This window comes from Pseudoalteromonas sp. XMcav2-N, assembly GCF_024124545.1.
GTDB lineage: Bacteria > Pseudomonadota > Gammaproteobacteria > Enterobacterales > Alteromonadaceae > Pseudoalteromonas.
Genome location: NZ_JAMXSF010000001.1, coordinates 230,687 through 288,357 on the forward strand (window position 1 = coordinate 230,687; position 57,671 = coordinate 288,357).

The 57,671-nt window shown below is 47.5% G+C and carries 47 protein-coding genes (1 of these 47 cut by a window edge); 23 read left to right on the plus strand and 24 right to left on the minus strand.

Going from position 1 to position 57,671, the window contains the following annotated elements; all coding sequences use genetic code 11:
• On the minus strand, positions 1-1,305 hold the 5' portion of the coding sequence (locus NH568_RS00760; RefSeq protein ID WP_253043850.1) for an FAD-dependent L-amino acid oxidase. 657 nt of this gene lie to the left of the window's left edge; 1,305 of the gene's 1,962 nt are visible here — the first part of the coding sequence; its start codon is at positions 1,303-1,305; its stop codon lies off the left edge, out of view.
• Between the two features lie 408 nt (positions 1,306-1,713).
• Here NH568_RS00760 and NH568_RS00765 point away from each other — a divergent pair, with 408 nt between their 5' ends.
• Positions 1,714-3,345 carry a winged helix-turn-helix domain-containing protein gene (locus NH568_RS00765; RefSeq protein WP_253043854.1) on the plus strand — a complete coding sequence of 544 codons (1,632 nt, stop codon included), beginning with the start codon at positions 1,714-1,716 and terminating at the stop codon, positions 3,343-3,345.
• 24 nt (positions 3,346-3,369) lie between these two features.
• Here the strand turns inward: NH568_RS00765 and NH568_RS00770 are convergent, their stop codons facing one another.
• The 3 genes from NH568_RS00770 to NH568_RS00780 all read right to left on the minus strand — a co-directional run bounded on the left by NH568_RS00770 (position 3,370) and on the right by NH568_RS00780 (position 8,690).
• The gene (locus tag NH568_RS00770) at positions 3,370-4,287 is read right to left on the minus strand and encodes a glycoside hydrolase family 16 protein (RefSeq protein ID WP_253043859.1); all 918 of its coding nucleotides are present in this window, start codon (positions 4,285-4,287) and stop codon (positions 3,370-3,372) included.
• A gap of 185 nt (positions 4,288-4,472) precedes the next feature.
• Positions 4,473-5,561, minus strand: coding sequence for an efflux RND transporter periplasmic adaptor subunit (locus NH568_RS00775; RefSeq protein WP_253043862.1), 1,089 nt, complete (start codon positions 5,559-5,561; stop codon positions 4,473-4,475).
• A gap of 9 nt (positions 5,562-5,570) precedes the next feature.
• Positions 5,571-8,690 (minus strand): efflux RND transporter permease subunit, encoded by a 3,120-nt coding sequence (locus tag NH568_RS00780; protein ID WP_253043884.1) that lies wholly within the window; start codon positions 8,688-8,690, stop codon positions 5,571-5,573.
• A gap of 444 nt (positions 8,691-9,134) precedes the next feature.
• Between NH568_RS00780 and NH568_RS00785 the strand changes: the two genes are divergently transcribed.
• Positions 9,135-9,593, plus strand: coding sequence for a hypothetical protein (locus tag NH568_RS00785; RefSeq protein ID WP_253043886.1), 459 nt, complete (start codon positions 9,135-9,137; stop codon positions 9,591-9,593).
• A gap of 45 nt (positions 9,594-9,638) precedes the next feature.
• Here the strand turns inward: NH568_RS00785 and NH568_RS00790 are convergent, their stop codons facing one another.
• From NH568_RS00790 to dinG, 7 genes are all read right to left on the minus strand, one after another.
• Positions 9,639-10,436, minus strand: a complete 798-nt coding sequence (locus NH568_RS00790) for an NPP1 family protein (RefSeq protein ID WP_253043888.1) — start codon at positions 10,434-10,436, stop codon at positions 9,639-9,641.
• A 90-nt stretch (positions 10,437-10,526) separates the two neighbouring features.
• A complete protein-coding gene (locus NH568_RS00795) occupies positions 10,527-10,688 on the minus strand; it encodes a YbaM family protein (RefSeq protein ID WP_253043890.1) in 162 nt (53 codons plus the stop codon).
• Positions 10,685-10,957: a late competence development ComFB family protein gene (locus NH568_RS00800; protein WP_054014142.1), complete on the minus strand. Its 273-nt coding sequence runs from the start codon at positions 10,955-10,957 to the stop codon at positions 10,685-10,687. The genes NH568_RS00795 and NH568_RS00800 overlap by 4 nt, the downstream gene beginning before the upstream one ends.
• A gap of 89 nt (positions 10,958-11,046) precedes the next feature.
• Positions 11,047-11,988 (minus strand): histone deacetylase, encoded by a 942-nt coding sequence (locus tag NH568_RS00805; RefSeq protein WP_253043892.1) that lies wholly within the window; start codon positions 11,986-11,988, stop codon positions 11,047-11,049.
• A 20-nt stretch (positions 11,989-12,008) separates the two neighbouring features.
• Positions 12,009-12,608 carry a primosomal replication protein gene (locus tag NH568_RS00810; protein WP_253043894.1) on the minus strand — a complete coding sequence of 200 codons (600 nt, stop codon included), beginning with the start codon at positions 12,606-12,608 and terminating at the stop codon, positions 12,009-12,011.
• Positions 12,605-13,384, minus strand: a complete 780-nt coding sequence (locus NH568_RS00815; RefSeq protein ID WP_253043896.1) for a TSUP family transporter — start codon at positions 13,382-13,384, stop codon at positions 12,605-12,607. Before NH568_RS00815 ends, NH568_RS00810 begins: the two co-directional genes overlap by 4 nt.
• 3 nt (positions 13,385-13,387) lie before the next feature.
• Positions 13,388-15,457 (minus strand): ATP-dependent DNA helicase DinG, encoded by a 2,070-nt coding sequence (gene dinG, locus NH568_RS00820; RefSeq protein WP_253043898.1) that lies wholly within the window; start codon positions 15,455-15,457, stop codon positions 13,388-13,390.
• Between the two features lie 67 nt (positions 15,458-15,524).
• Between dinG and NH568_RS00825 the strand changes: the two genes are divergently transcribed.
• The 4 genes from NH568_RS00825 to NH568_RS00840 all read left to right on the plus strand — a co-directional run bounded on the left by NH568_RS00825 (position 15,525) and on the right by NH568_RS00840 (position 25,824).
• Positions 15,525-17,867, plus strand: a complete 2,343-nt coding sequence (locus NH568_RS00825) for a DNA polymerase II (protein WP_253043900.1) — start codon at positions 15,525-15,527, stop codon at positions 17,865-17,867.
• Between the two features lie 518 nt (positions 17,868-18,385).
• Positions 18,386-21,025: a TonB-dependent receptor gene (locus NH568_RS00830; RefSeq protein WP_253043902.1), complete on the plus strand. Its 2,640-nt coding sequence runs from the start codon at positions 18,386-18,388 to the stop codon at positions 21,023-21,025.
• Between the two features lie 1,127 nt (positions 21,026-22,152).
• A complete protein-coding gene (locus NH568_RS00835; protein WP_253043904.1) occupies positions 22,153-24,975 on the plus strand; it encodes a TonB-dependent receptor in 2,823 nt (940 codons plus the stop codon).
• A gap of 606 nt (positions 24,976-25,581) precedes the next feature.
• Entirely contained in the window at positions 25,582-25,824 is a 243-nt protein-coding gene (locus tag NH568_RS00840; protein WP_253043906.1) for a hypothetical protein, read from the plus strand.
• A gap of 570 nt (positions 25,825-26,394) precedes the next feature.
• On the opposite strand, the gene NH568_RS00845 is transcribed toward NH568_RS00840, so the two are convergent.
• Positions 26,395-28,725, minus strand: a complete 2,331-nt coding sequence (locus NH568_RS00845) for a helicase-related protein (protein ID WP_253043908.1) — start codon at positions 28,723-28,725, stop codon at positions 26,395-26,397.
• Between the two features lie 115 nt (positions 28,726-28,840).
• Here NH568_RS00845 and NH568_RS00850 point away from each other — a divergent pair, with 115 nt between their 5' ends.
• Complete coding sequence (locus tag NH568_RS00850) at positions 28,841-29,671, plus strand: M90 family metallopeptidase (RefSeq protein WP_253043910.1); 831 nt, start codon at positions 28,841-28,843, stop codon at positions 29,669-29,671.
• Between the two features lie 114 nt (positions 29,672-29,785).
• Here NH568_RS00850 and NH568_RS00855 read toward each other — a convergent pair whose 3' ends face one another.
• The 6 genes from NH568_RS00855 to NH568_RS00880 all read right to left on the minus strand — a co-directional run bounded on the left by NH568_RS00855 (position 29,786) and on the right by NH568_RS00880 (position 37,070).
• Entirely contained in the window at positions 29,786-31,630 is a 1,845-nt protein-coding gene (locus tag NH568_RS00855) for a DEAD/DEAH box helicase (protein WP_253043913.1), read from the minus strand.
• Positions 31,631-31,854: 224 nt separating this feature from the next.
• Positions 31,855-32,118 (minus strand): GrxA family glutaredoxin, encoded by a 264-nt coding sequence (locus NH568_RS00860; protein WP_054014130.1) that lies wholly within the window; start codon positions 32,116-32,118, stop codon positions 31,855-31,857.
• Between the two features lie 102 nt (positions 32,119-32,220).
• Positions 32,221-32,499: a peptidylprolyl isomerase gene (locus NH568_RS00865; protein WP_010382504.1), complete on the minus strand. Its 279-nt coding sequence runs from the start codon at positions 32,497-32,499 to the stop codon at positions 32,221-32,223.
• Positions 32,500-32,597: 98 nt separating this feature from the next.
• Positions 32,598-34,622 carry a TonB-dependent receptor gene (locus NH568_RS00870; protein WP_253044500.1) on the minus strand — a complete coding sequence of 675 codons (2,025 nt, stop codon included), beginning with the start codon at positions 34,620-34,622 and terminating at the stop codon, positions 32,598-32,600.
• 178 nt (positions 34,623-34,800) lie between these two features.
• The gene (locus tag NH568_RS00875) at positions 34,801-35,286 is read right to left on the minus strand and encodes a TlpA disulfide reductase family protein (protein ID WP_253043915.1); all 486 of its coding nucleotides are present in this window, start codon (positions 35,284-35,286) and stop codon (positions 34,801-34,803) included.
• Between the two features lie 62 nt (positions 35,287-35,348).
• A complete protein-coding gene (locus NH568_RS00880) occupies positions 35,349-37,070 on the minus strand; it encodes a lysophospholipid acyltransferase family protein (protein ID WP_253043917.1) in 1,722 nt (573 codons plus the stop codon).
• Between the two features lie 164 nt (positions 37,071-37,234).
• On the opposite strand from NH568_RS00880, the gene NH568_RS00885 reads away from it, so the two are divergent.
• Both NH568_RS00885 and NH568_RS00890 read left to right on the plus strand, forming a co-directional pair.
• Complete coding sequence (locus NH568_RS00885) at positions 37,235-38,155, plus strand: glyoxylate/hydroxypyruvate reductase A (RefSeq protein WP_253043920.1); 921 nt, start codon at positions 37,235-37,237, stop codon at positions 38,153-38,155.
• Positions 38,156-38,367: 212 nt separating this feature from the next.
• Positions 38,368-38,523, plus strand: coding sequence for a hypothetical protein (locus NH568_RS00890; RefSeq protein ID WP_253043923.1), 156 nt, complete (start codon positions 38,368-38,370; stop codon positions 38,521-38,523).
• A gap of 22 nt (positions 38,524-38,545) precedes the next feature.
• Here NH568_RS00890 and smrA read toward each other — a convergent pair whose 3' ends face one another.
• The 3 genes from smrA to NH568_RS00905 form a co-directional block, all read right to left on the minus strand.
• Complete coding sequence (smrA, locus tag NH568_RS00895; RefSeq protein ID WP_253043927.1) at positions 38,546-39,127, minus strand: DNA endonuclease SmrA; 582 nt, start codon at positions 39,125-39,127, stop codon at positions 38,546-38,548.
• A 131-nt stretch (positions 39,128-39,258) separates the two neighbouring features.
• Positions 39,259-39,498 carry a hypothetical protein gene (locus tag NH568_RS00900; protein ID WP_054014125.1) on the minus strand — a complete coding sequence of 80 codons (240 nt, stop codon included), beginning with the start codon at positions 39,496-39,498 and terminating at the stop codon, positions 39,259-39,261.
• A 102-nt stretch (positions 39,499-39,600) separates the two neighbouring features.
• The gene (locus tag NH568_RS00905) at positions 39,601-40,059 is read right to left on the minus strand and encodes a hypothetical protein (protein ID WP_253043928.1); all 459 of its coding nucleotides are present in this window, start codon (positions 40,057-40,059) and stop codon (positions 39,601-39,603) included.
• An 89-nt stretch (positions 40,060-40,148) separates the two neighbouring features.
• On the opposite strand from NH568_RS00905, the gene NH568_RS00910 reads away from it, so the two are divergent.
• Positions 40,149-40,532: a response regulator gene (locus NH568_RS00910; RefSeq protein ID WP_046006685.1), complete on the plus strand. Its 384-nt coding sequence runs from the start codon at positions 40,149-40,151 to the stop codon at positions 40,530-40,532.
• Between the two features lie 166 nt (positions 40,533-40,698).
• Here the strand turns inward: NH568_RS00910 and rpsT are convergent, their stop codons facing one another.
• Positions 40,699-40,959 carry a 30S ribosomal protein S20 gene (gene rpsT, locus NH568_RS00915; RefSeq protein ID WP_054014123.1) on the minus strand — a complete coding sequence of 87 codons (261 nt, stop codon included), beginning with the start codon at positions 40,957-40,959 and terminating at the stop codon, positions 40,699-40,701.
• 454 nt (positions 40,960-41,413) lie between these two features.
• Here rpsT and murJ point away from each other — a divergent pair, with 454 nt between their 5' ends.
• The 13 genes from murJ to NH568_RS00980 all read left to right on the plus strand — a co-directional run bounded on the left by murJ (position 41,414) and on the right by NH568_RS00980 (position 56,108).
• Positions 41,414-43,000 carry a murein biosynthesis integral membrane protein MurJ gene (gene murJ / locus NH568_RS00920; protein ID WP_290444052.1) on the plus strand — a complete coding sequence of 529 codons (1,587 nt, stop codon included), beginning with the start codon at positions 41,414-41,416 and terminating at the stop codon, positions 42,998-43,000.
• Between the two features lie 76 nt (positions 43,001-43,076).
• Positions 43,077-43,997, plus strand: coding sequence for a bifunctional riboflavin kinase/FAD synthetase (gene ribF, locus NH568_RS00925; protein ID WP_253043931.1), 921 nt, complete (start codon positions 43,077-43,079; stop codon positions 43,995-43,997).
• A 31-nt stretch (positions 43,998-44,028) separates the two neighbouring features.
• A complete protein-coding gene (gene ileS / locus NH568_RS00930) occupies positions 44,029-46,857 on the plus strand; it encodes an isoleucine--tRNA ligase (protein ID WP_253043933.1) in 2,829 nt (942 codons plus the stop codon).
• Positions 46,858-46,870: 13 nt separating this feature from the next.
• Complete coding sequence (gene lspA / locus NH568_RS00935) at positions 46,871-47,377, plus strand: signal peptidase II (protein WP_138549709.1); 507 nt, start codon at positions 46,871-46,873, stop codon at positions 47,375-47,377.
• A complete protein-coding gene (gene fkpB, locus NH568_RS00940) occupies positions 47,374-47,814 on the plus strand; it encodes an FKBP-type peptidyl-prolyl cis-trans isomerase (RefSeq protein WP_253043935.1) in 441 nt (146 codons plus the stop codon). The genes lspA and fkpB overlap by 4 nt, the downstream gene beginning before the upstream one ends.
• Complete coding sequence (gene ispH / locus NH568_RS00945) at positions 47,814-48,743, plus strand: 4-hydroxy-3-methylbut-2-enyl diphosphate reductase (RefSeq protein WP_138544458.1); 930 nt, start codon at positions 47,814-47,816, stop codon at positions 48,741-48,743. The genes fkpB and ispH overlap by 1 nt, the downstream gene beginning before the upstream one ends.
• 12 nt (positions 48,744-48,755) lie before the next feature.
• Positions 48,756-49,799 carry a histidine kinase gene (locus NH568_RS00950; RefSeq protein ID WP_253043937.1) on the plus strand — a complete coding sequence of 348 codons (1,044 nt, stop codon included), beginning with the start codon at positions 48,756-48,758 and terminating at the stop codon, positions 49,797-49,799.
• Positions 49,777-50,451 (plus strand): LytTR family DNA-binding domain-containing protein, encoded by a 675-nt coding sequence (locus tag NH568_RS00955; RefSeq protein ID WP_253043940.1) that lies wholly within the window; start codon positions 49,777-49,779, stop codon positions 50,449-50,451. The genes NH568_RS00950 and NH568_RS00955 overlap by 23 nt, the downstream gene beginning before the upstream one ends.
• A 95-nt stretch (positions 50,452-50,546) precedes the next feature.
• A complete protein-coding gene (gene pilV, locus NH568_RS00960; protein ID WP_253043943.1) occupies positions 50,547-51,113 on the plus strand; it encodes a type IV pilus modification protein PilV in 567 nt (188 codons plus the stop codon).
• 1 nt (position 51,114) lies between these two features.
• Entirely contained in the window at positions 51,115-52,092 is a 978-nt protein-coding gene (locus NH568_RS00965; protein ID WP_253043945.1) for a PilW family protein, read from the plus strand.
• Complete coding sequence (locus NH568_RS00970; RefSeq protein ID WP_253043947.1) at positions 52,086-52,580, plus strand: pilus assembly protein PilX; 495 nt, start codon at positions 52,086-52,088, stop codon at positions 52,578-52,580. Before NH568_RS00965 ends, NH568_RS00970 begins: the two co-directional genes overlap by 7 nt.
• Complete coding sequence (locus NH568_RS00975) at positions 52,577-55,699, plus strand: PilC/PilY family type IV pilus protein (protein WP_349287998.1); 3,123 nt, start codon at positions 52,577-52,579, stop codon at positions 55,697-55,699. Before NH568_RS00970 ends, NH568_RS00975 begins: the two co-directional genes overlap by 4 nt.
• A complete protein-coding gene (locus NH568_RS00980) occupies positions 55,686-56,108 on the plus strand; it encodes a type IV pilin protein (protein WP_253044503.1) in 423 nt (140 codons plus the stop codon). Before NH568_RS00975 ends, NH568_RS00980 begins: the two co-directional genes overlap by 14 nt.
• Positions 56,109-56,343: 235 nt before the next feature.
• On the opposite strand, the gene NH568_RS00985 is transcribed toward NH568_RS00980, so the two are convergent.
• A complete protein-coding gene (locus NH568_RS00985; protein WP_253043950.1) occupies positions 56,344-56,859 on the minus strand; it encodes a GspH/FimT family pseudopilin in 516 nt (171 codons plus the stop codon).
• Between the two features lie 174 nt (positions 56,860-57,033).
• The gene (locus NH568_RS00990; RefSeq protein WP_253043953.1) at positions 57,034-57,573 is read right to left on the minus strand and encodes a GspH/FimT family pseudopilin; all 540 of its coding nucleotides are present in this window, start codon (positions 57,571-57,573) and stop codon (positions 57,034-57,036) included.
• Between the last annotated feature and the right edge of the window lie 98 nt (positions 57,574-57,671).

The window sequence follows — 57,671 nt, forward strand, 5'->3', positions numbered from 1 at the left end:
CTTTTCGTTGCTAATATGATCCAGTTTCGCCTGAGTACTCTCACTCGGGTCGGTTTTACGCTCCTGGTACATCAGGGCCGCGACTAATTCCTCATTGACCGCATAAAAGGGGTAAACAGAGCCGGTGGGCAGATCCGCAAAGTTCGGGCCAAATTCAACTGCCGGGCGCCCTGTGGTGCCGCGTCCCCACCAGGCATTGTCGTAATAAAGGTTGATCTTGAGCAGGGGTTGGTTCGAGGTGGTTTGCAGGGTGTTCCACAGGTGTTCAGACCGTTCCTTATCCAGGGTATTAAACGCATTTGAGCGAACAAACAGTTTTTCCAGTGCCAGGCGAGGGAGCGCCAAAATGACTTTGTCGGCTGTTACTTTGCCCTTATGGCTGCGTCCACTGTCATCGGTGTGCAGATAATGCAATTCATAGCGGTTGTCCGCCTCGAGATAAGAAATTTCCTCAATACTGGTTTGCAGGTGAATGTTGTCAGTGCCGATTTGATCTACAAGCGCATTCGGCAGGGTGCTGAACCCGTCTTTGAATGTTTTGAACTGGACACCCGCCGGGAAATCTTCCAACAATTGATAGGCTACCCCCGCATTCATTTGGGACAAAAAGGTACCATTAAAGCCGAGTACCCGGTACAGCATGTTAATACATTCCTGAGAATAGCCCATCGCAGTGTACAGATCCCACAAGGTCCAGTCATTGAGGGGTTTTCCTTGCCACTGACATTCCAGGCGAAATGCTTGCCAGAACCCTGGGCCTCTGACGTCGGGGCGTGCCTTAAATTGTGGATTGGCTTGCAAAATTCGATTGAACACAACATTGACAATGTCTTTTGGATTAACCCCTTGCTCAGACGGAGCAAGGTTGTATAGTTCTGACCAAATCTTGTAATTGTCTTGTGCAGCGGTATTCACACTGAAGCTCTTGCCGCGGAAAAACAGGCGATTGTCACCGCCACTGTTCATCGGGAAAGGAACTATCTGATCCTGCAAGTCCAGGTTCAGAAATAGCGCCATTAAATCGTCCATGCCATCAAATAAAAAGCGCATACCCCCTTGTTCTTCTTTTACCGTAATGGTGGGTGGGGTATTACTGTGTTGATTTTTGAATTGAATTAAATCTGAGTCAAGCCGACCGCCGGTACGATTGGAACGCTCAAAGATAGCAAGTTTCTTACAGTCAGACTCATTTTGCAGGCGCCACGCACTGTATAGCCCAGCCATACCAGCACCGACAATGGCGACCTCAAGGTGTTTTGGGAGGCTTTTATCATCGATTTCATTGCCAAAAGAATAATGCGTCATAGTAGTTCCTTAGTTTGTTATTTACCGTTTTTGTCACAAACGACGGCAACAATCTGTACGACGACTTCTGTTCAATTGTGCGGACTTGTTTTATTTGCCTTTCATCGGGTAGGGGGGCAAGCATGAGACGGGCGCAAATACTTAAGCCTTATTACAATGCTGACACCAAAAAGACATAACCCATATCAAATGTAGCACAAGGGTTAATTTTTATGCGTTTTGTATTCAATTAATCACATCAAATACACTATGCTATTGAATATTTTGAGGTTAAATTTTTCCATCATTCTAACCCTCTGTAGTAAGTCTGCTTTTCAGGGACTTGAGCCAGACGAGGAAATATTGCACACTCATGACGGGAACATCGGCCTGTACGGTGTGTGTACTGTGAATCTGAGAGATGGATCTATGCGTTATCTGCTCAACAATGTCGAGATAGACCTGATTAAAGGCACGGCAACGACCCAAGACGGGTCACAAGATATCAGAGCCAAGACGCTGGCGGTCCTGCAGGTACTGATCCTACATTCAGATGAGATTGTAACCAAGACACAGCTGCTTGATACGGTATGGCGAGGCGTTGTTGTTCAGGAACAGGTACTGGTGCAGTCTGTCCGCGAACTCCGGGAAATCTTCGGGGCAGACGCCATCAAAACACATCCGCGTATTGGCTACCAGCTAACCCTGGAACCTGTTCCGGTAAGTATTTCAAAACAAGCTCAAAAATACCCTCTCGCGGTGCTATTAAGTGTTTTGGTATTGGCGATGGCCTGGGTACTGCTGAGTCAATGGCGGGAAACGGACCTGTCATCTGAACGCTACCCTACCGTGGCATTTTTGCCAGTCGACAACGCTATACTTGACGATGTGCATGTTGCGGTCCCCCTCACAGGGCTGACATACCTCAGTGAGCATACCCAGCAAGAGTCTGCGCTGCCTGTTGTTACAGCGGAGCATGTATTGACCACTATATCTCATAGTCCCTGGTATTCTGACGATACGGCACAGATCAGACTCTCGCGGCGACAAGACGTTCTGCAACTACTGGAGCGATTGGGTGCTGATTTACTGATCGAAACGCGCCTGAGTGGCTTTCCGCAAGACATGCAATTGCAATATACCTTGCATTTCAAACACAGTGAAGAGCAAGGAGTGGTGTTTGCTGCCAGCCCAAAGCGTGCTTATCAGGCCCTGATAACGCGATTGACGGCCCGCTATGGTGAACCATCTCAGACACTGCAAACGCAGCGAAATTTGGATTTTAGCAATGAGGCATTTGCCAGAGGAGTGCAGTTATATCTGTCACGTAATTACCTGGATGCGATAGCTTTATTACGCTCTGCGCTCAGTCATTCTGACGATCCTTTAACTGTCAGACGTTACCTTGCCGCAAGCCTGGCAAATCAGGGAGACGTTTCGGCTGCTCTGGCGTTGTTACAGCAAAATATCGCTGAAAAAGGCACCGCCCCAGTCATCCGCCGTGAGCGTATGCGGGCTAATCTGATGACCGGTTATTTGTTGGTGAACTGGCCGCAGGCAGATGATCGTGCCCATGAGCTTGAACGTGCACAGCAATATATTGCAACCGCTCATGAGCAGGCCACAGATAATGCAGACCAGTTGTTTATCGCGTATGCACTTGAAGAGCTGGGCAAGATTAAACGTATTCAGGGCAGATATAGCGAGGCGTCTCGCTTGCTGCACTCGGCATTAGGCTATCATCAGCGGTTCGATGCAATCTATGGTCAGACCAATGCACTTATCGAGCTGGCTCGAATTGCAACCGAACTGGGAGAACTGAAAGAGGCTGCACGCCTGTTTGAACAGGCGCATCAGGTGGCAAAGGCGAGTAACGCCATCCCCAATCAAATCTGGATTTGGCTGGCCCAGGCTGATCTGCTACGTCAGTCACAGCAGGTTGAGCAGGCGCATCGGCTGGCGTCACGTGCCAGAGCATTGGCGCGTGATGCCGATGACCCTGTGTTGATTGAGCGGGTTGAAGCCTGGTTTGCCCGGGCGCCTATATACACAGTCAATTGACACCTTACGGTTCAGATGGGCTGCTCACAGGCTGCAATAGTCCGCATACTCAGACGGGGCTACGGTATCTTTTTGTTTAATGTTTCGGCTTCGTAATTGTTGAACCTGTTTGCTGACTTCATTGACCGCAACAATGCTGTCTTTAACAAAATAAACCCAGTCAACATCCTGATAATACTGACGCATTTCACTGGAGTTTACGATTTTATTTGGGTCAAACCACTGATTGAAGTTTATCGACATTGCGACTTCCGGATAAACATCGCTGCCATGCTCTGCGTACAACTTACCGTTGATGTAGTATTTTAAGGTCTCATTGCCCACGTGCAAAACCAGCGTATTCCATCCCTCCAGTGGGTTTATGTCGTAATCGTATGCATTCACTTTGGTCCAGGGCGTAAGCTGAAAGGTTTCCCAGGAGGTAGCAAACAGAGCGTGTCTGTCGGTACCCCAGCCACCATTGGGCAAGTATTCAAAGTCCATTTCACTATAGTTTTTATCCATAGGTGCAGCCAAAGGGCTGATAGCATAGAAAGTCTGGATCACACCATCTCCATCGGGTCCGTACTGTGGCTTGTCAGTGAAATACACCCGGGCAGCATAGGTGCCTTCCAGATATTTCCGCTTGTGACAGACCTGTACATGACGGGTATTTGCTGCGCTACCATCCGTTTTAGATGTTAAGCGCATGACCCGATTGTCAGGGTTGTGTGGGTCGACATGAAAGCTCACACCTTCGTGCCACCAGATGGCGTTTTTGATCCCCGGGTGGCCGATGTCAGAGCGAAGTTGCCAGCCATGCTTTTGTGCCTCAGCAAAGCGTGTATAACTGAAGTCATCAAACATGATCTGGGTGGGTTGCGCGCCCAGAGGTTGACTGGCACAGGCTACCAACATACTGGCACCTAAGGTGGTCATAGAAAAAAAGACGGGGTTTTTCATCGCGTATTCCTTATTGTTATTGGACAGGAACAGCGTTGACTGCAGGCACGAGATAAGCCAGTTAAAAATGTTTAAATTGGCTTGCCGAGCATATTAAAAAATATTAAATTGTTGATTTTATTGAATTGATTATAAAAAATGAGCCTTAGCTCTTCCTTAAGCAGGCTCATTGGGCTAGTAAGCTTTTAATTTTGCACGTCGACTTCCTGGCCATTGGTCAGTCGTTCCGCTCCGCGTACCGCAACTCTGTCTCCTGCCAGCAGCTGGTGGTCCGGTTTAGGGGCAATGGCGACCAGTTTGCCCTGACCTTTACCAACCGTTACTGGCACCTGAGTGGCGGTGTTATTGTCTTCAATTTTGACTACATGGACTCCCTGCTTACGCAGGATTAGGGCATCGCGATTTACCAATAATGCTTGCTCACTGGCGGCGAGTGGTACTTTGACATCGACAAGTTGCCCGACGGCCCAGTGGTGTTTGTCAGCTGGGACATTTTGTTGCTCTAGCATGGCACGCACTTCAAAGGTCTGTGAACGAGGATCGGTGGCAGGGATCACGGCACTGATGCGCGCGGATGTGGTCTGCGGGGCATCCAGATTGCCTGCGCTGACAGGAAGTGTCTGCCCCACACTCAGATAACGGAGGTACTTGACCGGCACATAAAGACGGGCTTCTAGCTGATGTATATCTACCAGGTTGAGTAATTCATCAGCCCGACTCACGTCGCGACCTGCACGGTGATAGCGTTTGCTAACGGTCCCCGCAAACGGGGCTTTCACGGTGGCGCGGTTGAGCTTGTCTTCTATGACTTTGAGCTCAACCTGTGCAAGGGCAATATCAGAGCGCACCAGATCATGTGCATTTTGAACCTTGTCCACCTGACTGGCCGCAGCACTGCTGGTTTTGGCCAGCTCTTTGAGGCGTGTCAGTTCCTGTTGCTGAAAACGCAAATTGACTTGAGCACGCTGAAGCATTTCTTGCTGACGCGCTTTTTCAAGTTCCAGAGGCAGCGTATCCATGCGCACGAGTACATCGCCCTCAGCAACTTCAAGGCCAGGCTCGGCAACATATTGCAATCTGCCGGTGACACCTGCGGTGATCACCATATCGCGCTTACCGTGTAAGGTACCATTTACGGCCAGTTCACTGGTGAGTTGACCCTGAGACACAGGCTCTACAGCGACGGGTTGTGCGGCATCAGCCTGCTGACTGAAGGTTACTGCACCGGCGACAATAAGGGTGACCAGTGCGCACTTAAATTGATTTGCAAACATAAGGGTCTCCTATTGATTCGCGACCAGATTTAACTGAGGTTTAGTATTGTTATTAGCTTTAGGGGTTGGTTTTTTATCACTGCCAAGCTGCAGCAGACTGGGCATGAGTACCAGGGTAAACAACGCACTGATCGCCATGCCGCCGACGATAACGGTCGCCAGGCCTCGATAAATTTCTGACCCCACGCCAGGCATTAACATCAGAGGCAGCATGCCAAATAGGCTGGTCAGCGTACTTAAATAAACTGGACGCGCGCGCATCAATACTGCCTGTTCAACGGCATCGCGACGGTCCATTCCCTGAGCCTGAGCATGACGTGTTTGATCGACAAGCAAAATGGCATTATTAACGACCAGACCCAGCAAGATGATAAAGCCTATCATGGTAAGTAGATCTAACGACTGAAAGGTAAACAGATTCAAGACATAGAGCGCCAGCACACCACCAGCAATGGCCAATGGCATCACCAGTAATACCAAAGCACTGTCGCGGACCGATTTAAATAATGCCGTCATCAGTAAGAACAAGATAAATAGCGCCAGGAAGAAGTTGAGTGTCATTTCCTCGATTGCACTATTCATTTTTTGGGCGTTGCCGCCCAGAATGACGCCGGCGGTTTCGGGCAGCTGGGCTTTGATCTTGGGCATCACCTGCTCAGCCAGAATCGCCTGCGCCTGTTGCAGGCTCATTTCGGCGGGCGGCGTCACTATGATGCTGACAGTACGACGGCCGTTGATCCTTTGTAGCTGACTGGGCCCGACAGTACGTGTCACTTCTGCAAGTTCCCCTAAAGTCTGGATCCCGGCATCTGGTGTGAATAAAGGCAATGCTTTGAGCTCTTCTGGTGTCTGCCAGGCTTGGGCACGTAAAATCACGTTCATGCGCTCGTTACCGTTAAAATACTCGTTAATAAACAGGCCACCCGTAAAGGCCTGAACAGCCTGAGAGACATCCTGACGGGTCAGCCCCGCTTGAGTAATTCGCCGGTCATTGGGCTGCAGCCTGAGTTCGGGCTCCGCCATATCAAGGCGAGGTTGTGGTCGGGCTGTGGCCTCAGGCATGGCGGTTTGCACTGCCTGCAGTGCCACTTCAGCACCAGCGATAAGGTCGTCCATATCTGGTCCGGTAAGCTCAATATTGATGTCGCGGCCATCACCGCCATTGGCAATGTTAATCATCGAACCGCGGAAAAAGAACACCTGAGTATCGGGCAGGTCGACAAAGATCTCCTCTCTGGCGACCTGCATGAGCTCTTCAACACGCTGTGGGTCGGCTGAATAGATAAACCCCCCTGCGTTCGCACCAAAAATATAGAAATTGAAGTCCTTAATACTCGGTTGCTTTTCGCCGTGATAATAAGGCATCAGGCGCGCACGGACTCGTTTGAGTAACTCCTCCTCCATATAAGCCATGTTTCCGCCTGGCGGCGTAATCAGATTGAAGAAGAAGCCGTCGGTAGGTGCGCGAGGCATGAAATCGGTTTTTGGCAACATCGTAAGGGTCACTATCGCGGAGCCACCCAGTAGCGCACAGACCCAGCTCAGTTGTTTGACCTTGCTGTTAGTCAGACGCATGATCAGGGTTGTCAGCTTCTGCCAGTAATGCTTATATGGGTCGGTTTGTGTTTTGCTATCCGGCAGGTATCGATTGGCAACCGGGATAATGGTTAAGGCACAGACCATAGAGGCAACTACGGCTATAGAGAGTGTCAGGGCCAGATCTGAAAACAGTTGCCCTTCAATGCCCGCCATAAAAAGAATGGGGAGGAAGATAGCGACACTGGTCGCGGTAGAGGCAAATAAGGCTCCGGCTACTTGCCCCGCACCACGTAACGCCGCTTTGTAATTGTCGAACCCATTAGATTTCAATCGGGTAATGTTTTCCTGCACGATAATTGCGGCATCTAATACCAGACCAACGGCAAACGCCAGGCCTGCCAGCGAAATAACGTTCAGACTACGTTCGAAGGCGCTCAGTGCAAGAAACGCGACCATCAGAGAAACGGGGATAGTCGCAGCAATAATCAGCGTGGTTTTTATGCCCCTGAAGAATAACCACAAAATGGCCAGCGACAGTAATACGCCGAGTCCGAGGTTACTCTTGACCAACAGTAATGCATTGCGGATATGGACGGACGCATCGTAGCTCAGCTCAATCGAAATGCCGGCCTCAGGTAGTGGTCCTGCATTTAAATCATTGATGGCTTGATTGATGCCGTCGAGCAGAGCAACTGTATTCGCACCGTTTGCTCTGGACACAGTAATGTAATAGGCCGGTTTACCATTTCGACCGCTCATTGCTCGTCGATCTGAGTAGGTTTCGGCAACAGTGGCGACATCACCCAGGTAGATGGGTCGCTCCTGAGAATAGCCAATACGCATTTGTAGCATATCTTGCAGGTCATATTGGCCGGTAAAGCGCACGGTATACTGGCGTCGGCCAACGTCCGCAAGACCTCCTGAGGTGTCTCTGGAGCTGGCAAGCGTTTGTCTGATCTGTCCCAGTGAGATGCCTAATGCGGCGGCTTTATGAGGGTCAAAGGTTATCCGTAATTCTTTCGGTCTTTCACTGGCCAAATTGACTCGGGCCACGCCGGGAATGCTGGCCAGGCGAGGTTCAATCAGCTCTTCTATGGTTTTTTGATACTGAGCCATGTCCAGGTCTAAGCCATCTCCCCCAACGTTGAGCGGGGTTACGAGCAAGGAGGCGGCATTAGGTCCGGCTGGACCACCATTGCCACCGGCACTGACAACAGGGTCAATGGCATCCAGCGGTAGTGGCGGCGCCTGATTCAGGTTGGTCAGGACATCCAGCATGGCTTGCTGCATATCGGTTCCGACGGCAAAAGTTAACGAGATAAAGCCGTTACCTCGATTTATGGTGGTGTTAACTTCCAGCGCGCCTGGGGTATTTTTAACTGCGTTTTCGAGTGGTTCAATGATCACCGACTCTATCTCTTCGGGGGCCGCTTCCCGCCAGCCAGAAAATATGGTTATTTGTGGTTGTTCTATATCTGGTGTCAGCTGGATTGGTAACTTAAAAATACTGAGAATGCCAAACAGTATTAGCAGCACCAGGATCACCACGACAGCAGCGGGGTTTTTCAATGAATTGCGTGTCAGGTTCATAACAACGTCCAAGTGTTGAGCTTCACTGTGCAGTTTAATGAAATGACAAAAAACTGCTAGCGGCAGGTAAGTCTGTACTTTTGAAAATCACGACAAATAGCAACATATTAGCGGTGATTTACCATGTTGTAATACCTTGTAACGATTTTACAGAGTCAGACACAGTTTCAATCCCCAACTGAAGTCACAGCCTGGCTGTTTTTTAGGCATCAATCAGAGCAATGACCGTAATTTGATTACCGAGCTAGCTGTACACCGGACCCCAGGTGCTTGGGTTATTCTTTTCTCAATTCACAGCAAAAAATTTCATGAAAAAATTCATTAATTGACTACTTTTTGACAACAATTTCCGGTAAGCTGCGCGCGCATTCTGGAGGATGCCCGCATTTGCCATGCAGGGTTTCGATCTAACCGAGATAAATTGAGCTTAGAAGGAGAGTTGAGATGTTTGTTGCGTTGAAGTGGGATCATCAGATTGGTGCCCATTTTGTTTCCTGGATTGTGGTTGAATGCTCGGCCGTAAGAGAAAAGTTTGGTCTGCCACAGGCCTTACCACCACGACGTGATGTCGCCTATTTTGTTGATCCAGCCACTGCTGAGGAAGACGCAAAAGCCTTTGCTGATTATAAAAACGGTATTACCAGCATTGAGAGTTGTGCAGATTATGCCCCTTATTTGTCTGATCACCATGGATTCTGCCACTATAGCTGGGACCATACTTATCTGGAAGAGCTGGTGAAGCACGCTGTGCTGTACTGGGAAGATGGTCAACATAAGCGGCCTGAGCCGGTGCGCGACGATGTTGCTTATTTCGCTTGCCCGAAAGACTCTGAATCAGATAGTCGGTTTTTTGCGCAGTATAAGCTGCATACATCCACTGAGGCATTCGCGAAGTCTGCTTAAATTGAGCAGAGCAGGCCCGCCACTAAGGCGGGCTGACAGAAGGGGTTACTGTGCCGCTAACACGTCTGCAGTCGTGAAAGTAGGATATTCCGCGGGCTTGAAGCGGTTAAGATTAGTTAAAAAGCGACTGTCTTTTACTGGTAAGGTCGCTGAGCCATAATCGTATTGATTTAGCTTGTCGCGCAATCCTTGATTATCTATGCCATCTCCGGACATTTCGTACCAGCTGATGATTGCTGGTGTAACAAAGCGATTATATTCATTCTCTGCCGCTTCATTTGATTTAGCAAAACGAAATGCGTGGGTGAGAATGCCGTCTTTGTGGTAGACAATTTTCAGATGACCATTTTCAAAGGGTAATTCGTTAGCCGGTTTGGTATACAAATCACCATGGGCACTGTAACTGCCGTGAGTGACCTGACCGTCTTTGGTCCATACTGCGGCATATTCCCAGTCATGGCGGTGGCCACCTCCAAAATAAGGGAACACCTGATCCTTTTTGAAGTACATTGCATAAAAGTGGCCACAGTAACGACCTTGTCCCGTTTCTGCGCAGGCATAACGGTGCACGGTATTTGAGGTTGCTAAAAACTGGCTGTCTCTGCAACTGCCACCCAAACTACCCGATGTTTTGAGTCCTGCATTTTGCTGTCCGGTCCGGCTTATCCCTGCGCTCGGCAGACAGCCATCTCCGTCAAAATCGAACACGGGTTCTGTACCGTTGATCACATATCCGTCAGGCAGCGCCTGATCAAGTGCGGCGAAATCATTGGCCAGCGCGCCACCGCTTAATAAAGTAGTGGCGACAAATAAGGTAATAGCACGTGGATGCTTTGTTGTCATAATCGTTCCTTACATCATTGGGGTTGTCATTGTGAGGCGATAATATGACATAAGGGTAAATGGTGTGTGAAGTTTTTTGTTCTTTTAAAGTTAACTTACTTCCGTATCCAGCTTTTTTGTAAAATCGGCCTGAACTATCTCGAGTGCCGCCAGCACCTGCTTCGCGGGTACTTCGTTTTGCTCGAGCAGCATGATCAGGTCTACGGCGAGCTTGATGTGCTCAGGTGCGCTTTCTAGTGTTTTTTGGGTCATGGTTGAAACTGTTTCTTTTTCGCAATTTGTGCCAGTGCGTAATCCACGGCTTCTTTGACTTTGGCTTCCATCTCCGTTCTTTCGTCGGTGGGCAGGTAAAACTCCATGTCTACGTCATAACGAATGTAACGAGCTGGCAAACGGTTTAATGCGGTACAACACAGGTCTGCCATGACATCTTCATCGTATTTATGGTCAAGACCCCGTTCTTCAATGTTTTCGAGCACAATTTTCTCGTAATAATTGTGCAAATCATCATGAAGTTTCATCGTAGTGCTCCATTTTGAAGTTATTGTAATTGTACAACATAAACCACCTCAGTGGTTAATGCTACCAGCAATTTTAAACCTGCAAAATGTCACTCTGTGTGGGTGGAACACTGTGGGGAAAGAGTGTTAAAGCGCTCGGGCCAGACGTGCTGCAGCGCGATAAAGAGTTGCTGGTGAACGTCAACCAGCCGGCTGATATTACGCTGATAACCCCCTCCAAGTGCGGCCATCAGGGGAATTTGATGCTGCTTTGCATGGTTTAATACTTGAGTATCCCTTGCCAATACGCCTTCCAGACTAATGTCTAAATGCCCGAGCTCGTCACGATGGTAAATGTCTGCGCCTGCGTTATACAGTATGATGTCTGGCTGATGAAGACGAGTACACAGATTCAGGGCTTCACCTAGTGTCGTGAGGTAAGTGTCATCTGAACAGCCGGTGGGTAAGGCAAAGTCGTAGTCGGACGCTTGCTTCAGCTTGGGAAAGTTCTGCTCACAATGGAGTGAGCAGGTGATTATCTGAGTGTCTGATTTTAGGATCTCAGCACTACCATCACCCTGGTGTACGTCACAGTCCAGCAGTAATACTGTGTCGGCCTGTCCGTTTTTGATAAGAGTTCTGGCGGCAATGGCGAGATCGTTGAAAATGCAAAAACCAGCAGCTCTGTCGCTGAAGGCATGATGATAGCCACCACTGAGGTTGGCTGCAAATCCGCTGCTCAGCGCAAGCTCCGTGGCTTCCAGTGTCGTACCGATGGAGCGCAGTGTTCGTTCAACCAATTGCGGCGACCAGGGAAAACCCATGCGTTTAATAGCACCAGCCGATAAAGTGCCATCGAGGAACTGTGCAACGTAATGTGCATCATGACACACCATGAGTTGCTCAGGTGTGGCTATACGCTTTGATTGCGTAAGCCATTGTGCACACGATGTATGTGTTAGCTGCTGATAAAGCAGACGATATTTATCAATCGGAAACCTGTGCCTTGGCGGTAAAGAGAGGTCACTATAACTAGGGTGATAAAACAACATATAGGAGGCAATTTTCCATATCAGAAGCGGGTCTGTTTTTCTTTTTGCTGGATTTTATCTTCAGTGGCACTGATGGCCTTGCGACATCGCCCGAGCCGACCATGTAGCGCAAGAATTTCTTTATTGAGCTGACTGGCCTGCTCTGGCGTTGCTTTTATCAGCTGATCCTGACGCAGCGAGATCATTTCTTGCAGGCGCCTTTCAAATTCATGGTTTTGGGACAATTCCTGATAAAGTTCATGGGTAGGCTGCATGATCTTTTTGACGGCCTGACGAAAGACTTTTGCCTTCTTATGGGGCTGGAAACGGTTTTCTTTCGCCCACACGGGGGTTGATTTCAGCACTTTAATGATGGCTTCAATCTGTTCACCGATGTGTTCTACGGCATATTGCAGCGCATGGCGTTGCGACTGCGGAGGCAAATGTGCCAGCGCTTCTTTGACTTCATCTACATAGTCGCTGAGTTTGAGGCTTTTACTACGAAACACATGACTGTCAAACAGGCTGGGTTGTGACTGAATATAACGGTTTTTATCAAACCATTTTGCGTTATCAAACTGCTGGGCGTGATGTTGCAACTCTTCAACGCGCTGCCTGAGTTTCTCCAGTGGCTGACTCATACCATATAGGCCTCAAAAATAAGTTTTGCTGTCAGGATAATCACCACAGTATTAAACAGGGGTTTGATCAGCCGACTACCAAACTTTATCGCTGAATGCGCCCCAAGCCAAGCACCCAGCATCAAAAATGCGCCCATAGCCAGGCCCAGCAGGTAATTTACATGACCCAGTGCAACGAAAGTGATCAGGGAAATAAAGTTCGAAACAAAATTCATCGAACGTGCAAGACCGCAATTAAGCAGCAGGCTCATCTTATAAAGCATATCATTGGATGCGGTCCAGAAAGTGCCGGTCCCTGGACCTGCCAGGCCATCGAAAAATCCCAGTGCCAGGCCTTGCAGCCACTGTTTGACCTTGAGTACGGCGGTTTTTTCGGGCAAGTCTATGGAATCACTGTGGCTCATTCTGCCAAACAGGCTATACAGAGCAACCAGCAAAATAATGACAGGAATAAGCTTATTCAGGAACTCAATACTGAGTGAGTCGACCAATAAAGTGCCCAGAGCAGCGCCAATGGCGGTGGCGAGCACGGAAGCTGCCCAAAACCTCGGGTTAAAGAGGTTTTTTTTGTAATAAGTAAAGCTGGCTGTTAAAGAACCAAAGCTGGCTGCAAGCTTATTGGTGCCCAGTGCCATGTGTGGAGGCAGGCCCGCAGTGAGCAGGGCGGGCACAGTGAGCATACCACCACCCCCGGCGATCGCATCAATGAATCCTGCGGCCAGTGCAACCGTACATAACAACGCCAAGGTGGCTGGGTCTAAAGCAAATTCGAGCATGGATCAGTCTATTTGTTTCGCAAAGGGTGGCAGCGTGTCCAGCATCGCCTTGCCATATCGTTTGGTGACCAGGCGTCTGTCGAGTATGGTGATGCGGCCAGAATCCGTTTCTTTGCGCAGCAGTCTACCACAGCTTTGGACTAATTTCTTGGCAGCATCTGGCACCGTAATCGATAAAAATGGATTTCCTCCTTTAGACTGAATGAATTCAGCCTGTGCCTCTTCAACTGGTGACGTAGGAACCGCAAAGGGGATCTTAGTGATCACCAGGTTCTCCAGGTACTTGCCTGGCAAGTCTAACCCCTCAGACAAACTCTGAGTACCAAATAAAATACTACCCGCGCCTAAATCAATGGCGGCGCGGTGGCGCTTGAGCAGCTCTTCTCGGGACAGTTCGCCCTGCACCAGGATCTGCCAGTTTTGTTTGCGCAGTTTGGCAACCACGTGATCCATTTGCCAGTAGGAGGCAAACAGCACCAGGTTAGCCTTTTTCTTGTCCAGATAGTCGGGTAGCGCTTCTGCAAGATAATCACTGAAGGCTTTGTCTGTAGGTTCCGTTTTGGTCTGTGGAATATGCAGCTTGGCTTGTTTGGCATAATCAAAGGGAGAATCGGCTTTGATATATTTGACACCAGGTTCGTTGCTGAGTCCGCTTTCTCGCGCAAAGTGGTCGAAGTTACCCATAGCACTTAGCGTGGCAGAACATAACACGGCCCCGGCACATTCGCGCCAAAGGTTATCTTTCAGATAAAACCCCACTTCAATGGGACAGTCACACAATAGGTAGTCATGATGGTGCTTGTAGTCCAGACGTTTTATCCAGCGTGCATGTGGCGTGCCTTCACCTTTTGTGGCGTAGCTGAACCATAACTTATTGAGCTGCTCGAGACGATTAATATACTGACCGCTTTCTGCCAGTATGGGATCGGCAATAAAGCCCTGGACGTCACCATCATTAACATCCAGGGTCAACGCATCATGCATTTTGCTCAGTGTGCGCAGTGCATCCTGAGTGGCATCGGCGATGTCTTTGGCGCGCTCTTTGAGTTGCTCCGGCACTTCGCCATGCAAAAAACGATGGGTATCATCATCGTTGTAGTTATAGTCAGATTGATCCAGCATGTCTCTGACCTGTCGGAGTACTTTGCCCGCATCATTGGCTGCGTCATTGAGCTTGAAATTTTGCCCGATGGCTTTTTGTGACACGACAACATTGGCCATTTTACCGCTGAACTTGAGCAGTTTGTCCAGCCACTCTATCGTACCTTTAATCGTTGCTGCTGCGGATGAGAAGTCCCGGGTAATATGCGGCAAATGGTGAGCCTCGTCGATAACGTAAAAGGTCTCTTCCGGGTCACTCAAAATGGTGCCGCCACCGAGTTCCAGATCGGCAAGTAAAAGGGCATGGTTGATCACCAGTACATCCATTTGTGCGATTTTCTGCCTGGCCAGGTGAAAAGGACATAAGTTGTGAGATTTCAGCTGTCGTTGGCAAGCATGTTTATCGCAGGCGATGAGGTTCCAGACTTTGTCCGGGATGGTATCGGCCCAACTGTCTCTGTCACCTTGCCAGCGTTTATCCTGATAGGCTTTTGCCAGTTCTTGTAAGCAGCGCTGTTCCATTGCCGACAAAGGGGAGCTGGTTGTCGGCATCAGAGACATTTGCGTTTCTTCACCGCTCACTGCAGCCATTAGTTTTTGCACACAGATATAACGCTGGCGACCTTTAACGAGATCAAATTTAAAATCGAGGCCGGAGTGTTCCTTAAAAAAGGGCAGTTCTTTATTGAGTAATTGTTCCTGTAGCGCAACGGTGGCAGTTGAGATGATCAGTTTTTTCTTTTTTGCCAGTGCCATGGGCAGAGCCCCCAGGCAGTATGCCAGTGACTTACCCGTACCGGTCCCTGCTTCAATCACACAGATACGTTGAGATTTGTGATAGTCACCACCCAAGGTTTTAGCGATTTCTGCAACCAGATAGTTCTGTCCGGCGCGAGGGCGGAAGCCTTCGAGTTGTTCGGCAATGTTGGTGTGCGCCTGACGTATGGTTTTTTTTAGAGAATCTGACAGCATGTAGGATCGCTTAAGCAAAAAAGTATGGATATAATTACAGGTATTCTATTCTAGGCGGGGATCCCCTTTGGCACAAGCGGTATATCAGGGCTTTATCCTTTCACGGCAACAGATCCATCTAAACAACAGATTGCACCTGTGTTACTGGTTTAAATCTGCGCAAGGCTTGCTAAAAGTGATCACTGAGCCGCAGCAGGCAGTGTTGTTTATCCGCACTTCAGATGCTGAAAAAGCCCGTTCCCGTTTGGCCGGAGTCACCTCTGGCGTTGAATTTAAGCCGTTAACGCTCAAACACCTCGACCAGTCACCGGTTACCGGTTTGTATTGCTCTACTTTGAGTGATTTCTATCAGATTAAAGAGAGTCTGACCGATCATATTATTCTGTATGAGGCGGATATTCGTCATGCCGACAGGTACCTGATGGAACGGTTTATTCGCGGAGGAGCCTGGATATCTGGCCATGCTGTAAAAAAAGCAGGATACACAGAAATCCGACAAGCACGGCTAAAACCATCGCCGCAATTTGTCCCTGAGTTGTCTATGTTGTCGCTGGACATTGAATGCAGCGGGGAAGGTGTGTTGTTCTCTGTTGGGCTGGTCACGGAGTCACAACGGCTTGTAATTATGATAGGCGAGCCAGAAACCGCAGAAGTCAATGTGCGCTGGGTTGCTGATGAGTTGTCATTATTGCAGGCTCTGGTTGAGGAAGTTAACCGCATGGATCCGGATGTGATCATCGGTTGGAACGTCATTGAGTTTGACTGTGCGGTATTAAATGAAAGGGCTGAAGCGTTGGGTGTCTCGCTGAGTTTTGGGCGAGATGGTACCCCCACGCAAGTATCGAAAGGGAACTTTACCCGGGTACTCATAGCGGGTCGGGTGGTACTGGATGGTATAGATACCATGAAAAATGCCACCTACCATTTTGAAACCTTTAAGTTGGCTTATGTCGCTCAGCAAGTGCTGGGGACAAGTAAATTAATCGAACAAGACGACAGGCTCGACGCGATCATACGCCTGTTTCATAAGGATAAGCCGGCACTGGCGAGTTATAACTTGCAGGACTGTGTGCTGGTCTGGGATATATTTACTAAGCTGTCTTTGCTGGAGTTTGCTATCGCCCGTACACAGTTAACGGGCTTGGAGTTGGAGCGTATGGGTGGATCAGTGGCTGCATTCACCAATTTATACCTGCCCTTATTGCACCGTAGTGGGTATATTGCACCTAATCTGGGTGAGCATGGCCTGACATTTGACAGCCCTGGGGGCTATGTGATGGATTCTCGGCCGGGGTTGTATCAAAATGTATTGGTACTCGATTTCAAAAGCCTCTATCCCTCCATTATACGCACCTTTCATATCGACCCTATGGGTTTGATAGAAGGACTCAAGTCGCCTCAGGATGCTATCCCCGGTTTTAATAAGGGGGCTTTTTCCCGCACTCAGCACCATCTACCTAGGTTAGTCGCACAGCTGGCGCAGGCACGCCAGGAGGCTAAAGACCGGGGCGAGAAAATGCTGCAACAGGCCATCAAAATTATTATGAATAGCCTGTACGGTGTTCTGGGGTCACGGGGCTGCCGGTTTTATGATCCCCGATTGTCCAGTTCTATTACCCTGCGTGGTCACGAGATTATGCAAACCACACGAGGCTGGATTGAAGAGATGGGATATGAAGTTATTTATGGTGATACGGATTCCACCTTTGTATGTGTGCCTGACTGCTTGTCTGCTGCTCAATGTCAGCAACTAGGTAAAAGTCTGATGAAGGAAATCAATCTGCGCTGGGCTAAACACATTGAGTGTCATTTCAATTTGCCAAATTATCTGGAAATTGAGTTTGAAACACATTATAGCCCCTTCTTTATGCCTACTATCCGGGGTCAGGAAACAGGGTCTAAAAAACGCTATGTTGGTCAAATCCAAACAGAACAGGGCAGAGAACTGGTGTTTAAAGGACTGGAAACGGTGCGCAGTGACTGGACTGAAATTGCGAAAGAGTACCAACAGGCGGTCATCAGAGCCCTGTTTGATGGCCTGGATGTGATTTCAGTAACGGAGCAGTATATTGCCTTGATCAACAGTGGCCAGGCAGATAACAAGCTCATCTATAAGAAACGTCTGGGTAAGCCCCTTAATGCCTACGTTAAGAATATTCCGCCACATGTCAGGGCGGCAAAAGAGGCACATAGTAAGGGTATCAACAGGGCACTCTCAAAAGGAAGCCAGGTTGCTTACTATATTAGTAGGTCTGGCCCTAAACTGGTAAGCGGAGCGTTAGTCAATCCGGATTACAGTCATTATATAGAAAAACAGATCTTGCCTATTTATCAAATGCTACCGGATATCGATCTGGAGGCCATCACGTTACATGGCCAGCGGACGCTGGATCTGTCCTCAGATTTGTAATTGCGTGCAAGCGGTTCTTTAGCCGCTTGTAAGCAAATCTTTTTTTCAGTCTATTTGCCACTCACCGTTAGAATCCCACCATCGGTAAAGCTTTATTTGAATGTAAATACATACTAACTTTTTTGAAAATGGATTGTTTGGTTGAATTTTTTTGCATAAAAAAACAGCGAACAGACTGAATTTTAAAATATTTTTATTAACCAAAATGCGACTTGCATTTATTTCCTGACATTGCTCCTTGCATTTTTTGTGAACAGCCCTTTTGTGAATTCAATTAAAAAATGCATTTACTTTGAAGTGAGTGGTAATTAACTTTAAAGGGCTGTTAAATCCTTGGGTTTTGATTGTATTTTTGGTGTGCCTGTCTGTTAAGTCGTGGTGGTTTGACGCTTAACACAGGTCGCGATTAGTATCCGTCGCGAAAATTCAGAGCCTGCTGAAATTAGACTCAGCAAGCTCGTTATAAATACCAACAATACTCATGCTTACCGCCACGAGTAAGCCCAGGGAGAAAACACATGTTGAACACTAAAGTAACTAAGGCCGTGCGTTTAGCACTGGCATTTGGTGCTGCGTCTACGGCTGTGATTGCACAGTCAGCCACTGCACAAGACGGTGTCGAAAAAGTAGAACGCATTGAAATCACAGGCTCGCGTATCAAGCGTGTCGACATGGAAGGTGCAAGCCCGGTTGAAGTTATCTCTACCGCTGAATTCGAAGGTCAGGGCCGAGTCTCTGTTGCCGAAGCACTGCAAAGCGTGACTTCTAACAGCTTTGGTTCTGTTATCCCAAGTTCTGGTAACAGCGGTCAGTCACAGTCAACAGTAAGCTTGCTGGGTGCCGGCGCGGGTCGTACTTTGGTACTGATCGACGGTAAGCGTATGGGTAGTTCACCTTCACTAAATGGCGGTGGTGCTAACCTGAGCTCAATCCCAATGGCGGCGGTAGAGCGTATCGAAATTCTTAAAGATGGCGCTTCAGCTATCTATGGTTCTGACGCGATTGCCGGCGTTATCAACGTTATCCTGAAAAAAGATTTCGAAGGTGTGTCTTTCGATATCCAGGTCGGTCGCCCTGAAGCAGAAGGTGCAGACTCTAAGCAAATGTCAATGGCATTTGGCGTAAGTTCTGACAGAGGTAACATTACCTTTGTCTATGATCACCAGCAGCGTAACCCAATTTTTGACCGTGACCGTAGCTACACGGCTGCGTCTATGGAAGACAAAAATGGTGATGGCCTGATCTCTCTTGGTGATGAAACCGTAGGTATTAGCCATTATGGTGAAACATTTAGAAAAACCTCTGGTGGTGGTTATATCGCCTCACCCAAGTGTGACGAACTAACAAAAACCGTACCTGGCTTTGTCGGTGTTCTAGACCAGGGGACGGGTAAAGGTGGTATCGGAGGTGGTCAAGTTTGTGGTTTTGCTTTTGCTGACGTGTCAGCCAATATGGCCTCAACAAAGCGCGATTCAGCGATGGCCAGTGTCAACTATGAACTAGCTGACGATCTAGAGTTGTATGCGCGTGCTATGTTTAGCCGTAACGACTCATTTGGCCGCTATGCGCCACCTGCGGATTACTTTGAAAAAATGGCGGCTGACTTCCCATTAAACCCAACGGGTGAAGTTGCAAATGGTTATTTCCGCTGGCACCAAACCGGCAACCGTGATGGTGAAGTGACGGATTACCAGCAGGATTATACACTTGGTCTGAAGGGTATGTTCGGTGATACCGCTGAGTGGGAAGTGTCTTACCACAAAGCTAAGCTAGATTACCGTACAGCTGGTCGTTATTACCTGAGTGTTGCTGGTTTGTCGCACAACATTTTGAATAATATTTCACTGGACTCTGAAGAGGGAAAAGCGAATATGCGTGCCACTACTTACACAGAAAGCCAGAGCGAACTGGATCATGTGTTTGCGGGCCTGGGCTTTGAACTGGGTGAGCTGGAAGCTGGCGTGATTTCGCACTATGTGGGTGCTGAATACTTCGATATGACACTGAATCAACGTTACGATGCACAAAACGAAGCCGGTCTGATCGGTGGTGATGCAGGTGGCTCTGGCGCTGGTGAGCGTGATGTAACCGCAGTATTCTATGAAGTGGCATTCCCTATTCTGGAAAATCTGACTCTGAGCGCGGCATATCGTTATGACGATTACAGCGACTTTGGTGGTGAAGGCAACCCAAGTGTGAAGCTGGACTACCGGCCTATGGATGATCTGCTACTTCGTGCGTCATACTCTGAAGGTTTCCGTGCACCATCCCTTAAAGAGCTGAATGCTAGAGATTCTAAAGGTAGCCCACGTGTGACAGACTATGTAAGCTGTAAAGCTCAAGGTATTGCAGCTGTGGATTGCTCTACGGGACAGGTAAGCGAAATGCGTAAGGGCAATGACCAGCTAGGCCCGGAAGAATCAACCTATATAAACCTGGGTGTGGTTTACTCTGGCTTTGAAGATGTCTCAATCAAAGTGGATTACTTTGAACTTGAAATCGATAATGTCATCTCAATCATTACCGCTCAGGATCTGGTGCATATTGAAAATGCCGGTAAACTGGACGAGGTTCAGGCAAGATACCCGTATGTAGACATTGAGCGCGGCGCGAATGGAGCTATCTCAAAAGCGTATACTCAGTATGCGAATGGCGCTTCTATGTCTCGTAAAGGGTTCGATATTGACCTATCTTACAAGTTAGAAACTGCTTTTGGTGACTTCAAGTTCAGAAATGTAACCACATTGCTGACAGAAGTGGGCGAAGATGTCTACTTCACCGGTCCACGTGAAGATGAGAAGGGCGCGCCGGAAACACCTGAATGGCGTTCTCAGTTCACTATCAACTACGCAGTTGATAACTACACAGTTAACTGGACTACAGACATCATTGCTGATACTTACGAGACGCAGTCTGTTGTTAAAGTAGATGGTAAAGAACCGTACAATGTATACGATGGCTCGCTTCCGACTTATGTAACGCACAACCTGAACATGAAGTATTACAGCGATGGATATGGTACGTTCACTCTGGGTGCACGCAACCTGTTTGACAAAGGTGTGGTGTACGATAGCCAGGGCTTCTACGAAGACTATGCAATCTACAACGCTGGCCACATTGGTCGCGAAATCTTTGCAGGATATAACATCAGCTTCTAATTTGCTGACCTGCGAATTGAACCTGAGCGCGTTTTAAGCGCGCCTTAAAATATAAAAATCCGATTTCAGAAATGAGGTCGGATTTTTTTATGTGCACCACGAAATGCATCGAAATGTCCTTTTCTGCACAGTTAGGATAGTTAAAACGCTTATTATTGCGACGTGTGACCGCAGAGCATTTTACCAAGACAGTCGCCTGTCGTTCCCAGATGATAAACACCCATACCGCGGAAAGTGTGTCAGCAGATTTATGGTACAAAGCCATATCGCAACCGACCAAAACTCTCAGACTAACCCCTTTGAAAACCGAGTTCATGACGGCCACAAAGTTTCACTGTGGATGGTTCTGAAAACCTGCTCCCGATAGGGCAGACTTGGTACTTCAGATTGATGTTTGACTCAGCAAAGCCTCGCTTTTAATGGCGACAGAGTTTGCCGTTAAACAACAAGTGTAATCGAAGCAAGGAAATGTTACCGCATAAAGCAACAATCATTTTTCTGTGCGCAAGAGTTGTTAAAGGTCACAGTGAAAGGCTATTTTTGCTCATGTGTGCTGAGCACAAAAGAAAAGCATCTGATGAAAGTGTACCTAAAATTGGATTTATGCAGGGAGAATGGAAGGTGGGATTTGTGTGACAAATAGCCAGTTCACTTTCTAATACCGAGGGACTTGTAGAATTGCACAAATTTTCTATTGCAGTTATAACAATAATTTAACTGTTTCAAAGAGACAAGTGAGCGGTCTATTGTCCTCTGTGCAAGGTTTCTGAGTGCTAACTTGTTAAAAGGCGTAAAACCTCAGTCTGAACCCCCCGAAATGCAGATAAAATTGGTACCCTGTCACCATGTATCCTGCTGCTTTTAGCTCAAAAAAGAGGCAGTTTGAGTGTAAAATAAAGTGTAAGATAATTTTTTCAATGTATCTTTTTGTTATTTAAGGTTTTTATTGTTTTTTTCGAGGTGTTTTTATTCCGATTTTGAAAAAGGTTGTTGACCTTTTGTTTTTCATGCGATTAGTATGTTTCACCAATATGGCTAAAAGTGTATTCACTTGTTACCCATATAAAAGTAAGAAAATACATAAAAACAAAGCTTTAAAGAAATATTTAAAGCCAGGGAGAAAACAAATGTTAAATAGCAAGATCACGAAAGCGGTCCGCTTAGCGCTAATGTACGGCGCGGCTTCTGCTACAGCTTTTGCAGTAAATGCTGAAGAAGCAGAAGAAAAGATTGAAAAAATCGAAGTAACAGGTTCAAGCATCAAGGGCACTGACCTTGCTGGTGCACTTCCTGTAAACATCATTAGCTCTGAAGACATCAAGGCTACTGGTGTAACATCAGTACCTGACTTGATTACTCAAATTCCTTCGATGCAGGGTTTCACAACTCCTGTATCTTCAGTTGGTGGCGGCGGTGCTGGTACTGCAACTGCGTCACTTCGTGGTCTGGGCTCAGAGTACACGCTGGTTCTTCTGAACGGTCGTCGTATCGCTTCTCAGTTCTCTGGTAGCTCTGTTGATATCAACAGTATCCCTCTTGCTGCAGTAGAGCGTGTTGAAGTTCTGACTGACGGTGCTTCAGCTATCTACGGTTCTGACGCTATCGCCGGTGTTATCAACTTCATCCTGAAAGACGAAGTTGAAATGTCAACTATCTCTGCAAGAACAGACCGTCCTCGCAGTGGTGGTGAAACGACTAACATCAGTTTCACAACAGGTTTCGGTGATTATGACGCTGACGGTTTCAGCCTTCTATTCACAGTGTCGCACGATACTCAAGAAATGCTGCGTTCTAAAGACCGTGACTTCGCTAAAACAGGTCTGCTAGAGTTCGCACACGAAGGTCAGAGCTACTTCTCTATCAATGGTTCTCCAAACGCTATCCCGGCAAACGTTGAAGTTGAGTTCGGTGAAGGTGAAGATACTTATTCATTCAACCCGTACCTATCAAGCAACGGTAGCTGTGCAGCAGACAATGCAAAAGATCCTTCGTCTGAACAGTGTATGTTTGACTACACAAGTACGCTAGAAATCGTTCCTGAGAGCGAGCGTACTTCATTCATGGTTCACGGTAACTTTGACCTGTCTGAAGACATCAAAGCATTTGCTACAGTGAGCTACACTGACTTCTCAATGACGTCTCGTATCGCGCCTAACCCAACGGGTGGTATTCCAATCGGTACTACTGGTGAAGCGTATACTAAGTATGTTGCTCCTCACCTGACTGACGACCAAAAAGCGCGTGCTACTGAAGTATATGCTTCATGGCGTGCACTACCAGGTGGTAACCGTACATCAACTTATGACACTACAACTTTCAACTCTTCATTCGGCCTTGAAGGTGTATTGTTCGATAACGTTGACTTCAGCACTGCATTGGCTATCTCAGGTGCAGAGCGTGATGAGACTTTCTCTGACGGTCACTTCTACGCAAACTGGGTAGGCGATATTGCTAACGGTACTATTGATGTATTCGCTCTTCCAGGTGAAATGAGCGATGCAGGCCTTGCTGCACTTGAAGCAAGCAAATGGCGTCACCTGAACCAGACTTGGAAAACAAGCTCAATTGCTTGGGACTTCCGCGCGTCTCAGCCTCTGTTCGAATTACCTGCGGGTGAAGTGTACATTGGTTACGGTGTTGACTACCGTGTAAACACTTACGAAAACATTCCTTCTGCTGAAAACGTAAAAGATGAGCGTTGGGGTGCAGGTGGCGATCCAGTATTCGACCTTGAGCGTACTACTTACGGTGCATTCACTGAATTCCAGGTACCTCTGCTTGAAGACCTGATGCTTTCTGCAGCTGTTCGTTACGACATGATTGGTGGTGTTGATAACAATCACTACATCGATGAAAATGACGCGTCTCAGACTGTTCAGCAAATCACTGCAAATGATGACGAAAGCGATGTTACTTATAAGCTGAGCTTACGTTACAATGCAACTGATGACCTGGTACTTCGTGGTTCAATCGGTACAGGTTTCCGTTCAGCAACTATGCTTGAAATTGCACAGCCGCAAAACTACGGTGGTGTAACACGTGCACCGTATACATGTCCGGTATCTGATGCTCGTAAGAGCGGTTGTAGTACAGCGCCTATTCAGTACAACCTGTTTAACAGTGGTAACGCGAACCTAGAGCCAGAAACATCTGACCAGTGGTCACTTGGTTTTGTATACGCGCCTAGCAACGCATTTACATTTGAAATGGACTACTGGAAAGTAGACATTCAGAACCGTGTAGATGAGCCTTCAGAAGTGTACGCGTTTACTACAAACCCTGCACTATATGATGAGCAGTTCGTACTTGCGCCGGATCCAAACAACGCTAGCCGTCAACGTCTATACTTCATCTCTCAGCCTCTGAACATCGGTGAGAGCATCAACGAAGGTATTGACTGGAAACTTAACCTGAACAATGACTTTAGCTTCGGTACACTGAAGACTTCACTACAAGGTACTTACTTCGTGAAGCAAGAGTACACGCTAGCAGGTACAGCTGACGAGTGGAGAAGTTCACTAGGTCAATACGGTGCTGACGAAGAAGTTGTATTCCGTAACGTTATCACTGCTCAAACAGTGTTGACTACTGGTGACTTCAGCCACACATTACGTGCTAACTACCGTTCAGGCTGGCATGATGCTGAAACTAACGTTCAGTACGGCACAATCGAGAACCCTGACTACGTGCGTAACGACGATGGTACTGTAACTGGTGCAGTTCACAGCCGTGACGTTCAGTTAGAAGTTCCTTCTCACACAACATTTAACTACAAAGTAGATTACTACGGTTTTGAAAACACAGTAATCACAGCTGGTGTTAAGAACTTGTTTGACAAAGAGCCTCCGTTCTCACTAGGTGATGCAGAAGGTCACTTGGTAGGTTACGAAGGTCGTTACTATGACCAGTTCCTACGTACCTTCTACCTGAGCGTTGACTACAGCTTCTAAGTTAGATTAGAAAGCTACAATGCTTTAGAATGAAAAACACTCGGTGCCCGCACCGAGTGTTTTTTTATGCATACTAATCCCGCAGTTTGCAGCACTGTCACATCCTATCTCTCTGGGCGTTAAGACCAATTTCACTTAATTAAGAAAACGGGTATCAGTCGTAATCCCCTGACCCCACTTCCAAAAAAGACTATCTGTTTGCTGACAAAGTTTATATAGCTATAGGCTAATGTCTAAAGCTGATTATTTGCTCTCAACTACTTACTTGTGTGAAAGCACTACCGGCGTTAAAAATGAGCTGCACCTACACTCTCAGGGCGTATCGTTAAAAATATCATGTCTTTTGATTCGAGGGCCTGTGTTTCTTTATGGCGTGAGTTATGAAGGCTACGAGCTCTATATAAAACCCTTGAATAAACTCTATATTACCAATCGCATATGAGTATTTTCATTTTTTCATGGCTGATTTTAAATTTTCCATCTATTTAAATTATTATTTTCATTTTTTTATAGTTCATGTCGCAAATTTATTATAATGCTTGATATTTGCTTAGAATTTAATGTACCTTTAGTAGGGTAAGCTCAAAAAATAAATAAGGATGAATTATGATAAATAAAACTATTGCCAGTGGACTTGCGTTATCGTTACTTTTTGTCGCAGGGTGTAAGTCAAATGGTTCAGGTGAAACCGCCCAGCGTGATAGTTATCGCTGTGAGCAAGTCAGAAGTCTGGGCTCAAGTATTCCCAAGAAGCGATGCACTACGGCTCAACAACGTGCTGCTGAGCGTGCAGAAGCGCAAGAGCAGATCCGCAACTCTCAGAGAAGTGTCTTATCTGGTGATGGCTGAATATCGGTGGTAGACGCTAAGTATATTGCTTACGTAAACCAACTTGACCTTTGCGTATAATTTATAAGTGGAAATGTTTGTAATGTGATCGGCCAAGTCTTGGTCTGGAGGCTTCCTTTAAGCACTAGGTAACGGAATAGATTAGGCTGACTGTATTTTAAAGTTTTTATGTCTTTTAAGGCTGTAGATTATCCAACACTAAAGGAATAATGACGATGAAAAATATAATCAAAGTAGGAATTGTCTTTTCGGTAAGTGTGTTAGCGGCATGTAAGTCCAATGATGCCATAACATCCACGGAAAGAGAGGGTTACCGCTGTGAGAAAGTTCGTTTGTTGGGAACAAATATACCTACGAAACGTTGTACGTCTGCTTGGGTACGCCGTCAAGAGCTTGAGTATGCAAGAGAGCAGGTCGCTAATTCACAAAGAGCAGTGCTATCTGGGAAAGACTTTTAGATAGTTTGGCTTGAAGAATATACCGGTACATGCGGAATGGTTTTAGCCAGTCCGCATTTTCACAACTAATACATCATATTTAATAGCAATGACCCGAATATTTGGGCACATACTATCTGATTTCCACAACTTTACTGGCCTTTTTATACCGTATTTTAAAACCCGGCCAGGCAGGCAACTCCCAGCGTTTCGGCGCATCTTTTCGGTTTCCACTGATGTACTCTAATAAAATACGCTTGGCACTAAAGCTGTAAGTAACCAGCATGGCCAATTCAGGTAACTCAACCTGTAGCGGATACTTTTCTATAAAAGGATTGATGATCCAGTCCTCAATAGGGTGATAAGACAGATCCTCAACATCTATCAGCGTAAGGTCCCCTGGTGTCTCTACACCGAGATCTGTCAAAGTCTGTGCAATCCATTCGGTCGCTTTCGGTTGTTGCGGTGTCTCTGCTTGCTGTTGTTGATGATAGAGCGCCTCATACGCCAGCATGGTGCTTACTTGTTTGTAAACCCCCTGGAAAAGTAGATCTTGCTCAATCAGGCTAACACAGGCTGGAATGAGCATAGCACCGTCAGCACGTTGGGTCTGCTTTTGCACAGATGTACCGGCATAGGTTTTTACCTGTTCAACCCATACTTTGTCTTCGAGTAAATAGGCGCGCTCCAGAATGGTTTCTGTGCGTGCATATTGAGCCAGCAAGGACACAGGCACAGGGGCCGACAAAGTAGCCAATGTTGTTGCCTGTTTGATGCCTTTCCCCGCCAGCGCATATGTGTCCATTACGATCATAGCTTCACAGTTATCGACAATCCGCGATTCTTTGGCAGGTACGACTTCGCTGACACCGTTGCCGAATGCGCCGCGACGATTTTGCCTTTTGATATATAACCAGTCCGGTCGAGCAGAGGCGATCGCTGTGAGTAGTGCATCCCTGTCATAACTTGCGGCTTTATCGAGAGGCGGCAGGGAGAAGGCCTCTCTTAGTTGCGCACTGAATTGTCTGGCCTCGCGCAGGGCTTCTTCTTCGATACGCAGGGAAGGGGCCTTGCCGCGTATCAGTGCTATTACCAGCTCCAGATCACAGTTGTTTGGTAGCGCTTTGCAGAGTTGCTCGATTTGCTCTGCATCACTCGGTAACTGGTAGACGCGGGCAGGGACCGACATCACGGCCACAGCATCTATCATTGCCTGGCGCAGACGGTTGTCGGGCATATGGGTGATCAGGTGACCCAGCTCGACATCGACAGGCAAAGGGTAGAGCTGCTTGCCAAGCTCAGTAGCACGATTGTGCGCGTCAAGGGCACCTATCTTTCTGAGCAGATCAAGGGCCTTTTGTGCTGAGCTGGCTGGCAGGGGGTCGATAAAACTCAGCGCGTCGATGCCATCTGTGGCACAGCCTGCAGCCAGTACCAGCTCAGTGAGTGCTTCTCTTTGTACTTCGGGCGGGGTTCTCTCTATCAGTGGTGCGTATTGCCCATAGAGGCGCAAACAGAGGCCTTCCTGAGTCCGTCCGGCGCGACCCAGGCGCTGCTTTGCCGAATCTCTGCCAATAGCATCCAGGCCCAGCACTGTTTTGCCATTTCTCAGGTGGGTACGTCGTTCCAAGCCCGAATCAATGACACAGGTAATATTGGGAATGGTCAGCGAGGTTTCCGCAACATTGGTAGCCAAAATAATCCGTTGTTGCGCCTGTTGTTGCAGTGCCCTTTGCTGATCTATTGGCGCACAGCCACTAAATAAAGGGATTACTAAGGCCCCAAGCGCTTTAACCTGGGCGGCACATTGCATGATTTCGCCTTTACCTGGCAGGAAAACCAGGATATCGCCCTGAGTGCGTTGTAAAGCGTACTCGCAGGCAGCCTTAACGCGTTCGCTCAGAATATCTCGGCTTGGCATAGCGCGCATGTCTTTAGCCAGGAAACGCTCTTCAACGTCAAACATTTTTCCTTCAGAGGTCAGTAAAGGGGCACCCAGATAACTTGCGAGTCTGTCGGCTGACAAAGTTGCTGAGGTAACAATAAGTCGATGGGCTGCTTGTTGTTTTAACATTGCCAGTAACAAGTCCATATCCCAGCGTCTCTCATGGAATTCATCCAGCATGACAACAGCAAAATTAATCAGTCGATTTTCAAAGTACCAGCGCAGCGCCACGCCGGGTGTTGCGAATACTATCTCTGTACTTTCTCTAAACTGACCTTCAAAGCGGATAGCATACCCTACCTGCTCTCCAAGTGGGCTGCCTTGCTGCTGCGCGACATATTCAGCCAGCGAGGTACAGGCGATACGACGAGGCTGGATCACCAGTACCCGACCTTGCTGCGCTGCCCATACTGGGAGTTGGGTGGACTTTCCTGAGCCCGTGGCTGCAGCGACAATAACGTTGCCGCGAGCTAAATAGTTGCAAAACTGTGCTTTTATCTGTTCGATTGGCAGTGACATACGGAATTGATACTGTTAGATATTTTTTAAAAGTGTTTGAGATTTTAGCAAATCCAGCTTGAAAAGGCTGCCTGTGGGGCGCATCTCAGAATTAAAATATCAACACGAAATTACTATGACAGAAATTAGTCTACTCATTGCCCTGATAATGTTTTGTGTTATCTACTGGCGCCTTGATGACTTCAAACGAGCGTATTGGCAGCGTAAATACACAGACCAGTCTCTTAGCGAACTGGACAGGCAGGTGCTACTCAGATACATGCCGATTTATCGAAATATGACCGACCATGACAGAGCACGATTAGAGCGCCATATCTTGTGGTTTCTTGGCGAAAAACGTCTGCTGGGTCGTGACGGTTTGAAAACTAATCGGGCAATGGCACTCATTATTGCAGCAGATGCCTGTTTACTGGTACTCAATCAGCAGTGGCCCCTCTATCCCAATGTCAAAGAGATCTTATTGTACCCCAGCAGCTATTATGCCGGGCAGAATAGTCGTGACAGTGCGGGGCTGGTGAGCTTTCATACTGTGGTACGTCAGGGCGAGTCATGGCCAGGGGGGACACTGGTATTGAGCTGGCATGATGTGCTGGAAGGTAACCGCCTGCCCGAAGATGGTCACAACCTGGTGTTTCATGAATTTGCACACCAGTTAGATCAACAGACGGGGCAGACAAATGGCACACCACAACTGCCAAAGGGCATGAGCTACAAAAAGTGGGGAGAGGTGTTATCACGCGCTTATCAGCAGCTTAAAACGCAACTGGCGTATCATATGCCGCACGTGGTACATGAATATGGCGCGACCAATGAAGCGGAGTTTTTTGCGGTGATCACCGAAACCTTCATTGAAAAGCCACTGCAACTGAAACAGGAAAACCCAGAATTATTTAATCTGTTGAACGAATACTATCGATTCGATCCGCGCGACTGGATCAGTAGCTAATGCGCTGGGTGCCTGGCGTTCTATTCAGAATAGTTCTTGCCGGATTTCGCCAACTTATAAATCGCAGGCATAAAAAAACCGCTTCATTTGAAGCGGTTTTTTATTTAAGTCAGATTATGAAAAGCTGATCTCGCCGCGCTCTTTGCGTCTGCCGTCACGCTTGTCACCACGTGGATCTTTGAAGCTGCGCTTGCGATCACCACGGCCTTCGTTACGGCCTTCAAAGCGACGCTCATCACGACCGCCTGAACGGCGTTCGCCACCGCGACGCTCACCACCATTGCCTTGATCGGCAGGGTGTGTGCTTTTGGTCATCTTCATTGGGCGCTGACAAATGTAAACGCTTTGGAAGTGTGACAGCGTATCTGCTGGCATATCCTGAGGCAGCTGAACGGTGCTGTGCTCATCAAACAAACGGATTTCACCGATAAACTTGCTTGAGATATCAGCTTCGTTCGCAATTGCACCAACAATGTTCTTTACCTGTACGCCGTGCTCACGACCTACTTCGATACGATAGGTATCCATAGGACCGGTGTTGCGACGTGCATTGCCTCTGCGTTCACCACGCTCGCCACGTTCACCACGACGCTCGCGGTTACCGTCACGGTTACCATCGCGCTCGCGACGCTCACGTTGCACCTGAATTTCCTGAACTTTCAGCGGCGACTGCTGCTGTGCCAGGCACAGAAGTGCTGCGGCCAGCTCTGTTTGGCTCAGTTCCAGTTTTTCAGCCATGCCCTGTGCTACTTCACTGAAGAACTCGATGTCTTTGTGATCCAGCGCCAGGCTTAGCTTGCTTTGTAGTGCTTCAATGCGCTTCTGCTCAACGACTTTCGCGTTAGGCAGCTCAACCTGCTCGATGTCAGAGCGGGTATGACGCATGATGTTACGTAGCAGGTAACGTTCATTACCTTTCACGAACAGGATAGCTTTACCTTTACGACCAGCACGACCAGTACGGCCGATACGGTGTACATAAGCTTCGCTGTCTTGCGGGATATCATAGTTGATAACCAGGCTCAGACGATCTACGTCCAGACCACGCGCCGCAACGTCAGTTGCGATAACGATGTCTAACAGACCGCTCTTCAAACGCTCTACCGTACGCTCACGGGCTTGCTGGTTCATGTCACCATTCAGTGGTGCCGCAGAGAAACCTTCGCGTTCAAGTAGTTCAGCCAGCTGAACTGTGTCGTTACGAGTACGCACAAACACGATAGATGCATCGTAATCTTCCGCTTCTAAGAAACGTACGATGGCTTTGTTTTTATGCGTCGTTGCACGCCAGTAAACTTGCTCAATTGTGTCAACAGTCGAGTTACGTGGCGTGATTTTTACTTGCTCTGCGTTATCTAAGTACTTAGAACAAATAGATTGGATCTGCTTTGGCATGGTTGCAGAGAACAAACAGGTTTGCTTCTCTACCGGTGTTTTTTCCATGATGCTTTCAACATCATCGATAAAGCCCATGCGTAGCATCTCATCGGCCTCGTCCAGCACTAAGGCTTTCAGATCCGACAAATCGATGGTCTTACGGTTAATATGGTCAATCAAACGACCCGGTGTTGCCACAATGATCTGTGCGCCACGGCGTAGTGCGCTTAGCTGCACGCCATAGCTTTGTCCGCCATACAGAGCCAATACTTCAACACCTTTGGTGTATTTTGCGTATTGGTTGAAGGCTTCCGCGACCTGTAAAGCCAGTTCGCGTGTTGGAGTCAATACTAATATCTGTGGTTGCTTAACGGATGCGTCAACATTGTTTAATAGCGGCAACGCGAACGCCGCCGTTTTGCCCGTACCCGTCTGCGCTAGTCCCAGCACGTCCTTTCTTTCTAGCAATAACGGTATACATTGAGCCTGGATCTCAGAAGGTGATTGATATCCCAGCTCTTCGACTGCCTTTAAAATTGCAGGAGAAAGATCTAAAGATTCAAACGTGACTGGTTCTGACATTAATGCGCCTCAACAAGTTAAAAGAGGCGGCATTGTACAGCAAAGAAAAAACAATTGCTTGCATAAATTGGCACTAATTTTGTAGGTATTTGATATTGGTCAAAAAATAAACTTATTTATTTTTCTTGATTGTTAGCTTGACAGATAAGTGGCTATTTTTAAGGGAAAATCATGCCTGAATTGCAGCTTAATGGCGACTCAGGCAAGGATGATACGGCACTGTGTTACTGATACAGGCCCAGATTCTCTTTGGCATAAGCTTCAAACTCGGTAAAGCCGCCAATGTGGTCCTGGTCAACGAAAATTTGCGGTACAGTTGGACAAGGCTTGCCTGCGGATTTTTCCAAATCTGCCTTGCTGACGCCTTCTTTGATGATATCAATGTAACGAAACTTAAAATCGTCGCGTTCATTGCTCAGGCGCTCTGCCAGATCTTTTGCACGGACACAATAAGGGCAGCCTTCACGGCCAAAAATCACAGTAAACATAGGGTTCTCCAAATCATTGAGCTTGGTAATCAGTATATCGGCCTGCAGGCAAATTGAAACCGTCAAAAATCGATAGCCATGATTGAGAAAACCGATGATGCCTCAGGAGCGATAGACCGTTTTGATGAGGTGGTAACCAAACTTAGTCTTGACCGGGCCGTGGACTTCATAAAGTGGCTTTTTGAACACCACATCATCGAATGCTTTAACCATATCGCCTTTATTAAACTCACCAAGATCGCCACCGCGCTTTTTCGACGGACACAGAGAATGCTGTTTGGCCAGTTTGTTAAAATCGCCGCCTTTGGCAAGCTTGGCTTTAATGGCAAGGCACTCTTTTTCGGTTTTAACTAAAATGTGGTAAGCACAGGCTTTTGGCATGATTCAGGTCTCCGGACTATCAAAGGCGCCGATCATGCAAGGAGAAGGCCGAAAACGCAAGCTTCAATTGCTTGCGTCCGGCCTTTTCAAGGGAAGTATTAGAAGGTCACGCTAAACCCAATCGACGGGCGGATAGAGAAATCATCTTCCTCTTCTTCTATATACAGGTCGTTAACGGACTTAACTCTGTCGTAGTCTAGATCAATATAGGCAATGTTTTCCTGACCATAGGCATTCATGAGTTCAAAGATCAGCTTGCCATCATTGCCGAATATCTCTGTTTTGCGCTCAAAGCGAATATCCAGGCGGTGATACACTTTGAACCGCTCTGAAAAGGGGTCGCCATAAACAGGTAAGAAGCGGCCATCATGATCGGGGTTTTCTCTCACACCGACAATGGGGGTATAAGCCTGACCGCTGCGTGCGGTAAAATTGAAACCGCCTTGCCAGCGCTCATTGATCTCATAATGAAATACCGCGTTAAATACCAGTGGCGTATCGGCGTAATAGTCGCGGGTCATATTGCGGCTCAGGTCGGTACGCTCACTTTTTGAGTAACTCAATGCGACCCAGCCATACCAGTTATCGGTCTTGTTTTTGTTGATCAGCAGGTCGACACCATAGGCGCGTCCTTCAACGTCGTTGCTATACAAATCAGCGGCATTGGGGCCGTCGTCAATGGCAAGTGGCAGATCGTCCATGGTCTTATAATATCCCTCAATTGACCAGCTCCACTCATTCTCCAGCTGCTGGCTGAAGCCCAGCGTATAGTGATCCGACACCTGAGATTTCAGCTTGGGGTTACCAATTTCTGGCAAAATGTATTCCACATTCTGCATGCGATTGTAGCGACCCGCCTTGGCACTGATGGTGCTGTTTTCCGTCACATAGTAACTGATCGCCAGACGAGGCGAGGTGAAGGTTTCATCGGTGTATTTGTTGTGCTGACTTTGTACTCCCAGCTCGCTCTGCCAGTCATCGCTCAGTTGCCAGATATGCGCCAGGCCAACAAAGCCACTGTCGATGTCGATGTTGCGCTTGCCGTTGATCCGCTCACCTTTTTTCAGATCGCAGTCGGGATCTAATTCTGTACACAAGTACTGGAAGGTGTCGTAACTGTATTGCGTTTCGTTGTCAAAATAGGCCGCATCCACAACCAGCTGATGGGCCGGGTTAATGCGATAGTTCAGACGAGCCTTGTAGGTGTATTGTTTTTCTGACTCTTCTTCAAAATAACCGCTTGAAATGGTCGCACGGCGGCCATACTCGAGCCGGCCTGAATGGTCGAGCGCGCCAATTCCCACACGCAGATGCAGCTTGTCATTATAATGGTCCCACAACACGTTCTGGCTGTTGAATTCCCTGATAAATCGCGCGTCCCCCTGAAACTCCGGGGTCTTTTGCGCCAGCTCGGAGCGCTCGTTAAACCCGGCTGCTGCGGAGTCTTCTGCGCCGGTAAAGTTGAAGGTCAGGGTGTTGTTGGCGTTAATATCCCATAAAAACTTGCCCTGATAGTCGTGATCGTCTGGCGCATCATTGATGATCACACCGGTTGGCTCTCCGTCGTCATCTTCAAGCTCTTCACCTTCTTCAAAGAACAAGGGGAGGGTACTTTTTCGGCCCGAGACATAGAAAGCGGTACTGTCGCTAAGCTGACCTTCCACAAAAACACCGGCATTGAACATGGTCAGATCGAGTGTGGTGGTGATTGGCTGATATTTAGGATTGCGCAGGGTGACATCAAACACCGCGCCCGTTGCATTACTGTAGCTGCTGCCGTAGCCTGCTGAGTAAAGCTGAAAATCCTGAATGATATAGCGATTGAAGATAGAGCTGCCAAAGTCGTGGAAAATGTAACCCGCAGGCATAAAGTCCACTTCGAACATGTTGTCGCTTGGCGAAGAGCCGCGTACGGCGGGTGCACTCATTGAGCCGCCGGCTGCGACCACGCCAGGCAATGCGTAAACAGCGCGTAGTGGGTCGCCCATAGCACCAGGCATTTCTATCAGTTTTTCTGTATCTTCGGTGATCTCTGAGGTAATGGAGCTGCGTTTATAATGCACTTCGATGTGTTCTATATCTGCGCTAGTATTTGCCTGAGCTTGTAGCGCCATACATAACATAATGGGCGACAGTACAAATGATTGTTTGAGCGAGCAGAGTGTCATGTTAGTCCCTTGTTGAATCTAAGCTGAATAAGAATGGGGACTAGTGTATGAGAATAAATCGTACCTTTGTTTTACCTTAGGGTAAGAAATTGTCGATTACTCGAACACTTTCTTACACTTAGCGCAGCTTGAATCAGAGTCTGGCACGTATCCCAAGCTCGCTGGAGTAGCCGACTGATCGCTCGACCACTTTCAGGTCATCTGATAATACATAATAAGTGGGATAGGCTTTGATCTTGTAATCGGAGGCCGTACTGCTATTGCCGAGTAATACAGGCATGCTCAGTGATAAATCGTCTACAAAGGCGCTGACCGCGTCTGTGTTTTCAAAGTCCAGCGCAATGGCAACGGCATTCACTTTGCCCGCCTCATGCAGCTTGTTAAGATTTGGCATGCTGTATCGGCAAATGCTGCACCAGGGGGCGAAGAAGTACACCACAGATTTTTGTCCCTGCAAAGACTTAATGGATACTCTTTGTGTGGGTTGCTCGAGTACCGGCAAAGAGAAATAGGGGGCAGAGGCTTTGCCATCGTCTGCCAGCATCCCAAGTTCCTGATAGGCAGTCACAGCCAGAAAAACAATGGCAAAAATAATGAGTTGTAAAACTGTTTTTAACATTCGCGCTCGCAAATAAGGGCTTCCGAGCGCGAGTATAAATAAAAAAACCGCAACAACACAAATCAGCCGTAAATATTTTCTCCCAGATACCGCTTCGCCTTTTGAGGTTTGATCCGAGTCAGATCAACCAAAACTAAGCCGTCGATACAGTTATTAAAATCAGGGTCTATGCTGAAACTCAGGAAATTCACACCATCGGGTTCGCATAATTCGGTATATTGCTTAAACAGGGTCGGGACCTGTGCGCCCATATTCGCCATGATGTGTTTGAGTTCAGCAAAATCCTCTTTAATATCATCACCACAAAATAACTGAGCAAAGGCTTGCTGCTGAGAAGGGGTAAATTTAAACTCGTTTTTCGGAGTCGCGAGGGAAGCCAGATTTGAGAAATAATGCTGGTAGTGGTAAATCAGCATAGCTTTGGCTTTATCTGGCAGCGCGTTAGATAAACTGACTGCACCAAACAGATAACGGTGGTGCGGATAACGTTTGACAAAGGCACCTATACCATACCAAAGATAATCCAGGCTTTTACGTCCCCAGTATTTTGGCTGTACAAAGCTTCTGCCCAATTCCAGGCCATGCTCAAAATAGGGCTGCATATGTTCAGAGTAATTAAACAAACTGGTGGTGTATAAGCCTTCAGTACCCTGCTCGTTGATAACGGTTTGTGCACTGGCCAGTCGATAGGCACCGACCAGCTCAAGCTGTTTCGCATCCCACAGCACCAGGTGTTGGTAGTACATATCATATTTGTCTATATCGCGACGCTTGCCACTGCCCTCGCCGACAGCACGAAATGCAATTTCTCTGAGCCGACCCAGTTCACGGAAAATCGGTGAACTACCTTGATATTGATACAGGTATATCTGCATGCCATCCTGGGTTTCCCCCAAACGCTCACAGGTTTCAATTGCCTGTTTGAGCTCTTTTTTACACTCCGGAACCGCGATTGGAGACTGAGTCTTAAGAGGTAAAGACTTTTTCGAGGTCAGTCGGTAAAGTTGCTTGCGGATCAGAGCAACAATCTCTTTGTCTTTGAGGTTTTCCAGCAGGTAGGAGGCGGGTGGAATACTGGCACCTATTTCAAATTCTAAGGACTTCTGGCGCTGCTTAAACATTTCTTTGACCAGCAGCAAACTGGCTAAGGGCTTGTAGATCATAGAGGTGCCGTAAAATAGGGGGCTATTCTTGGCTTTGATATAGATGGGTAGAATAGGGCAGTTGGCCTTTTTGGCCATGCGTAAAAATCCGGAGTTCCACTTGCAATCCTTAATGCCTGTTGGTCCCAGGCGAGACACTTCTCCGGCTGGAAAAATAAGTAATGCACCGTCTTGCTTAAGGTGGTGCTGGATATTGGCCAGCTCCTGTTTGCGACTTGCACCGGATAGATTGTCAACCGGCAACAACAGCGAGTGCATAGGAGTGATAGACATGAGCATTCTGTTGGCCACGACTTTCAAATCAGGGCGTACCTGGGCCAGCACCTTGATCAGTGCCAGAGCATCTAATGAACCAATAGGGTGATTGGCGACTATCACTACGCTCCCTTCACTGGGTATATGCTCGATTTGTTTGGGTTTAAAGCGTGCATCAAAGTCGAGCTCTTCTAAGACTTGTTCTACGAATTCAAGCCCCTGCAGGTGTGGGTAGGTATCAGCAAAGGCGACAAACTCCTGTTCATGAAGTAAGTAACCCAGACCCTTTTTTACTAACCCTTTTACTTTAGGTGAATTTTCCAATTGAGGCAGGTTTGCTTCAATGACCTTATCTACACTGATCATATTTCAATTCTCATGTTCTATAACCGCTTTTCGTCAAGATTAAGAACTCTCCATGACAAACAAGTTGCAGCTGTATGTCAGTTTGATGGCCGTCGTGTAAGTACGACTTAAGACAGGGTTTTTTGATACAGTAATGATGATTGAAAAAGAATATAGGAAAGAGCATGGCATTATTAGTCTGTGTAACAGGCAGAGACAACAGCAAACTGATGGCGGGACTGCGGGAGCACCTGCCGGGGGTAGACGTCAGAGAGTGGCCCGAGGGAGGCAACCTGGCTGAGATTGAATTTGTTTTGGCCTGGAATGCACCAGAATCTCTATGGCGACAGTTGCCTAATCTCAAAGTGGTTCAGTCTTTTGGTGCCGGTGTCGACGGTATTCCATTGTCTGAGTTGCCCGCAGAGGTCAAGGTGTGTCGGATTGTGGATCCGGCGCTTGCAGAAGATATGGCGGAATATGTGCTGGGGCATGTGCTGGCGCATAAACTTCGCTTACCACTGTATTATCAACAACAACAACAGCGGCTTTGGCGCCCTAAGCGGGCAAGTGGTGGCAATCGGGTAGGCATCATGGGATTGGGGCAGCTAGGTCAGGTGGTTGCTAAAAAGATGCTGCAAAATAACTTTGAAGTCATAGGCTGGTCCAGAAGTGAAAAAGCATTACCTGGCATTTCACAGTTTTGGGGAGCCGAGCAGCTTCATTTGTTTGCGTCGCAGTGTGATTATCTGGTCTGTTTATTGCCATTAACACCGCAAACCCGGGAGATACTGGACAAGGATTTATTTCAGTCTATGCCATCGCATGGCGTCATTATTAACGTAGCCAGAGGCGCGCATATTAATGAAGCAGATCTGCTTAATGCATTGAATACAGAGCAGCTTGCCGCAGCCACGTTGGATGTTTTTGCACAGGAGCCGGTTGCAGCGGATCACCCGTTCTGGTTCCATCGAAAAATCACAATGACACCTCATGTAGCGGCGCTGACAAGTCTGAAAACGGCAATCGCACAGATTGTTGCGAATATGCAAGCGATGCAAAGGAACGAACCTTTGTCTTATTGTGTTGATGCCACCTTGGGTTATTAGTGGAAACGGACATATGTCAGGGTGACAGAACGTGGAAGTAGCCCACACTTTTAAGGGTCTAATATGGCAGGAGAGTGACAGAGGTTACTTTCCTGGTGGGTCGAAAGCCTAAGATAACCCCTTCTACAAAATACTGTATAAAAAAACATCTTGTGACATCTTATTACATTCAGTAAGTTATCAAAAAAACAATAATAACTAGGTCGCTCGCTATGAATAGTAACCAAGGTGGCGTGAAGCTATCCGTCGTGCTCTTATCAGTCATTGTGTTGGGTGTAATGGCATGGTTTAATCAGGCCAATGCCGAGATGGCCCCTGCACCTCAGCAAACTGAAGAGGAAGCCAAGCTACTCCCGAAGGTTGAATAAGCGACAGCTACTCACACAATTGTTACCTTTTTGCATGTCGCTCACGGTTCTCTACTTTTTTCTCTTCGCTTTTCTTAAGCAAAACATAGGTCGAGCCATTTCCCCCGTGGCAACTCAGTGCTGAATGAAAAGCCAATGTCTGAGGCATCTCCTGCAACCACTTATTACAGTAGCTTTTCAGAATGGCTGGGAAAGGTTTACTCTTTAAACCAATACCATGGCGTATTAGCAACACCCTGATGCTACGTTGGTGGCAGTCAGTGATAAAGTCGAAAAGTGATTTTCTGGCTTCACGGAAAGGTTTTCCATGCAAGTCCAGCGTTGCATCAATTTGATATTTACCAAGCCTGAGGTTTTTAAATACGCCTTGCTGCACACCATCTTTTTTATAGCTGAGCAAATCATGAGGGTCGAGCAAGTCAACGTATTCGGTTGAAAGAAAGTTGGGATCGAAGTCCTGTTCTTGCTCTGCGGCTTCTCTGCGCGCAAGTTGTGCCAGAGTCGGTTCGTTTTGTTGACGTTTTAGGTGAGCTTGATTGTCTTGTGCCAGAGGGACAACATCCCCCATTGAGGCGAGAAAAAGTTCTTCATCTGTCATGGCCATACTGCGTCTCCAAAACTAATGGGTGTGGCCAGATTGTAGCGCAGCCTAAGGGATTAGAAAATATCTTTCGGGGACGGATGGAGGTTTTATAGCCTGCGACAAGAAACTGCCATTGTGCAGGCTAGTCAAGACTAGGGCGTATTGTACTGCTCGTGAGTAAAAAGCTTGAACAGATAAAATGAATTAATCAGAATTAGACCTAAGTTCGAGATCACTGAAGTATTCATCAGATCCAGGCTGAACAAGAGAAACAGGATGCTACAGGTCGCCAATGCTGCACCGCGCAGCAGGGTTTTATGATTAATAAAAAAGGCACCAAATCCTAGCACTAGCAGTAATAAATTAAGTAGCCAGTCAAATTCGTTCGGCATGATCGTCAAAGTACTCCAGGTTGTTCAATAAAGGGGCGCCATTATGCGCCTCAACCTCCGTCTCTTCAAACGAGTATTTTTATAATTTTCAGATTAGTTTTTTTAATCTAAAATCAGTTTTATGAGTGCGGAAATAAAACCTTGTTGCTCGATAATTTGATATTTTTGGCAGGAGTCAGGATCGCGTTCATCCTGGCACAGATAGAGTGTATTTCGCTCTAAAGCGGGTCTGATATGCAGGTTTGAATCAAACAAAATCGGTTGAACTCCGGGTAAACCTGGCCAATACACACTCTGTGCAACCAGGCCGAGTTTTTCGTAAGTGATGAGTTTAGGCTTGGGAAAAATGATAATCAGAAGTAGTAAAATAGCTGCACCAATCCAGCGGTTTTTGTTTGGTTTTGCTTCTTGTTGTTGTGCAGCTGCAAGTTGCGCTTGTTGCTGCTGTTGTAACGCTCGTTGCTGTTGAGGTGATAAGCGTTTTTTTTGTGTCGGTCGTTTTTTCTTTGACCTGGCATCTACCTGATTGAGCAGTGTCTGTTTTTTTGGTCTTTGTGCCATGCTTTGCTATAGCCTTTTGTTTGCAGGACTCTATAATAGTTCTATGCTAATAATAGCGCATTTCAATTGACTAGCCCACGGGAAAGGATATGGAACAACAAATCTCTATACTAATTGTTGATGACGTAGGCACTGTTCGCAGTTTCTTGCATCAAACCCTGATGCATTTGGGGATCGATAACGTAAAAGAAGCATCGACAGCGAAGCAATGTATCACCGCCTGTGAGGAACGTCACTTCGATATCGTTTTTTTAGACATCGAGCTGCCTGACGGAGATGGAAAGGAGCTGATAGCAGAGCTTGCTGAGATTAACCCAGACATCAATGTAGTGATGGTGTCGGCGCATTCAACGGTTGATAATGTGAAAGATGCGATTGAACGAGGTGCGAAAGGGTTTGTTGTTAAGCCTTTTTCGCCAAAGAAAATTGCGGCGATGCTAAAGAAGTTTTATCCAAAGCTAGAGTTGGCCTGAGTACTGACTCGCAGTGGAGGGGGAGAGCCATGTTCGGCTTTTCCATATACTGCCGACACACTTCCACACACGGATTTGTGTCTACTGCCTGAGTTAGCAGTGCAATGGCTTTTTTCAGGCATAAAAAAACCGACTTACGTCGGCTTTTTCATATCCAATACCACAATTATAGCGCTTTGATCTTAGCAGCTAGGCGGCTCTTATGACGAGCAGCTTTGTTTTTGTGGATAAGACCTTTAGTTGCGTAACGGTCCAGGATAGGTGTAGCAACAGCGAAAGCTTGCTGTGCAGCTTCTTTGTCACCAGCTTCAATAGCAGCTACTACTTTTTTGAAGTAAGTACGCATCATTGAACGACGGCTTGCGTTGTGCTGACGACGTTTTTCGCTAGTGATAGCGCGTTTTTTTGCAGACTTGATGTTAGCCAAGGTATGCTCCTAACAATCTTAAAATAAGCTTAGTTTAAAGGCCGAGGAATATGCCCTTTTTATTCTTTAAAGTCAATAAAAATTCCCCTCGGCTGGTCAATTTGTTTGCTTATCGTGTTTGTCCCTAGCCTCTCGCAGCCATAAGTGGCTAGTTGGGTTGCACGATAGCTTGTCTGAAACGATTGGGTGCAATCAAATTCTCAGATCATATACCAAGTTAGCACCTGTAACAGCACACGGCTTGGCAGTCTGGGCGCATTGTAACAAATCCATAATCGCTCTACTAGAGTGTTTATGACGATCGTCAAAAACGAGGGTAAATTTGCCTGGCTGAGCCATTTTGATTGAGCCCGATTTGCCAGGCCTGGTTTCGCAAAAGCCCTGAGTTAGACGAGTATTTATCTTGATCTTATTGTGGCATAATTCCGCGAAAAATTTATCTGAGGAAATACTGTTGGCAAAGGGGCTGTTTAAATCTGGCATGATTGTGAGTGCCATGACTATGATATCCAGGGTAATGGGTCTAGTCCGAGATGCTGTGGTGGCTAATCTGCTGGGAGCAGGGCTTGCCGCGGATGTTTTCCTGTTTGCAAACCGTATTCCGAATTTTATGCGCCGTCTATTTGCTGAGGGGGCGTTTGCACAGGCGTTTGTTCCTGTTCTGGCTGAAATCAAGGAGCAGCATGGGGATGACAAAGTCAGGGTTTTTGTTGCACAGGCTGCAGGTACCCTGGGTACTATTCTGATGCTTGTTACCATAATTGGCGTTGTAGGGTCACCAGTGATAGCTGGTTTGTTTGGCACCAGTTGGTTCATTGACTGGTGGCAGGGTGGTGAAAATGCTGAGAAGTTTGTACTGGCAAGCGCACTGCTTAAATTTACCTTTCCTTATCTGTTCTTTATCTCATTGGTTGCACTCAGTGGGGCTGTGCTTAATGTGTATAATCGCTTTTCTGTCGCGGCGTTTACACCGGTATTGCTAAATATCAGTATTATCAGCTGTGCGCTATTGTTGCATGACCGATTTGAGCAGGGCGCTTATGCGTTAGCAATAGGCGTATTTCTCGGTGGTCTGATCCAATTCCTGTTTCAATTGCCGTTTTTGGCCCGCTTGGGCATGCTGTCACGGCCAAGGTTTGCCTGGCGTTCACCTGAAGTGACAAAGGTGCGTAAGCTGATGTTGCCCGCCATGTTTGGTGTATCTGTTAGCCAGATTAACCTGTTACTGGATACGATAATTGCAGCTGCATTGGCAACCAGCTCAATTGCCTGGTTGTATTATGCTGACAGACTGATTGAATTTCCACTCGGTTTATTTGGGATAGGGATTGCGACGGTGATTTTACCCGCACTGTCGAAATTGCACGCTAAAGACAGTGTTCAGGAATTCCAGCAAACACTCGACTGGGGTGTGCGGTTTGTCATATTTTTGGGAATACCTGCGATGGCTGGACTGATGCTGATTAGTCCCCTGATTATCTCTGTTTTGTTTGGCCACGGCGAATTTAATCAGGGAGAGCATGACAATGTTGCTGCCGTGAGCGGCGCTGTTACAGCTTACTCGGTCGGTTTGGTGAGCTTTATGCTGATTAAAGTATTGGCCCCCGGCTTTTTTGCACGGCAAGACACAAAAACCCCCGTTAAGATTGGGATTATTGCCATGTCATTGAATATGTTGTTTAACCTGATGCTTGCCCCTTTTATTGGCTATCTGGGACTTGCGCTGGCAACAGCATTATCCGCAACTTGTAATGCAGCCTTGTTATACAGGCAGCTCAATCTGCAAGGTGTCTATCGCGTGTCCGGATTTACTCTGGCATTCACCGCTAAGTGTATCCTCTCCAGTGTCGTTATGTCTGGCATATTGCTATGGTTGAATCGTCAATTGCCCTGGCAGGACAGTGAACTGACAACACAAATCGGCATATTGGGTCTTCAGCTGGTCGCAGCGATAGTGGTCTATTTTGGTATGATGTACCTGATGGGGGTTCGTTTGAGTACACTTAAAGACAGTTCAGCAGCGCCTGTACAGACTGCGTAGGCTTTATTCGCATTTGCTGGTAACTTGGGTATAATCGGGCTTTTATACTGCTTTAGTAATCACAGGTGTTAGTTGTATGCAATTGATCCGAGGGATCCACAATATTCGACCCCACCACTATGGCTGTGTGTTGACGATAGGAAACTTTGATGGCGTACACTTGGGGCACACTGAGGTGCTGAAAGGGTTAGTTGCAGATGCACATGCACACAATTTGCCAAGTACTGTCATGCTTTTCGAGCCGCAACCGCAAGAGTTTTTCGCCAGGCAGCAGGCCCCCGCCAGGTTGACCCGACTGAGAGACAAACTGGCGCTGCTGGCAGACATTGGTATTGATCGTGTTATTTGTGTGAGTTTTAACGCGCGATTTGCTAATTTTCAGGCAGAAGACTTTGTGCGTGACGTATTGTGCACCAAACTTGGTGTCCGAGCTTTGACTGTTGGTGACGACTTTCGCTTCGGAAAAGGGCGTGTTGGTGATTTCGCAATGCTGCAGCGACTTGGTCCAGAACTCAATATGGACGTCAAAGATACACAAAGTTTCAGGCAGCATAATAGTCGGGTCAGTAGCACGCTTATTCGTGCAGCACTGGCTGAAGGCGATGTTGTGCGTGCGCACGCAATGTTGGGCCACACTTATGCGATTTCGGGCAGAGTAATTCATGGCTGGAAAAAAGGGCGTGAACTAGGCTTTAAGACTGCCAACGTTGCACTTAAGCGTCAGGTTAGCCCGGTACAGGGGGTATTTGCCGTACGCGTAAAAGCAGGCAATTCACTGTATAAAGGTGTTGCTAATGTGGGTACTAAGCCAACCCTGAATGGCAAGCGAGCCTTGCTAGAGGTGCACATATTTGAATTTGACCAGGAAATATATGGTCAGTTTATAAAGGTGGAGCTTCTTCATAAGCTCCGTGATGAACAAAAATTTGAGTCATTGCAGCACCTAACTGAGCAGATTGCTCAGGATGTCACTGCTGCAAAACACTTTTTTCAATAATTTTAAGTAGCCGATACGGAAAGTAAAGTAAATGAGCGACTACAAGCATACGTTAAATCTACCGGAAACTGAGTTTCCAATGCGTGGCAATTTGGCACAACGCGAGCCCAAAATGCTTAAAACATGGTACGAGCAGGATCTGTATGGTCAGATCCGCAATGCCAAAAAAGGTAAAAAGCCGTTCATTTTGCACGATGGTCCTCCCTACGCCAATGGCAATATCCACTTAGGTCACTCAGTTAATAAGATCCTCAAAGATATTATTATTAAATCAAAGACACTTTCCGACTTCGACGCACCTTATGTGCCGGGCTGGGACTGTCATGGTCTGCCAATTGAATTGCAGGTCGAGAAGAAGGTTGGTAAACCCGGCAAGAAAGTGTCAGTTGCTGAGTTTCGTGAAAAATGTCGTGAGTACGCTCGCAAACAGGTTGAAGGTCAGAAGACTGATTTTAAACGTTTGGGTGTGTTAGGCGACTGGGATCGTCCATACCTGACAATGAATTTCGACTTTGAAGCCAATGCGTTGCGCGTCTTAGGCCGCATTATTAAAAATGGCCACCTGCACAAAGGGGCTAAGCCAGTCCACTGGTGTACAGACTGTGGTTCGGCTTTGGCAGAAGCGGAAGTTGAGTATCAGGACAAGCAGTCACCGGCGATTGATGTTAAATTCGACTTTGTTGATGAACAAGCACTAGTGAGCGCTTTTGCTTTGGCTGACGAGCATCAGGGGAGCGGTGCTGTCAGCACTGTGATCTGGACAACGACACCTTGGACCCTGCCAGCTAACCGCGCAGTCGCTGTACATGGCGGACTAGAGTACGCGTTGGTACAGATTGAAGATGAAGGCAAAGAACAGCGTATGGTGCTGGGTTCTGAGCTGGTTAAAGATGCGATGGACCGATTTGGTTTCAATCGTTATCACGTACTGGGTTATGCCAAAGGTGCGGCACTAGAAAACCTTCGTGTTGCGCATCCATTCTATGACTTTGACGTTCCTGTGATCTTGGGTGAGCACGTCACAACTGACTCAGGTACAGGTATTGTTCACACAGCACCTGGTCACGGTCCCGAGGATTTTGCTGCAGGCCAGGCGTATGATCTGGAAGTAGCTAACCCGGTGGGCGCAAATGGTGTATTCCTGCCAGATACCCCAGTCTTCGCTGGCCAGCATGTGTTTAAGGCAAATGATGCCATTATTGAGCATTTAAAAGAAAAGGGCGCTTTGGTTCATCATCACGCTATGACACATAGCTATCCACACTGCTGGCGCCATAAAACGCCGATTATTTTCCGCGCGACACCACAATGGTTTGTCAGTATGGATCAGGCGAACCTGCGTCAGGACTCTATGGCGGAAATTGGTAAAACTCAGTGGATCCCTGAGTGGGGTGAGAACCGTATTGCAAACATGGTTGAGGGACGCCCGGATTGGTGTATCTCTCGTCAACGTACGTGGGGCGTGCCTATCGCTTTGTTTGTTGACAAAGATACCGGTGCATTGCATCCGAAAACTGAAACCTTGATTGAAGAAGTCGCTAAGCTGGTTGAACAAAAAGGCATTCAGGCCTGGTATGACCTTGAGCCCGCAACTTTACTTGATGAAGCAGATGCTCAGCAGTATGTCAAAGTACAAGATACTCTGGACGTTTGGTTTGACTCAGGTGTGACTCATGCCTGTGTAGTCGATGCGCGTGAAGAGCTAACGGGTCCTGCGGATCTGTACCTTGAAGGCTCGGATCAGCACCGAGGCTGGTTTATGTCTTCTATGATGACATCTGTGGCTATTAATGGCCATGCTCCTTACCGTCAGGTTTTGACTCACGGCTTCACTGTGGATGAAAAAGGCCACAAGATGTCTAAGTCTCTGGGTAATGTTATTTCGCCTCAGGATATTATGAATAAGCTGGGTGCGGATATTTTACGCCTGTGGGTGGCTTCAACTGATTACACGGCTGAAATGACCGTGTCAGACCAGATCTTTAAGCGTGCTGCAGATCGTTATCGTCGGATCCGCAACACCAGCCGCTACCTGCTGTCGAACCTGAGTGGTTTTAACCCGGCAACGGATCTGGTGGCTGTGGAAGATATGATCGAGCTGGATCGCTGGATTGTCAGCCGGGCTGCTCAGCTACAGCAGGAAATTGTTGAAGCATATGACAAGTACCAGATGCTTGTCGTGACGCAAAAACTAATGAACTTCTGTACCGGAGAGCTGGGTTCTTTCTATCTTGATGTGATTAAAGACCGCCAGTATACCGCGAAGAGCGACAGTCATGCGCGTCGCTCATGTCAAAGTGCGCTTTACCATATTGCCGAAGCGATGACTCGCTGGATGGCACCTATTATGAGCTTCACAGCTCAGGAAATCTGGGAAGTGCTGCCTGGTGAGCGTGGTGAATTCGTATTCACAGACGTTTGGTACGACGGCCTGACTCACGTGAGCGAAGGGCAGCTGAGCAATGACTTCTGGCAGGAATTGTTGTCAGTGCGTGATGAAGTAAACAAAGTACTGGAAAGCGCACGTAAAGAAGAGATTATTGGTGCAACTTTACAGGCCGAAGTCACGTTGTACACAGGCGGTGATTTAGCAGAGAAGCTGATGACACTCAAAGACGAGCTGCGATTTGTATTATTGACGTCGAAAGCGCACGTAGAAGTGGTTAATACGAAGCCAGAAGCCGCCGTCGCGACAGAGATTGACGGGCTATTTATCGCTGTTAAAGCCACGCAAGCACCGAAATGTGATCGTTGCTGGCACCACAGCGAAGATGTTGGTCAGCACGCGGAGCACCCTGAGTTATGTGGTCGCTGTGTGACGAATGTCGATGGTGCTGGTGAACAGCGTCAGTTTGCTTAATTAGGAGTATTACATGACCAAATCGACCGAACGTAGTGGTCTGGTGTGGTTGTGGCTGAGTCTACTGCTGTTTGCAGTAGACTTCGGCACGAAAGCACTGGTGGTAGAAAATATGCGACTGTATGAGTCGATTGAGTTGCTACCCTTTTTTAATTTTACTTATATGCATAACTATGGCGCAGCGTTTAGCTTTCTCAGTGAAGCCGGAGGCTGGCAACGCTGGTTCTTAAGTGGTATAGCAGTCGCTATCAGTGCCTTACTGGTTTATTGGCTGAAAAAGTTACCTGCCAAAAACTGGTTATTGTGCAGTGCTTATGCTTTGGTGCTGTCGGGCGCATTAGGCAACTTGTATGATCGGGTTACCTTAGGCTATGTCGTGGACTTTTTGCATTTTTATTACCAGGACTGGCATTATCCGGCATTTAACGTCGCGGATATGGCTATCGTTGGTGGCGCAGGCTTATTGTTATTTGACGCCATTTTTGGCGATAACGCGGATACGCAGGAGAATAAGGCATGAGTGAGCAGATAATAGGCCCACAATCAGAAGTTTTATTTCATTTTTCGATAAAACTGGCTGACGGTTCTGCAGCGGACTCAACGAAAGTACATGATAAACCGGCAAAGCTCTTTATGGGTGACGGTAGTCTGACAGAAAATTTTGAAAAATGTCTGCTTGGACTAAGGTCTGGCGACAGTAAATCGTTTGAGCTTGAGCCTCAGGATGCCTTTGGCATGCCGAACCCGGACAATATTTATTACGTTGATCGCAGTAAATTCGGTACCGAGACACCAGCTGAAGTCGGCAGTATCATTGCCTTTACTCAGCCCGATGGCACCGAGTTGCCTGGCCTGATCCGCGAGGTTGCCGGAGACTCTGTTACCGTAGACTTTAATCATCCTCTGGCTGGGCAAAAAGTGACCTTTGAAGTGGATATTTTAGAGGTGAAAAACTAATGGAAATCTTGCTTGCAAATCCACGTGGTTTTTGTGCCGGGGTAGACCGAGCAATTAGCATTGTAGAACGCGCCCTTGATATCTTTGAAAAGCCCATTTACGTGCGTCACGAAGTGGTACACAACAAATATGTGGTAGATGGCCTGCGTGCCCGTGGCGCGGTGTTTGTTGAAGAGCTGGATCAAGTGCCAGACGATAGTATCGTCATATTCAGTGCGCACGGAGTATCACAGCAGGTGCGTCAGGAAGCAAAACGTCGTGAACTGAAAGTTTTCGATGCGACTTGTCCTTTGGTCACCAAAGTGCATATGGAAGTCACACGTGCCAGTCGAAAAGGCACGGAATGTATCCTGATTGGGCATCATGGACATCCGGAAGTAGAAGGCACCATGGGCCAATATAATAATCCAGCGGGTGGTATTTATCTGGTTGAAACGCCTGAGGATGTCAGCACGCTGGAAGTGAAAGATCCTAGCAACCTCTTCTATTGCAGCCAGACGACTTTGTCGGTAGATGATACTTCGGATGTGATAGAAGCGCTGCGGGAAAAGTTTCCACAGATCCATGGTCCGCGTAAGGATGATATCTGTTACGCGACGCAAAATCGTCAGGACGCGGTCAGAGACCTGGCTAACAAGGTAGATTTACTGTTAGTTGTTGGCGCGAAGAATAGTTCTAATTCAAATCGCCTGCGTGAGCTTGCAGATAAAATGGGCACTCGTGCATTTCTAATTGATGATGATCAGTGTCTGAATGCGAGCTGGTTTGAAGGCGTAAACAAAGTGGGTGTAACAGCCGGTGCTTCAGCACCTGAGGTGTTGGTGCAGCAGGTTATTGCCAGACTCAAAGCGCTTGGTGGACAAACCGTTGTAGAAAACCCGGGTCAGGAAGAAAATGTGGTTTTCGCTGTGCCTGTCGAACTTCGGTAGGTGCGATAATCCATGGATAAGTCAGAGGCGATAGGCCTGGGACTGCTTAAAGCCATGGTATCTGAGCGGGGCGTACTGGCTATGCTGATCGCCTCGCAATCTCTCTCCTTTATTTATACGCTCGCTGATTATGACGACTTCTGGCTGACTTTGGGGTTGGTGAGTTTATTCACCCATGGCAATGCTCTATTGTCTTTAGGTGTGATTGCACTGGTCAGCATCTTTAAAGTGTCCAAACCGGCTCACAATGGTGTTCTGGAACTGAGCATAGTATTCGTTGTGTTTATTAGTGTGTGTATTGGTCTGAGTATTGGGATCCAATTTACGCCTTTGTCTTCTCACGTGCCGATTGATTGGGGTCCCGTATTTAGCAATAGCGCCATATGCTGTTTTGTCGTGGTGATCCTGCTGTACTTTATGTCAATCTACATTGACAATGTGAATGCCCTCGAGTTGGCTGCCCGAGCGGAAATTGATGCCTTGCAGGCACGTATAAGGCCGCATTTTTTACACAATACGTTAAACACACTGGCTGAACTGACGCATGAGAATGCGGCTGATGCGGAACAAGCAGCTTTATTGCTGGCGCGCCTGATGCGGGTGTCTTTTGCGGAAAAAAAATGGCATACCATTGCAGACGAAGTGGCGTTAACAAAAGACTACCTTTGTCTGGAGCGCTTTCGTTTCGAGCAAAGGTTGCAGGTACAGTGGCTAATTGACGAAGCTCTGTTGAGTGTACCCATCCCGACACTGACGTTGCAACCTTTGGTCGAGAATGCTGTATTACACGGCATAGAAAAGCGTGTTCAGGGCGGCACCATCACCATTCACATTGAAAAACGTGACAATACAATCACACTGAGTGTGACTAACCCCTTGCCTCACGCAACGCATCACTCCAGTGGCAATGGGATTGCGACAAAAAACATCGATAAACGGTTGTCCCTCTATTACCAGCGCCGGGCTAGTTTGAGGATTGAGCGAGATAGTGATAAATTCTTAGCTACCATCACTTTACCTGACACTGGAGCTTATGAATTATCTGATTTTAGATGATGAACCTATCGCCAGACGGCGGTTACGGCGCTTGATGTCGGAGTTTGAGCATTTCACTTGTGTGGCTGAAGCATCAGACGGCGAGCTGGCGCTGCAATTGTGTGAGGACAACTCACCTGAACTGGTGTTTCTCGATATTGCTATGCCCGACATTGATGGACTCGAAGTGGCGGGAATGCTCAGGCAAAAAATGCCGGAATGCAAAATAGTTTTTGTGACAGCATTTGCCGAACATGCCCTGCGCGCATTCGACCTGCTGGCAGAAGGGTATTTGGTCAAACCCATAGATAAGGACCGCCTCGGTGCCTTACTTCAACATATCTATGGCGAGAAAATGCAACGTCTGCAATATCAGGTAGGCCATGATACACGCTGGGTTGCGGTATCCGATATTCTGGTGGCCAGAAGTGACGAGCGATATACCCACATTTATTTTACCGGTGGTGAGGCACTGGTAGATATTCCCTTAAAGAAGCTGCTGGCAACCTATCCCCGACACTTTGTGCAGGTACACAGAAATACACTGGTAAAAAAGCAGGCTGTGTTGAGCCTGGAGTCCGTGGAAGGGAATCACCGAGTGCGGTTGGATGGCTTTGCCGAGCCCATTACGGTGAGTCGCCGGGCGGCGGCTAATTTCAAGTCGCTATTCTGACCATTAAACCCGACTGATTGACCGTTGAGCCCACGATCAGGTTCATGACGAAGTGATTCATTATATTATGTAGTGGAGCAAACTGACTTTGAAAAATGATGGCAAAAACTGTGTGTAGTAACGCAAATCGCGGATTTACCCTCTTAGAAACGCTGATCGCTTTTATGGTGTTGAGCTTTGGCCTGCTTGGTGCTGTGGCACTGCAAGCGAAGGCAAAGCAAGCCAGTTTTGACTCTATGCAACGCGCAGCTGCAGTCGCCCTGGCCGGTGATATTATGCAGCGGATCCGCAGTAACGACACCCTCAACCTTGATACACAGTATCAGCAAGTATTCAGCAGCACTGCGACTATAAATGGTAATAATAGCTGCTTCAGTAACACTTGTACCAATGCTGAAATTGCAGCAATGGATTTGGAGCAATGGGTTATGGCCATTCAAGCCAAAGAGAACACCGGCTCGCTTGACGATACTACGGTATGTATTAATACCACGCCGGTGGCTAATACTCAGGGGCGGGGCTTCAACGTGACCGTCAGTGTTGCCTGGGCAGGTCGTCAGGCATTTGTCATGAATGCTGCCAATCAGGCGATTAACTGTGGCGACAACAATGACTATCGACGAGTAGTGAGCATTAACAGTTATTTACTGGTGAGGGACTGAAATGGGACGCTCAGGGTTTACGCTGGTAGAGTTACTGATCTCCATGTTTATTGGCGCTTTGTTATTGGGTGGTGTGGTCACAGCTTACGTCAGTATGAAAGTAACAACACGAGATACGATGGCGATTGGCGAGCTTCAGGAAGTTGGCAGGCTGACGCTGACCTTGTTACGCCGAGACCTCGAACAGGTTGGTTTCTGGGGCACCTTTTATGACAAAGGCCTGACGACGGTTAATTCAAACAGCCCTGCGAATCCTACTAACGATTGTTTTGGCGGTCTCAATAATGGTAGTTTTCCTAATGCGGTACAGACGAACTTCCGCTCTATCTACGCGGAGCAAACAAGCGGTGCGGCGTTAGCTTGCATCTCAGGGGCCCGTAACAATACAGAGGTGTTACAGCTTAAGTTTCTGGAAGGCAGGCAAATCACAAATATCAACGATGTTGAAGACAATCGTTACTATTTCATCGCGCAGCAGGAACAGGGCACTTTTGTTGCCGGGGATAGCTTTGCTGGCATGCCGACTAACAACTCCACATTGTGGCCCTACAGTCACCATGTTTACTATATCGCAGAGCAGCAAATTCAGATCAACAGTAAAACCATCACCACGCCAATCCTGATGCGCAGAAGGCTGACAGTGAGTGGGGGCATGACCACCGAAGCAGTGATTGAAGGGGTCGAAGACATTCGCTACCTGTTTGGACTGGACACCAATGGTGACAGCCGGGTAGATACGTATCGTAGTACACAAGATATGACCGCTGGGGATTGGGAACGTTCAGGGGGCATTCTGACCGTGCAGATCATTGCATTGGTCAGGGTACTCGAGGCTGATGTGGGTCTGGAATTGAAAAACCAGACTTATACCCTGGGTAATGACCCTGACAGACGGACTCTGACCTTTAATGACAGTTATCGTCGGACGGTATTTTCGACCACAATTCAACTCTATAATATGGGAATTTCAACATGGTAATGGCGCATAAACAGCAGGGCATGGTGCTGATTGTTTCTATGGTCCTTATTGTGGCCGTATTGAGCGTCGCTGTGACCCTGATGAGTAGTAGCACTATAGATATTAAGGTAACCAATGCCGCGCAAGAGCGCGAAGCCGCTGAAGCGCTGTTGATGGGAGAAGTACAACGTATCATTTCACAAGAAAAAGTACTGTTTGACGCCAGTGTTTTTCATGCCCGCAACGGCCAGTTTGAAAACGACGCGGGAGAGATGGTTGGCCGGGTGATCCGCAATGATGAGGAAATGGAGCTGGAAAGCCTGCAAGCCAACCTCAACAGCGGTCAGCTGCTGCTGGAATGCCCGCGTGTCTTTAATTTTACTGCAGCTGTCGGATGCGTCATTACTGAAGTAGAAAGCACAGTGCAATATGGTGACCAAGCTCAGCATCAGGTGACTGTTGTGATCGGCGTAGCACAGGAAGCGCTCAACATACAGGGGAATCAATGATGTGGTATAGACTATTAGGCTTGCTGAGTTGTATCTGTGTGTTCAGCATCCAGGCCGAGGATATCGAGTTATTTGTTAAACATGACATCTCAAACTCTGAAAAGTCACGTGTGCTGGTTGTCTTTGATACCTCGGGGAGTATGGCGTGGGACGTGAAGGACGGTCAGCGTTGTTATGAATATCGTAGTGGGCGGTTTCGCAGCATTGATTGCTTTGATTCTTCTCAAACCAGTAAACGTTGTTATAAGGTACGCAATGGCTGGTATCAGCAGTCAAATTGTGGCGACAGCCGCTTAAAGGTGGCGCAGGATGCGATTACGACACTGGTAGATGATAACCCGGATTTTGATATTGGCTTAATGCGACTTTATTCCAGTTCAGGCGGGTATGTACTGAATGGCCTGGGTGCCAGTACAACAACGCTAAAAAACAAAATAGCCAACTTGCCTGCCAGTGGCAGTACACCTTTGTCAGAAACCCTCTGGGAAGCTTATCTTTACCTGACTGGTAAACGTGTGCTCTACGGGCAGAATAAAAGTGACCGTGATCGCAGCGTTGAAAGTAATGGTTATTATATTTCACCCTTTAAGCCAGATCCGCTGGCGCCGAAACGTTGCGACACGTCCACCAATATCATTCTCATGACAGATGGCGATCCGACCAGCGACTCAGCACGCAATACGGACATCTACAATAAATATGTGTCTACATTTGGCTCAGTGCCTAGCAGAGTATCCAATAACTACCTTAATTCACTCGCCAAAGTGATGAGAGGAACGCCTGAAACACAGGTCGATCTGTACCCCAGTACGCCGGAAGAGCTGGACTTTGCCCGTACCTATACCATAGGTTTTGGTACGGGGATGTCCAATGCGGGTAAAGCTTTACTTGAGCAAACCGCACTTGATGGTGGCGGTGAATACAAACATGCGAACACGGCCTCTGAGTTGTCCGAAGCATTAAAAGCGACAATCACGAACATTCGCGAAAAGAGTGACAGCTTTTCATCACCTTCTGTATCAACCAGTAGCTCTGATTTGAGTCGTAGTGGAGACTCTATCTATTACACTATGTTTTATCCTGAAACCCATACCCGATGGCGGGGCAACCTGAAAAAGCTCAAAGTGAAAGGGGCCGTGATACATGGTATGGGCAGCAATAGCCATGCCATTGATGAAGAGGGGGTTATTGCGGATAACGTGACCACTTACTGGTCTCAGGCCGGCTCTAAAGACGGTTCAAAAGTTGGGGTCGGTGGCGTTAACTACCAGCTATCGCGACAAACAACGCGTAAACTGTATTCAGATTATGGAAAAGGCACCTTAATGTCTTTCGACTACGCCACCGCGTTGATCGCTGCGGGCGGTAACTTGTCAAAATTGAGTACCATGTTTTCGGTGGATAACGCCGCTCAGGTACCTGATGTGATTAACTGGTCGAGGGGGATTGACGTTAACGATGAAAACAACAATGGCTCGACCACAGACCGACGTGACACCATTTTTGGCGATCCCTTGCATTCCAGGCCTGTGACACTGGATTATGGTAATGGCGATTTGCGAGTGATTGTGGGTACCAATGCCGGGTTCCTTCATATGTTTAAGGACAACGGTGAGACTGTGAAGGAAAGCTGGGCATTTGTTCCCGGGTCCTTACTAGACATACTCAGACCTCAAATGGTGCGCCAGGACGATACCAAGCTTTACGGCATGGACGGTCCGATAACGGTTTACTTCTGGGACAAGAATGACGATGGTAAGGTCGGCAGCGGAGAGCGCGTTTGGCTCATTGCTGGCATGCGCCGCGGTGGTAACGAATACTATGGATTCGATATTACGTCTCCTGATAACCCAAGGCTGTTGTGGGGAGGCCCTATCAAAGGCGGGTCTGCACCCTTTGAACAACTGGCACAAACCTGGTCTAAACCTTTGGTCACCTTTATTAAATCTAAGCCTGATACGCCAGTTGTTATCTTTGGCGCCGGATATGATACCAATAAAGACAATGCGCTTTTTTCTAACGATAGCATCGGCCGGGGTATTTATATTGTTGACATAGAAACGGGTAAGCCATACTGGAGCCTGACTGCGGCCAATGGCTTTACAGGTAAGCACAGTATTGCCGCAGATCTCAGTACCGTAGACTCTGACTATGATGGGTATATTGATCGTATCTATGCAACGGATACTGGTGGGGGCATTTGGCGTGTTGACATGCCCGGGACCAATCCAACCGACAGTGAAACCCCCTGGACTCATTTTAAACTGGCGAGTTTAAGTGGTGGAACAGATAATAATAAGCGTCGCTTTTTTTACCGCCCGGTTGTGGCTCGTACCTATTTTTCTAAGGTATCAACTGAAACGGTAAATGGTCAGACGATCACGATCCGCAGGGATATCCCTTATGAAGGGCTGCTGATTGGCAGTGGTAACCGAGCCAAGCCGACGTCTACCGCTGTGCAGGACTTTCTCTATATGGTCCGGGATGAAAACACCAAAACACAATCATTCAGAGGGGACAATGTACCGGCAACCATCAAATCATCAAACCTTTTGAATGTCACCAATGATCCCTTCTACTCTCGGTTGGATGATTTTGACCGGTTTGTGGAAAAAGAGGTTGAGCTGGGTTTGGCAAGCGGCTGGAAACTGAAACTTGCTGAAGGCGAAAAAGCGATGGCGGCAGCGACCATTGTTGCAGGCGTAGCCTATTACACAACTTTTACGCCTGCCAGTGTTGAGATAAATGAGTGCTCAATTACAGCGGGCAGGGGAAGGTTATATGCGTTACATCTGAACTATGGTATGCAGATGTTGGATCTGAGAAGTTTTCAGACTACCGCAGAAGTGCCGGACACACCCAGAGTACACTTTAGTGAACATACCAATGAGGATGGCAGTACCACCATAAAAGCACAGTTGATCAGTCCTATTGTGACTGAAAGCAGTGACGATGTTATAGATGGCAAGATCCGGCTGGTCGAACCTGAAGCTGCCGCACCATACCGAAAATCAGACGGAACCGTTGGCGGTCCAATCGGCATAAATGACGTACAAATCGAAATGCAAACGCGGTTATTGTACATATACAAAAAAGAAGAGCATGATGAAAAGAACTAATCGTACAGTATTGGGATTCACCCTGATTGAGCTGATGATCACCATCGCAATCCTGGGTATTTTAGCCAGCATCGCCTACCCCAGTTATTCACAGTATGTGAAGCGTGCAGCCAGAGCAGAAGCGGCGACCACTTTACTTGATGCTGCTAATAAACAAGAGCAGTATTTTGTGGATAACCGACAATATGCCAGCACATTAGCTGATCTGGGACTGCAAACTACAACGGAGAACGATTACTTTACCCTGACCATAGCACTGGGTGCCAATCTGAATACCTTTACAATTACAGCCACGGCATCGGGGGGGCCGCTTGAGGACGATCCTGATTGTACCACCTTAACCATCGATAACTTAAATATTCGCGGGAGTACAGGTAATTTCACCGCCGATCAATGCTGGGGGCGATGATCATTACAGCGATGCAGATAAGGTGCTAGCCCTGTTTTTACTTCAACAGCGACACTGTTCGACACTGCGTTCACTGCGCCTGAATGAACCGTTTTGTGCAAAGGTACACAATACTAACCATTTCTAATCACTGGCCAACGAGGGTGCGCGTAACTGAATTGTTAAACCGCGCCGCTACCGACTTCCCCTGCTGGACACATCAAGCGCTGTGGTGCTGCAAGCTTGGTACTCATAGTTAGCGGCATTTTGTCGTTTCTCTGAGTCTGCTTCGGCCAATCACACTGACAGATAAAGCGAGCCCGATAGGATCTCCTCGAAGGCGCCTGGCACAGTACACAAAGGTACCATTACCAAACCCCCTTAAAGTACCTGTATGTTTAAATGTAATCGCTTTTCGGGGGTAGTCTAATGTGTCGCTGGCCGTGATCCCCGACAATACCAGTAGTTTGATATCTCCGTTATCGAACTGAGCGCGATCCTGATAATCGGTGAATACAGTGAGCTCCTTGTGCCACAGGGTGGTGCATTGACCATTAACCAGCGGGCAAATAGTAACAGGCGCATTGTGTGTGATAGCAAGCAATCGCGACAAGGTCAGGTGTCGGTCGATATTCAGCAGCGCAGTTTTGGGTCTGTCCAGTTCCGTCAGCGCATGGATGGCAGGGGCGGAGAGTAGTACCATCACGCCAAACAGCGCCATGCAAATGATCAATTCAAACAGGGTAAACCCTAAGCAGTTCCTTAAAGTCATGAGTATGCATCCGTGCATGAGTCATCTTTTCAGCTTAGATGGAGCGCGTCATATCACAAGGGGTATGAAGAATTATCACAGAAGGAGTTGTTGAGCAGCTGTCTCAGAACTTATTCCATGGCTGTACATGTATCTTGCTCATGATCACACATATAATAACCCAGAGCGAAGCGATTAATTACAGGTGAGCTGGGTATCGCCGCGATAGAGTGCAGAACCCACAACGCTGATCTCTAACTGTTGATTAGCGAAGTTGGTTGCTGAAGGACAATAGACAAAGCTGCTGGCTTGTTGCATTGCTGTACGGCCACTTGAATCGAAGCGCAAACTAGCGCTTGGGAATGAAAGGGCATCGTTTGCTGGTACTCGTTCCATCACACGCAACAGATCATCTGCATCGGCGTTATAAGAACCGTTATTGTTGCGGTCTAGAAATACGGTGATGCGGTTGCTTTGCCAGTCAGTCAGGCAGATAAAATCGCTATTGGTTTCAACCAGCGTTTGGCTTGCCGGGCAAATGACAATGATTTCATCCGTTGCGGTAGCATGGGCTCTGGCAAATGTCACAGTGCGTTTGAGTTCCTGAAGGTAGGTTTCAGAACGGGTGGAACTTGAAATATTTGCCCCAAACGACAACGCAATGGCAGACAACAAGCCCAAAATGGCAATCGTGACAATGAGTTCAATAAGTGTAAATCCAGCAAGTTTTTTCATCGTACACAACCAAAAATAGGAATAACTACTGATTATTATAGTGCGTCTTTTCGTTTATTAATTCAATCGCTTTGTTTGCCTTGTTTTGTTGGATTGTC

Coding starts and splice junctions, on each gene's coding strand:
- NH568_RS00955 (WP_253043940.1), top strand. CDS start 49,777: ATGAATTATCTGATTTTAGATGATGAACCTATCGCCAGACGGCGGTTA.
- NH568_RS00980 (WP_253044503.1), top strand. CDS start 55,686: ATGAAAAGAACTAATCGTACAGTATTGGGATTCACCCTGATTGAGCTG.
- NH568_RS00965 (WP_253043945.1), top strand. CDS start 51,115: ATGGGACGCTCAGGGTTTACGCTGGTAGAGTTACTGATCTCCATGTTT.
- ribF (WP_253043931.1), top strand. CDS start 43,077: ATGCAATTGATCCGAGGGATCCACAATATTCGACCCCACCACTATGGC.
- NH568_RS00900 (WP_054014125.1), bottom strand. CDS start 39,498: ATGCCGAACGAATTTGACTGGCTACTTAATTTATTACTGCTAGTGCTA.
- fkpB (WP_253043935.1), top strand. CDS start 47,374: ATGAGTGAGCAGATAATAGGCCCACAATCAGAAGTTTTATTTCATTTT.
- NH568_RS00800 (WP_054014142.1), bottom strand. CDS start 10,957: ATGAAACTTCATGATGATTTGCACAATTATTACGAGAAAATTGTGCTC.
- NH568_RS00840 (WP_253043906.1), top strand. CDS start 25,582: ATGATAAATAAAACTATTGCCAGTGGACTTGCGTTATCGTTACTTTTT.
- NH568_RS00765 (WP_253043854.1), top strand. CDS start 1,714: ATGCGTTATCTGCTCAACAATGTCGAGATAGACCTGATTAAAGGCACG.
- NH568_RS00865 (WP_010382504.1), bottom strand. CDS start 32,499: ATGCCAAAAGCCTGTGCTTACCACATTTTAGTTAAAACCGAAAAAGAG.
- NH568_RS00785 (WP_253043886.1), top strand. CDS start 9,135: ATGTTTGTTGCGTTGAAGTGGGATCATCAGATTGGTGCCCATTTTGTT.
- NH568_RS00950 (WP_253043937.1), top strand. CDS start 48,756: ATGGATAAGTCAGAGGCGATAGGCCTGGGACTGCTTAAAGCCATGGTA.
- NH568_RS00775 (WP_253043862.1), bottom strand. CDS start 5,561: ATGTTTGCAAATCAATTTAAGTGCGCACTGGTCACCCTTATTGTCGCC.
- NH568_RS00790 (WP_253043888.1), bottom strand. CDS start 10,436: ATGACAACAAAGCATCCACGTGCTATTACCTTATTTGTCGCCACTACT.
- NH568_RS00870 (WP_253044500.1), bottom strand. CDS start 34,622: ATGTTATGTATGGCGCTACAAGCTCAGGCAAATACTAGCGCAGATATA.
- ileS (WP_253043933.1), top strand. CDS start 44,029: ATGAGCGACTACAAGCATACGTTAAATCTACCGGAAACTGAGTTTCCA.
- NH568_RS00815 (WP_253043896.1), bottom strand. CDS start 13,384: ATGCTCGAATTTGCTTTAGACCCAGCCACCTTGGCGTTGTTATGTACG.
- NH568_RS00875 (WP_253043915.1), bottom strand. CDS start 35,286: ATGTTAAAAACAGTTTTACAACTCATTATTTTTGCCATTGTTTTTCTG.
- NH568_RS00905 (WP_253043928.1), bottom strand. CDS start 40,059: ATGGCACAAAGACCAAAAAAACAGACACTGCTCAATCAGGTAGATGCC.
- NH568_RS00795 (WP_253043890.1), bottom strand. CDS start 10,688: ATGACCCAAAAAACACTAGAAAGCGCACCTGAGCACATCAAGCTCGCC.
- NH568_RS00780 (WP_253043884.1), bottom strand. CDS start 8,690: ATGAACCTGACACGCAATTCATTGAAAAACCCCGCTGCTGTCGTGGTG.
- NH568_RS00830 (WP_253043902.1), top strand. CDS start 18,386: ATGTTGAACACTAAAGTAACTAAGGCCGTGCGTTTAGCACTGGCATTT.
- NH568_RS00860 (WP_054014130.1), bottom strand. CDS start 32,118: ATGTTTACTGTGATTTTTGGCCGTGAAGGCTGCCCTTATTGTGTCCGT.
- NH568_RS00910 (WP_046006685.1), top strand. CDS start 40,149: ATGGAACAACAAATCTCTATACTAATTGTTGATGACGTAGGCACTGTT.
- NH568_RS00770 (WP_253043859.1), bottom strand. CDS start 4,287: ATGAAAAACCCCGTCTTTTTTTCTATGACCACCTTAGGTGCCAGTATG.
- lspA (WP_138549709.1), top strand. CDS start 46,871: ATGACCAAATCGACCGAACGTAGTGGTCTGGTGTGGTTGTGGCTGAGT.
- NH568_RS00810 (WP_253043894.1), bottom strand. CDS start 12,608: ATGAGTCAGCCACTGGAGAAACTCAGGCAGCGCGTTGAAGAGTTGCAA.
- NH568_RS00985 (WP_253043950.1), bottom strand. CDS start 56,859: ATGACTTTAAGGAACTGCTTAGGGTTTACCCTGTTTGAATTGATCATT.
- NH568_RS00975 (WP_349287998.1), top strand. CDS start 52,577: ATGATGTGGTATAGACTATTAGGCTTGCTGAGTTGTATCTGTGTGTTC.
- NH568_RS00990 (WP_253043953.1), bottom strand. CDS start 57,573: ATGAAAAAACTTGCTGGATTTACACTTATTGAACTCATTGTCACGATT.
- NH568_RS00970 (WP_253043947.1), top strand. CDS start 52,086: ATGGTAATGGCGCATAAACAGCAGGGCATGGTGCTGATTGTTTCTATG.
- NH568_RS00885 (WP_253043920.1), top strand. CDS start 37,235: ATGGCATTATTAGTCTGTGTAACAGGCAGAGACAACAGCAAACTGATG.
- ispH (WP_138544458.1), top strand. CDS start 47,814: ATGGAAATCTTGCTTGCAAATCCACGTGGTTTTTGTGCCGGGGTAGAC.
- NH568_RS00845 (WP_253043908.1), bottom strand. CDS start 28,725: ATGTCACTGCCAATCGAACAGATAAAAGCACAGTTTTGCAACTATTTA.
- dinG (WP_253043898.1), bottom strand. CDS start 15,457: ATGCTGTCAGATTCTCTAAAAAAAACCATACGTCAGGCGCACACCAAC.
- NH568_RS00890 (WP_253043923.1), top strand. CDS start 38,368: ATGAATAGTAACCAAGGTGGCGTGAAGCTATCCGTCGTGCTCTTATCA.
- smrA (WP_253043927.1), bottom strand. CDS start 39,127: ATGGCCATGACAGATGAAGAACTTTTTCTCGCCTCAATGGGGGATGTT.
- NH568_RS00880 (WP_253043917.1), bottom strand. CDS start 37,070: ATGATCAGTGTAGATAAGGTCATTGAAGCAAACCTGCCTCAATTGGAA.
- NH568_RS00850 (WP_253043910.1), top strand. CDS start 28,841: ATGACAGAAATTAGTCTACTCATTGCCCTGATAATGTTTTGTGTTATC.
- NH568_RS00855 (WP_253043913.1), bottom strand. CDS start 31,630: ATGTCAGAACCAGTCACGTTTGAATCTTTAGATCTTTCTCCTGCAATT.
- NH568_RS00805 (WP_253043892.1), bottom strand. CDS start 11,988: ATGTTGTTTTATCACCCTAGTTATAGTGACCTCTCTTTACCGCCAAGG.
- NH568_RS00835 (WP_253043904.1), top strand. CDS start 22,153: ATGTTAAATAGCAAGATCACGAAAGCGGTCCGCTTAGCGCTAATGTAC.
- pilV (WP_253043943.1), top strand. CDS start 50,547: ATGATGGCAAAAACTGTGTGTAGTAACGCAAATCGCGGATTTACCCTC.